This window comes from Bartonella sp. AP1QHHD, from assembly GCF_042196265.1.
GTDB lineage: Bacteria > Pseudomonadota > Alphaproteobacteria > Rhizobiales > Rhizobiaceae > Bartonella.
In genome coordinates, this window is record NZ_JBHIPW010000064.1 from 1 (window position 1) to 57,671 (window position 57,671).

Genomic DNA, 57,671 nt, shown 5'->3' on the forward strand with positions numbered 1-57,671 from the left:
CTGTTCCAACTGAGAATTCACGTTAGAGCCACGTACGCAATATGGCACCATTGAAGCTTCTTATTTTGATCGCTCAAAAGGGCAGCAATGCCAAGTCAAGCATCAGACAGGGTTTAGTGGTCCCGTGCGGCGTCTTCGCACTTGTTACACTTGTGAGGAGGAAGCACGAGCTGCTGCTGCTTCCGAGTCGGACAGGTTGTGTCGTGCTTTGGGCAGTGGTTCTTTGACCTTAGAGGGACGCCCTGAAATCATGGCGGATCAACCTCTCATCCTTCAAGGGTTTCGTGGGCAAATCAATGGACCATGGAAAGCTGCAACCGTCACACATCGTTATGAAAAACAAAGCGGATACATCACAGAAATCATACTCGAGGCACCAAACAAGGGAAAAGAAAGCAATGAGAACACTGAACATGCTAAAAACAGAAAATCCAAGAGATAATTTTGCTTCTTCTTTTCGTCAACTTCCCCATAATATTGAAGCGGAGCAGGCATTGCTTGGAGCAATCCTGATTAATAATAATGCACTCGATCGCGTTTCAGACTTTCTCAAAGCAGAACATTTTTTTGAAAGGCTACACCAAAAGATCTTTGAGATTGTCTTACAAATTATTCAAAAGGGTCATCTTGCAAACCCCATTACAATCAAGCCCTATATCCAAATGGAAGAAAAAGTTGGAGATATTACTGTATACCAGTATGTTGTTCGCTTAGCCACAGAGGCAGTCACTATTATTAACGCTGAAGATTATGGACGCGTCATTTACGATCTTTTTATCCGACGCTCTTTGATTAATCTTGGCAATGAAGTTGCCAATACAGCCTTTGATGCGCCTGTCGAACTTACACCTTCCCAACAAATTGAAACGATTGAAAATCAGTTATTTGAATTGGCAGAAAAAGGCAAATATGGGGGTGGGTTTGAAAACTTTGATACAGCCATTGCAAAAGCACTTAACATGGCAAGCGCTGCAAAAAAGCGTTCCTCACAGCTCTCAGGGATAGCTACCCATATCAAAACTCTTGATGAAAAAATGGGAGGATTACAAGCATCTGATTTAATTATCCTTGCGGGGCGCCCTGCTATGGGGAAAACCTCTCTGGCGACCAATATTGCTTTTAATATTGCCAATGCTTGTAAGCGTGATAACAGCCAAGAAAATGAAGGGGGCATTGTTGGTTTCTTTTCACTTGAGATGTCAACAGAACAGCTTGCAACTCGTATTATCTCAGAGCAAATAAAGGTTTCTTCTTCTGATATGCGTCGTGGTAATATCTCAGAAGAGCAATTTACCAACATCATTTACGCAATGCGTTCCTTACAAACAATCCCTCTTTATATTGATCAAACGGGGGGTGTCTCCCTTGCACAATTGGCCGCCCGTGCAAGGCGTCTTAAACGACAACATGGTCTAGATGTCTTGATTATCGATTATATCCAACTCATGACAAGCGGTTCAAAGCGTTCATTAGAAAATCGCGTTCAAGAAATTACAGCCATTACCACCGGATTAAAAGCACTTGCAAAAGAACTCAATATTCCCATCATTGCTCTGTCACAACTTTCGCGACAAGTTGAAAACCGAACCGATAAACGTCCACAATTATCCGATTTACGTGAATCTGGTTCAATCGAGCAAGATGCCGACATTGTTCTGTTTGTTTATCGTGAAGAATACTATCTCAAAAATGAAGAACCCAAAGAAGGCACTGCTGAGTATAGCAAGTGGCAAGAGGCAATGGAGCAAGCCAAGGGTAAAGCCGAGGTTATTATAGCAAAACAACGCCATGGTCCGACAGGAATCGTTCCCCTTGCCTTTCAACCCGACTTTACATGCTTTAGTGATTTGGAAAAATAGGAGCAGAAAAATGCGTTAAAGAGAGCTTTAAAGACCCTTTGAAAGGTCTTTGAAGATCCTTTGAGAACCCCTTAAAAACTCTTTGAGAAAAAATAAATTGGTACAAAACCTAGTGGCAAAATATACAAAACCCGCTGGCAAGCTACATACAAAACCCGCTGGCAAGCTAAACTGCTGGCAAGCTACAACAAACAAGTAATGGTAGCGGAGGAGGGATTTGAACCCCCGACACAAGGATTATGATTCCTCTGCTCTAACCTACTGAGCTACTCCGCCAAAATAAGCAATCATAATTGTCAATAATTACATCTTTTGCGGATATAAGGGGTAGAATAGTAAGATGTCAAGCATCGTTTTTAAGCTTTTCTCTTGTCATTCTATTTTATCCTCGATATGTAAAAGTGTAATTTTCATATGATAAAGTAAGGTAAGGCATGAAAATGGTGCCACGTGTAGCGGTTTTAGGATGCGGTCATTGGGGTGAAAATCATATACGGACACTCCACTCTCTCGGGGCTTTAGCAGCAGTTTCTGATATTGATAATGATCGTGCTGCTAGTTTTGCAACACTGTATGGTGTAGAGGTTGTTACACCAGATGATCTTTTTACGCATCGAGATATTGATGCGCTGGTATTAGCGTTGCCGCCACAATTGCATACGCAAAATGTGCTCCGTGCTGTTAAAAATGGTAAAGATGTTTTGGTGGAAAAACCAATAGCCTTGAATGTTTCTGATGCTAAACGCCAAGTTCAGGAGGCTGAGGCCTATGAGCGAGTTTTTATGGTGGGCCATATTTTGCGTTTTCATCCAGCTTTTGAAAAAATGTGTGAATTGGTGAAAAACGGAGATGTGGGAGATGTGCGATATATTTATTCTCATAGATTAGGCTTTGGAAAATTTCACACACACAGTGATGCTTTATGGGATCTTGCCCCTCATGATCTCTCAATGATTTTGGCGTTGACAGGATGTGAACCTTCCGAAATTCGCGGTGAGGGGGCTGCTGTCGTTGATCAGATTTCTGATTTTTCTCATATTCATATGATTTTTCCAAATGGCGTGCGTAGTCATCTTTTTACTTCACGCTTGAGTTCTTATCGTGAGAGGCGTTTAATTGTTGTTGGAACAAAGGCTATACTCGTTTTTGATGATATGGAACCGTGGAGTCGTAAATTGGCAATGCACTATTTTGCCGTTTCGAAAGAAAATCAAGAGTGGGCTTTTAGCATGGATGAGCTGAATTACATTGATGTTTGTGAAGATTTGCCGCTTACTTGCGAATTACGGCATTTCCTTCATTGTATTGAAACGCGTCAATCACCTCGTACAAATGGTGATGATGCTATTGCGGTTTTACGGATTTTAACAGCTGCTGATGTCAATTATGATAGATAAAAGAGATAGGTAGCGCTTTTGCATTCTTGTGATAATCAATGGAGTTAATATGCAATTCATCGACCTTGGGGCGCAGCGTGCGCGTATTGAAGATAAAATTAATTTTGCAATTGCGCATGTAGTCGCTAGTGGTAAGTATATTTTGGGGCCAAAAGTAACAGAATTTGAAGAGAAATTGGCAGAATATCTTGGCGTTAAACATGTGATTGCATGTGCTAATGGAACAGATGCTTTGAAGATGCCTCTTATGGCTAAAAATATTGGTCCAGGGGATGCTGTTTTTTGTCCTAGTTTTACATTTTCAGCAACGGCTGAAGTGGTTGCTTTGGTGGGGGCTAAACCTGTTTTTGTTGATGTTTTACCTGATACATTCAATATTGATGTTGAAAAACTTTCTCACGCTATCGAAATGGTAAAAAAAGAGGGACGTCTAAAGCCAAAAGCTATTATTGCCGTTGATTTATTTGGGCTTTCTGCTGACTATGTGCAAATTGCTCAAGTGGCTGCAAAGGAAAATCTTTTTATAATTGAAGATGCTGCTCAATCTATGGGGGGGAGAAGCGGTAATACTATGTGTGGTGCTTTTGGTGATGTGGCTGCTACAAGTTTTTATCCTGCAAAACCATTAGGATGTTATGGCGATGGAGGCGCTATGATGACCAATGATGATCATTTTGCAGAACTTTTACGCTCTATTTTGTTTCATGGTAAAGGTGAAACGCAATATGACAATGTACGTATTGGTATGAATTCGCGCCTAGATAGCATTCAGGCTGCAATTTTACTAGAAAAGTTTGCGATTTTTGAAGATGAAATGGAAAAGCGTGTGGAAATTGCTCAACGCTATTCCAATGGCTTAAGAGATATTGTTACAGTTCCAGAAATAGGAGAAAATATTCGTTCTGCTTATGCACAATATACGATTAAGGTAAAAGAACGGGATAAATTAAAAGATTTTTTACAAAAACATTCTATCCCTACAATGATTTATTATAAAACTCCTTTACATCAACAGCCAGCTTATAAACACTTCCCTTATGTAAAAGATTCCCTTTCTGTTTCAGAGTCTTTAGGAGAGTGTGTTTTAAGTTTACCAATGCATCCTTACTTGACACAAACGGATCAGGATATGATTATCAAAAAAATAAGAGATTTTTATCACTCTTGAGAGCGTGTTTTTATCCTTAAAATTATGGTCAAAGCTTTATTGGTGATCCATCTTAGAAGGTATTTTTTGTTAGAGTGTGTGGCCAATGTTTTGGTATTATTTCCTTTCTAGGACCTATGAAATGTTGTCCTTTAGAGCGGTGATATGATTAGAAAGTGAAGCTTCTAGACAAGAAGATATTTTTTAACAGAACGGTATGGGCTAAGAAACTTTGTCCTTTAGCTTAGCAAAAAAGTCACGTTTAATAAAAAGGATTTGGGTTATGAAAGTTACAATGAACCTTTGTTGATTTTACTCTTCATTTAAGGTGTTTTAAAAGATAACTTATTTAACGGGGCTTTTGGAGAGAAAAGTTATTTTTTGGCGAATACGTGATGCTAGGTCATTTTTGCTTTTGGATTTTTGAATCAATGTGTTGATGGGTGATGTATTCCCTTCTTGTAGCGCTATTTGAGCTGCTAATGTTGCTGCAAGTTCTTTTGTTTCTTCTCGGAGTTCTTCTAGCAATTGGTGGTTAGCGGTCGTGTCCAGCTCATGAGTTTGGATTTTTTGTAAGCGTTGCTGATAGTGTGCGACTTTTTCACGCATCATTTGTCTTTCCTTTGGAAGTGTGTAGTGTGGCGATATTTTGTTTGATTGCTATCGCTTCTTTGGTGAGAGTATCTTTTGTGGGGAGGCATAGCCGATAAAACTGTTCTGTTACTTGGCTCAGTTGTATTTTTTGTTGGACATATTTTTTTTGCAAAAATTCGTACTTTTGTTGGTTGTTTGCTAATTCTACAGCATGTTGTGCACGAAGAAAATCGTGATTTGCTTCTATTTCCGCGAGTGATAATGGTATTTTCGCACAAACATCTTTATACGCAAAATGAACGGCTTTACGCCAAATAAAAGGAGATAAAAGCACCAGTAACCAGGAAGTGAAAGCAACTCCAAGTATAAAAAAAAGAAATGATTGAATAAGCATAATACCCCTTTTCAAATAAGAATACGTTTAAAACGGATTCCATGTCGGTCTATGTGTTAATTTTAAATATCCTATATTGATACCAAGGCGTGCGCCGACTCCTGTACGTATTGGGATTAACAAGGTATTATGGTATTTTAGGACATGAAAACCAACACCTGCAATTAAATAGGCCGAACCTGAAATACCACCATAGCGTCTCCATAAATTATTTATGCCATTAAGATTGTAAACTAAGATCATTAAACGGGAGCCTTGGCCGCCAAAATCCCATCCTACTGAGGGACCTTGCCAAAAAACTTTATGTTGACCATAGCTTTTGGTAAAAACCATTCCTTCGCCATAGGTTAATCCAGCAAAAAAGGCACCAGAAGCTTCTTCTCCTAAAATATAGGCATTGGGATAACCGTATTTTGAAAAAATATTTTGAATTGCAACAGCCAGACCACTAGCTGTTTTTCCAAAAAAAATATGACCAGAATCAATAATTTCTTGGAGTGAATAATGAGGTTCGTTTTGCTCTATTGGTTTTAGTCGAGCTTGTGTAGTGTTTATGGTGATGAATAAAAGGAAGATTAAAGATATAATATTTTTGTACCAGTATTTGAGCAGAGAGAGAGCCATGGAGTTTTCTCCTTTTATTAGTGATAAACAAAAAGATAATATTAGAATTTTCATTCTATTCAAATAAAAAATAAGATATAAGGTTATTTAAATTCTTGAATTTATTTCTGAATTTTTTAGCATGATTGTTAATGTTTCCTATTATGCATCAGATGTTAAGAGTTTTTCTTTAAAATAAAGTTTGTTTTTTTGAATCTAGGAGTTTTCAATCATTATGACGTTAGATATTTCTTTGAAGCCTATGGATCTTGCTGCTTTGCTTTGTAGTCGTATTTGCCATGATTTGATTTCACCTGTGGGGGCTATTCAAAATGCAATGGAGCTTTATGATGAAGGAGGAGCTGAAGAAGATGCTTTACAATTGGTGCGTTTATCCGTTGCGAGTGCTGCTGCACGTCTACAATTTGCGCGATTGGCTTTTGGTTTTGCTGGTGCAAGTGGAGGACAAATAGATACACGGACTGCAGAGCAGGTTGCTCAACAATATATGAAAGAAGAAAAAGCAACTTTAAAATGGCAAGCTTCTTCTTTATTGTTAGAAAAAGATGAAGTTAAACTTTTGCTTAATTTATTATTGATTGCAAACGCAACAGTTTCTCGTGGTGGTGAAATTGTTGTTATGATTTTGCAAGAAGAAAATAAACGTTCTTTTCGATTTGAGGTTTTCGGTAGAACTCTCCGTATCCCCCCTCATTTTCTTGCGTTATTTCGTGGAGAAGTTCAAGAAGAGCTTATTGATGCACATGTCATCCAATTTTATTACACAATGTTACTTGCTCAGATGACAGAGATGAAAATAAATATTGATGAAAGTGATGGTTGTATTGTTTTAGAAAGTGTAAAAAAGCTTTGAATAAGAGAGAAGCGCTTAAGCTGTGTTGGGAAAAGTGGCTTCGATTGAACTTATGAGCGATAAGGTTATATGTGTAAATTGGGTGTGGTTACTTCTTAAGCTTTAAGCGCTTTCTATATGAGATTTTTAGTGTGCGAGTTCTCTACTTTTAATAGAGAAAAGATCTCGGGGAAAAAATCTCGGCCCGCTACACTCCGAGATTTTACAATGTGCATATTCACTGCTTAAGCGGTTTTTCGTACGTTCTCTTCAACTGGATCACGTAATACATAACCACGTCCCCAAACTGTATCAATGTAATTTACACTGGAAGAGACTGCTTCCAATTTTTTCCGCAATTTACAGATAAAAACATCGATAATCTTTAGTTCTGGTTCATCCATTCCACCATAGAGATGATTGAGAAACATTTCCTTGGTAAGGGTGGTGCCTTTGCGTAAAGAGAGAAGCTCTAACATTTGGTATTCTTTACCGGTTAAATGAACAGGGCGCCCTGCAACTTCGACAGTTTTTGTGTCAAGGTTAACGGTGAGATCTCCGGTAACAATAACCGATTGTGCATGTCCTTTTGAACGACGAACAACTGCATGGATACGTGCAATGAGCTCATCCTTATGAAAAGGCTTCGTCATATAGTCGTCTGCTCCAAAGCCAAAACCACGAACCTTATCTTCAATGGCATTCATACCAGAAAGGATTAGGACAGGAGTTTTTATTTTTGCCAACCTTAGAGTCCGCAAGACATCATACCCTGACATGTCAGGCAAATTCAGATCAAGCAAAATGATATCATAATCATAGAGTTTTCCTAAATCGATACCTTCTTCACCCAGATCAGTGATATAAACATTAAAGTTAGCCGACTTTAACATCAACTCAATGCTTTGAGTAACTGCTCTATCATCTTCAATTAATAATACGCGCATTTTAGATCCCTCACTTTGCTCCTTCACGAATCATAAGGAGCATTTCTATTTTATATCAGTTAGCAAAACCACTGTTATAAAAACAATTCATTAAATCAAACACTTATAACAAAGCGTTTATGAACATTTCAGTAGTACGCGTAACAATCACTACTAAATTCCCCACTATCCATGATAGTGGTTAACAAAATATTTTTATTTTTGAAAGAGGCTACAAAATTATTTTAGAAAAATCCTATATTTTTTAACATAATAAAAAAGGAGGGCTTTTTCTATAAACTTTAACTTAAAAAAAATTTGTAAAAGAGCTTTATAAATTACTTTTTTACAATTTCAGTGTTTATTTACTGAGCTTTAAACCTCTTCAGTTTATAATGGGGGAAAAGTTAAAGAAATAGTTATTGCTCTATTAAAGCAGATTGTATTTTCAGATGCTTTAATGAAAGGCAAAAATTATTATAATTTCAAGTTAATAGACTGTTTTTGTCGGATAGATATATAACTAAAAGATATTTATTGGGTGTGAATGCGAGTTTTGAGTTGGCGCAATCAAGGAGTAGTGAGTATGAAGCCACGAGAAAATATGGTGCGATTAAGGATGTTTCAAGTGCGTGGAAAGCGCCGTGAAATTACACAGCTTGAGATGATGATCGCAGAATTTGAACGAATGGTGTTAGAGTTGGAAGCACAGATTACTCATGAAGAACGTAAATCTGGAAACAATGATGTTCACCATTTTGCTTATTCTGCTTTTGCGCGTGCAGCGCGGCAAAGACGTGATAATCTGATCAATTCAATTCGTGATTTAGAACTTCAAAAAACAAATGCTGAAATTGCTCTCCATGAAGCTAATACAGAGCTGCAACGTGCACAGCTTTTGGAAGCACGAGAAAAGAAGATTGCTGCGGATGATAAGGATATTTTGATTCAATCTAATTCAATGGTTGGCTAATTTAATGGCTGGATGATAAAAGCAATTATTGAAAAATCCATTCTTTCAGGTTTATCTTTTGGGTATAGTATAAAACAGCCAAACTTTTATCAAGTTTGGCTGTTTTATAGATTGCTTTATGTTTTATTAATCAATGGCAACTTAATGCCTGTAGTGTTGAATCTTGGTCGTTCGTAATCCCGCTAAACCGTGTTCATCGATTAAACTTTGCCATGAAAGAAATTCTTCTACAGTCAAAGTATAACGGTGGCACGCTTCGTCAAGACTTAACAATCCACCTCTGACAGCCGCAACAACTTCAGCTTTGCGACGAATCACCCAGCGCCGTGTTGTTTGCGGCGGTAGGTCGGCAATTGTAAGCGGACTTCCATCTGGCCCAATAACATATTTCATTTGTGTTTTTATCAAGTTGGTCATTCGTATCCTCTACCTTTAGTCAAGGACTTGATTCGTTTATAGAGCATGAAATTTAAAAAAGAGCTAAAAGCGCTGAAAGAAAAAATTAATAAAGTGATTGGGTCTGTAAAAAGAAGCTCAAGTTGAAGTGTGTAGAAGAGATTCTTGCAATATTTTACTGGATTTTTCAAAAGAGAAAAAAGGATTTCTCCTAAACGATTACCATTATGCCTTATTTCCATCATTCTTTTTTTGTTTGCAGCAGCTCTTAAGAAAGTAATGCCTATGGTTGTGGAAAGGATAAAAAAATAATATAAAGACAATCAATCGTGTAAAAGTGCTAAAGAGCGTGCATCAGAATGTCAACATATGGGTAGCCATTAAACAGAGCATTAAATAGAGAATGAATACATGTTTTTAAACAGTCTTGATTTACCAGGGCAACCTGAGGATTCTCGCATTGTTGTTGCAATGTCGGGGGGGGTTGATTCATCGGTTGTTGCAGGTCTTTTGAAAAAGGAAGGGTATAATGTTATTGGCATTACGTTGCAGCTTTATGATCATGGGGAAGCAACGCATCGGGTGGGGGCGTGTTGTGCAGGACAAGATATTGAGGATGCACGCCGCGTTGCAGAAACACTAGGAATACCGCATTATGTTCTTGATTATGAAAAGCGCTTTCGCGAAGCTGTTATTGATCCTTTTGCAGAAAGTTATGCTCATGGAGAGACCCCAGTACCATGTATTGCATGTAATCAAACGGTTAAGTTTGCTGATTTATTAGCAACGGCACGCGAATTGGGGGCAGATGCTTTGGCTACGGGACATTATATTCGTTCGCGTTCCCACGGAGCGCATCGAGCACTCTTTCGTCCTCTCGATAATGATCGTGATCAGAGTTATTTTCTCTTTGCAACGACACAAGAACAGATTGATTATTTGCGTTTTCCACTTGGTAACCTTCCAAAAGCCCGCGTTCGTGAAATGGCAGCAGAAATGGGCTTTGTGGTTGCCAATAAGCATGATAGTCAGGATATTTGTTTTGTTCCACAAGGAAAATATTCAGATGTTATCGCAAAACTGCGTCCAGAAGCAGCTAATCCTGGCGTTATTGTCCATATTGATGGAAAGATTTTAGGTAAACATTCGGGAATTGTTAATTATACGGTTGGTCAACGTCGTGGTATTGGGGTGTCAACGGGTGAAGCGCTTTATGTGGTTTATCTCGATGTGGAAAATGCACGTGTTATTGTTGGACCGCGTGAAATGTTAGAAACGCATAAGCTTTTTTTACGTGATGTGAATTGGCTTGGTGATGAGTCGTTAGATAATTTCCCTTCTCAAGGTATTGAGGTGGCTGTAAAGGTGCGTTCAACGCGTCCTCCTCATCTTGCGCGCTTACATTATAAAGAAGGTATTTTTTCCGTTGATTTATTGGAATGTGAAAATGGTGTGGCACCAGGGCAAGCTTGCGTTCTTTATGATGGAAATGGTCATGAGGCGCGTATTCTTGGGGGAGGATTTGTAACACATTCAGAACGTGCAGCCGATACTGAAATGATGTTGAAGCGCGTTTTATGCAATCTCGAAACAAAAGATTCTGTTTCCTCAGAACTAAAAACAACAGCTTTATAAAGCATAGTAAATTGATTTAATGATATCTTTTAACCTTAAACTTGAATGAGAGACTTCCGGAAGATTTTCTCATTGAAAGTTTGTTTTATGATTGAATCCATCAACATTATATCTTCTGCACGTCATAAGTGGGGTTAGGGTGTGGAAAGTGATGAAAAAAATGTAAAAATGTTTTTTATCAATGCTTTCAAAGGCTAGGGAACGGCAATATTATTGGAGACTGGTAGATAACACACAACATTAGGTATGTTCTATAACTTGAAGTGTTATCATCTTTAGTGGTCAAAGTTGGTAAAATGAGCAAGTGCAATACCTGAGGCTGTGGCAACATTAAGGCTGTCAAAACCGTCAGTCATGGGAATACGTAAGGTGTTTGATTGTTGTAGTATATGGGGTGGTAAGCCATCGCCTTCTGTTCCAAAAATAAGTGCCATTCTTTTGGTTTTGTTGGCTTGTTTGAGAGTGTGTGAGGCAGAAGGGGAGAGTGCATAAAGATGAAAGTTTTCATCGTTTAGAGCAGCTATAATGTCATCTATATCAGCGTTTTGCGTATAGGGTACTTTTAAAGCAGCACCGGCAGAAACTCTTATTGATTTGCGATAAAGTGGATCGCATGAGGTTTTGTCGACAATAATGCCATTACTGGCAAAGGCTGCTGCATTACGAAAAATTGATCCCATATTATCGTGATTCGAGATACCACATAAAACAAGAATCAAAGCTTTTTCTGGAAGATGTTGTAAAAAACTTTGTAAAGATGGCAGTATTTTGCGTTTACCAATACCCAGAATACCACGATGAACATGGAAGCCGGTGATATTATCCATAATTTTTTGTGGAACGCAATAAATGGGACATAGGGGCTGTGTTTTTTCTAAAAGCGGTAGAAGTCCAGAGAGACGGTTTGCTACGATAAGCAGTGAGATGGCAGAAAACTCTTTTGAGTGCAGTAATGCGGACAATGTTACTTTGCCTTCAGCAATAAATTGATGTTGCCGTCCAACAAGATCTTTTTCACGGATATTATGATAGGCTTTTAGGCGTGGATCATCTGTTTCATTGATTGTTGTGATATTCAAATGCATGCGAGATTTTTAGTGCTTTTTTCTTATGATTTCCAGATGTTAGAATTTTTTTTATTTTAAAAGAAGAGATAAAAAAATACTTTTTAAAACTTATGGTAGAATTTATGTTGACAATATGCAACCATAGGTATAATGTAAAAATACTGATACGGAATCATATATTTTTCTCGTATCGGGTGCAGTGTCTTGGGTCCCCGCTATTTCCCAAGTTCTGTATGCCCTTAATTTCTAAGGGAAAAGAATCTGGGTCCCCAATGCCCAGATTCTTTTTTTGAGGGTAATCATTGTTCTTCTTTTTATATCTAAATTTTTTAGTAAATCATATTTTAAAATCCAGTTGACCTGTAAGGTTACAGTAGAGTGCTAAGATATTTTTTCTAAGGTGCAAAGATGGCTTATAGATGGGTTATAATGCACATCATAAGATTAAAAAAATGCATGATTATGATAGATTTGAGCAAAAACAAGTTTTTCGTTTATGAGAAGTGAGATGGCTTTAAGTTATTCAGAAAACGATTAATAATGAAGGTTATGTGTTTGATTGCTCTTGGGAAAGCTCTTCTTTCTATTATTTTTCTCTTCTTTATTTATTGGTGCTGTTCGTGTAACTGAGCAGTTTTTACGATAATAATGGTGAGCTGAGGCGTTTATTGTATGATGAAGCTTCTGTAATATTGAGGAAAGATCGTCGTTATGCCAAAAGTATAATGATATGGTTGAAAATATTAGTTCCCTATTTCGTGAAGAAAAGGATGAGGTTCATGGATGTAAAAATCAATATACAAAGCTTAACTTTATACTCTATTTTTATTGCGTGTATTGTTTTTGCTTTGAAATATTGGGCATATCACATCACAGGTTCGGTTGCACTTTATTCTGATGCATTGGAATCAATCGTTAATATCCTTGCGTCATTGGCAGCATGGTGGGCTGTTAAAGTGAGTATGAAGCCAGCAGATCATGATCATCCCTTTGGGCATCATAAAGCGGAATATTTTTCCGCAATTCTTGAAGGGGTACTCATTATTATTGCGGCAATTGTTATTTTAAGAGAAGCATGGATAGCTCTTTCTACCGTTAAATTGTTGCAGAAACCTGGAATATGGCTTGTTATTCATCTTATTGCAACTGTCATAAACTGTATGTGGGGAATGGTTCTTATTTGGCAGGGAAAACTCCATCGCTCACCGGCTCTTAAAGCTGATGGAGTGCATTTTATAACAGATGTTTTTACGTCGCTTGCAATTTTAATTGGTTTGATTGCCGGTTTTGTCGGAGGATGGGGAGCTTTAGATCCAATTTTAGCGATAATCGTTGCCGTTAATATTCTCTTACAGGGCTGGAAGGTGATTAGAAATGCTGTTCAGGGATTAATGGATGTTGGCGTTGAATTGAATGAAAGCATGCGGATTCGGGAGCTGATTTCTGCAAATGCATCGGGTGCGCTTGAGGTCCATGATTTGCGGACGCGTGTTGCTGGGAGGGTTACTTTTATAGAGTTTCATTTGGTTGTGCCTGCTATAATGCAGGTAGGAGAAGCACATAAAATTTGTGATAAAATCGAAGCTGTTCTTCAAAAAGAATTTGATAATGTGCGTATTTCTATTCATGTCGAGCCTGAAGATGAGGCAAAATTGCCTCCTGGTACAACGGTGATCCCTTTTATATAAAAAGATTTTTTCAAATTGTCTGTTATGTTATAAGGGCTGTTTTTTATGATGGAGCGATTCATACCTCTCGAAAATACGATGATGCTCTTTGTTGATTTTATTTTTGCATCAATCAAGTATACAAGGTTAAACAGAGTATTTAAGGCAAGATTTATTCTATTTCGTTAAAACACTGTCATTTAAGGTGTGGTGAGATAAGGCATATAAAATTTGATCTATTAAGTGTTTTTAGAGTATGGAGTAAATATTCAAAATAGGACTTACCGCTGTATTCTTTTGTAAGTGAATCTCATGAAATGATTAGCAGCTTAAATCCATTTAAGAAAACGGATTGTTTACAGACTGTTGGGATTAGATGTTTCGTTGCTTAGGGCGAAGAGGAGTGAAGCCTTCGTAATAAGTTTAATGAGATTTAATTATAAATTTTATATAAAAGTTATGAATAGGGTTTTAAAGTTTGTGATCATAGATTAATCATCATTATTGTTGCTAATAAATGTATTGTTTTATCGATACAATGGATTCTGTTTAGAGTGTTCTTTATTGCATGAAGGATGGGGACTCATTAAAGAATGAAAAAAAATAATGCTCATGTCCCTACTCTTTGAAGGATATTATTGTCGTTGCTGTAGAAAATCGCAAAGCTGAACTAAAGAATGATGCTAAAGATAGAAACTGGTTTTAATTGATGCTTTCATATTTTCATTCCAATCTGGCATCAAAATTTTACAAGGACTCGTACAGTACTGGTGCATCCTAATCATAAATATGCTTCTACATTAGAGCTATTTTAATTTGATAGACAATAACAAAAAACAAAGACTTTATTAGGAAAACAATGCTATAAAGTCAAAAATTTATATGCTCTAAATTAGAGAGGTAGATCGAATTTTTATAAAATACTTTATGAAACAACACCAAACATATCTGGCTTTACTTTTACTTATTTTACAAACGTTCGTTTGTGTCTTTTGCGTTATATTCGTAAAGATCAGATTAGCAGTAATCTAAAGATAACTCTTGGTTGAGAATATGAAAGGAAAGCGTGATACTATAGTAGACTTTTTTCTGTCTTTATCGTTCAACCAGTATAAAGTGATTATAAATCCGTGATTTCTCCAAAAATGATTTTGTCATACCTATAAACAAAGTTAGATCAAAACGACTTTTTTCTCTTAAAACTGTAAACAAATATATTGTATCCGTATAGCTTTGAACGAAGTCAGATGTTTACCTGAATGACGACAGTAATATTTTAAGGATAGAGAAGATATTTCATATCACTATGATGTTATTCAAGAGCTCTTAAAACAATGATTCCTGGTGTTTTTTCAACATAATTCATAAAAGGAGAATCAACGACTTTTTCGTTTTCTTTTCGTGAAGAAGCATTTCTTAACATTGGCCCTTTATCTGTCATGATAAAGAAGCCCACATGTGTTACATCCAATCCAGCAAGTTTCGTATAAATACCAATGAAATCACCAGACTGTAAACGACCTATAACCTCCTCATTAATAAAGTTACTTGGAATATACGTTATTATGCGTTTCACAACTGGCAACCCAGGTAGATAGTTTCCACCATCAGCTTTTTTGTTGAGATATTTTTCTATTTTTACCGCATGGGGACTTATTTCAGCGGTAATATCAGTGGCGAGTTTATATTCTCTATAAGCCCAATCTGTAAAAAAATGTTTCCGATTTAAAAAATGAACATTACCGTTAATATAACGTGTTTTTATGACGTTATTTATGAATTCTGTTTGGGATGTTGATTTGCGCAATGCTTCAACATAATCCAGATAAGTGAAGCAATCTAAGCCTCTAAAGTCAATAATCAGTTTTTCTGGTGTATTTTCTGAGCCATGTAACATATTTGCTTGGTAAGGTGTCCCTAAAAAAGCTTCAGAAAGAAAGTCAATTAGTGCCCCTTTTTCCTGATAATTTGTTTCTGAACGTTTTTTGAGAAGAGCATTTAATTTATTTAGAGTATAGGGATCTAGGTTTACGTTGGTTGTTTGTTGTGTTTTTATTTTATTTTCTAAAATACTCTCTTGTGAATCAGAATCCTGAACATCACATCCTGTTACCAACATTAATATGAAAATTAATAGAGATATTTTTCGCATTTTATACACCATTTTTGAATTAAAAATTCATGACGAACTATTTCTAAAAGTGCTATTTTTTTAATGCTTATCATGATCATCGTTAGATTTAATGGTAGCATACAATCATTAAGAGTATCAATGAATATAAAGATAAAATAAGGTTCCACAAATTGCAAACGATATGAATCTTTTCTAAGATTATAGAATTAAAGAACTTTTCTCTATAATATACTTATTTTTTAATCAAAATTATTGTCAAATAAATATTTTTAAAAATATGATGAGCTTTTTATGTTGTTAAGCTATTCGGGTGTTGCTGCTTTAACTTTATAGCATATTCTGAGGGTAAGAAAATTTTTTAAGAGCTTATCTTTTAAAAGGTTTCAATTACTATAGGATATCTAATGTATCCAATGGAATTGAGATTCCTGAAAACGGTGGGATGAGAGGGGGAAATGATGTCTGATAAAATTCATCATAATGTCTCTAAAACTATTGGAAATACTCTGTGTTTCATGAAATTTTGTTCATGAGTTTGTCGCACAAATATTTTTTTCGTATAATGCAAAAAAATTTTTATTCTTTGACAATGAGATAGCAATTAAAGATATAACAATTAAAACGTAATTTTATAGTTTTATCTTGACTCTTATTTAAATTTTTACTTTGTTATTATTTTGTATGTGAAAAGTATAGGGTATAGAATACTTTTAAAAGGAAACGGGAGTTAAAAGAGAGCGGGGGAGTCATTGTATGCGTAAAATAGTGTGTATGTTATGCAAGACCAAATGCTCAATCCGAAATTTGTTCAGCGTGGGCTCATTTTAGTGTTCATCACTTTATTGTTAGATATTCTTTGTATTGCGATCATTTGTCCTGTTTTGCCTGAATATTTTTCTCAATTAACTGGAAAAGAGGTCAGTACATCTTTTGTAGAAAGAGGAAAATTACTTGCAGCTTATTCAGTGATGCAGTTTTTGTTTGCTCCTGTTATTGGCAATCTCTCTGATCGTTATGGTCGTCGTCCTATTTTGCTTCTCTCTATTATCTGCTTTGCTCTTGATAATCTCATATGTGCTATAGCATGGAGCTATTCTATGTTATTTATCGGGCGTCTTTTGTCAGGGATAAGTGGCGCTAGTTTTGCAACTTGTACAGCTTATCTTGCGGATATATCCGATGATAAAACCCGTACACGCAATTTTGGTTTGTTAGGCATTGCATCCGCATTGGGGTTTATTTTAGGATCGTTTATTGGTGGTTTTTTAGGTCAGTTTGGTCCGCGTATTCCGTTTTATTTTGCTGCTGGTTTTTCTCTCATTAATTTTATTTTTTCTTGGGTTATGCTTCCAGAAACCCTTTCTTTATGGAATAGGCGCTTTTTTGATATTAAGCGGGCAAATCCCTTAGGTGCTTTTTGGCATCTGAAACAATACCCGATGGTTCTTTGGGTGTTATTGGTCTTTTTTCTTTATTGGTTTGCGGAATCTGTATGGTTAAGCATTTGGGCTTTCATTGCAAAAGAACGCTATGATTGGAGTTCTTTTTCTATTGGACTCTCCTATAGTGTTTTTGGGATAGGCCAATTTATTGTAGTCGCTCTCATTTTGCCTTATTTTTCTAAACGATGGAGTGATTGGCATATTGTTATAGTGGGGCTTTTGTTTGCCTCTGTTGCTATGCTGGGCTATACATTCGCGACGCAGGGGTGGATGGTATATATGGTTTGTGTGTGTACTATGCTTGAGTATCTTGTTCATGCACCTATACGTGCTATTGCTTCAGCGCAGGTACCGACAAATGTACAAGGAGAACTGCAAGGAGCGATGACATCTGTTATTTCGTTGAGTTTAACATTTGGTTCTGTTTTTTATGTGTTTCTTTTTGAATGTTTTACAGATAAAAATGCATTGTTTTATTTTTCTGGTGCTCCTTTTGTTGGAGGCTTTTTTCTTCTTGTTGTTGCGACAGTTATTTTTGTCTTGCGGGTACGTTAATTTGTTTAGAGAGGCCGGTACGTACTATTTTGCTAGAGAATGCACAAGATAAACAAAATGTATCATTTTATAGGCAGAAAGTTTTTTGTGATATTTGTTTAACAAAGTGTTATATAAAATATCGATATATCCTTCTCATTTAGTGAAAATAATTTTTTTATTTTGTGATATTGTTTGTATAGGGGAGTCCGTATTTTTTCTATTGCTTGCAAATTAATATCCAGTGTTAATGTAGCAGCATATTGAAAACAAAGATTAAAACGTATCTGAGTTAGATGTATCAGTATTGTATGAACAATTCCAAATTTTATATGGCAAATTGGAAGTAAAATATTGCTTATATTTGTTGGCATAACTTCTGAAATCGAAAGAAAACCTCATTTTGGAAGAATATAAAGTTGTAAAATTGAAAAAATGTTTTCTGTTTTGCGATTACTTTTTTATTCGACTTTACAGTTTTCAAAACCATCTACGGCAATATCTTTTAAAAAGTAGAGATTTGTTGCATTGTCTCACACTTTAATTTTTTTATTCTTTAGGAGGAATTATGTTTCTCATGCACAATAGAATGCTTAAAATTGTACTGTGAATCAAATACTTATTTGAAGGTTAGGCACTTTACTCTTTTTAAAGATGATTTTTATCGACCCACTTATCTTGCTTGGGGGGAGAAGCCAATGATTTTGATGGATACGACCTTAAGAGAAGAGGAATGAGAAAAATTTAAGCTATTCAGAGCGCTCTTTTTAGTTTCAGAATGATAAATAAGAATATTTATTCAATAAGTTGTAGGTATAAGAATAATATAATTGTGCGTAGGAAGATGATATAATTTAAAGGAGAGAAGCTAAAAGGTGAGGCTTTTTATTTTAAGATATTTTTTTATAATTCATAATGAGATCACTAAAATGCTGAAAGAGGTAGTGGCTATCTTGTGGTCCCGGAGAAGCTTCAGGGTGATATTGAACAGAAAAAACAGGTTTTCCAATGATTCGAATACCACAGTTTGAGCCATCAAAGAGAGAAATATGTGTTTCTTGAACATGTTGTGGTAAAGAGGCAGAATCTACGGCAAAACCGTGATTCATCGATACAATCTCAATTTTTCCAGTGTTAAGGTCTTTAACTGGGTGGTTGGCACCATGATGTCCTTGGTGCATTTTCACGGTCTTTGCACCAACCGTAAGAGCGAGAAGTTGATGACCAAGACATATTCCAAAAATTGGTAAATTATGATCAATTAATGTTTTGATTGTTGGAATGGCATATTGAGCCGTAGCTGCGGGGTCTCCTGGTCCATTAGAAAGAAAAACGCCATCAGGGTTCATTGCCAGAATTTCTTTTGCAGTTGTGTGGGCAGGCACAACAGTAATGCGGGCTTTTTGTGTTGCCATAAGGCGAAGAATATTACGTTTAATACCGTAGTCAATTGCAATGATATGAAGATTGTGCACATTGTTTGTACCGTATCCTTTATTCCAACTCCATGGTTTTTCATCCCATTGCATTGATGATTGAGATGTCACATCTTTCGTAAGGTCAAGATTGACGAGACCGTGCCATTTTTGCGCACGTTTCTTTAAAGAAGGAATATCAAAATTTCCATTAGCATCATGTGCAATGACAGCATTTTGTGCACCTTTTTCACGAATAAGAATTGTGAGTGCACGTGTATCAATACCACAAAGTGCAATAATTTTACGCGTTTTAAGCCATTGATGAAGATTTTCATTGGCACGATAATTTGAAGGATTTGTAATATCTGCCTTGAAAATAGCGCCAACAGCACCATGACAATTGAGAGGAGAGAGATCTTCAATATCTTCGCTATTTGCCCCTACATTTCCTATATGAGGAAAAGTAAAATTAACGATTTGTTGTGTGTATGACGGGTCTGTGAGGATTTCTTCATAGCCTGTGATGGCGGTGTTAAAACACACTTCAGCTTCAGCGATACCTGTAGCACCTGCTCCTTTGCCTTCAATAACGGTTCCATCTGCTAAGACTAAGAGGGCTGTAGTTTTTTTGATACTCCAAGGGTGGCTGGGTGAAGTCGCTTGTATCATATTATGTATCCACAATTTATTCTCTGAAAGGTATAATGATCAACTTTACACAAAAATCATACCTTTAGCAGATGCTGTGTATATTATTCTGGTAACGTTTTGCTTGAAGTAGGCAGTATAAGTACATTCCATGAAGAGGTAAAGTCTTGTTTTAGCTTTTCGAAGATCGAGTCCTTAATTATTTTTTTATCCTCCATTGCAAGATGGATAAAGATTGGTTAAAAGGCATCTTCTTCTTGAACAAAATTGGATAAATTTATGTTGCGTAACCAGATTGATGGGGCTCTTAGGGCTGCTTTGAAAGCGCAAGATAGTGCGCGTCTTGCTACACTTCGTTTAATGAATGCTGCAGTTAGGGATCGTGATATTCTTTATTATGATGAAGGGAAGCTAGAAGTGGATGATCAGCAGATACAGTCTGTTTTCACTAAAATGCTTCAACAGCGTGAAGAATTGATACGAGTCTATAAAGAGTCTGGTTGCTTGGAATTGGCAGAGAGAGGACAAGCAGAAATAGAAGTTATTCGTGAATTTCTTCCCTATCAACTTAAGGAGATGGAAGTAGAACAGGTTCTTTGTGAAGCTTTGGCACAAACAAAGGCAGAAAAATTACGCGATATCGGTAAGGTGATGGCATGGCTTAAGGAACGGTATGCGGGGCAAATGAATTTTTCTAAAGTGTGCAATAGTCTTCGTAAGAAATTGCAATAGATCTTGTTAATTCAAGGGGATTGGAAAATATTTTTTATTGTGCGTCGCCTTTGTAAGTCAGTAGGATGTTGATAAATTTCATTTATTTGTACACACATACTATTATAAAAAAAAATAACTTTTTGATATCAACGAAACTTTTTGGGCTCTCATAGAGCAATGAAACATCTTTTATGTATTATATTTTCTGTTTTTCAAAGCTGTTAGACCATTAAAAAACAAAAGTATTATAGAGTTTTTACTTTTTTAAAAAGATCTATTGTCAGCACTGTTAAAAATTTTAAAATAGGATGATTAAGCTAATTGATACAGATTTCCAATTTTGGGGAGTGTATTATTGTCTTTTTTGCTGTTTCAAAGTATTTTTTTGATAAAGAGTTTCCCGTATTTTAGAGTGGTGATTATTCAGCAAGAAATTTAAATATAGATGGTTTTATCAATATGGTGTGTATCTTTTTAATTCAAGTGCTGGTTTTAATGATAAGAAAATCAGAACTTTAAAACGTTTTTTCTAGGGGAGACATTTTTAAGCTGAGTTTATGAAATAAAAAGATCTTTTGAAAAGAAGTCTTTGTTTGTAATGTGTTCTTGAGATGATTTTGAAATTCTTTTCTTTGATTAAATCCCTTATAAGCTATATGAAATCTATAAGTTATGCAGAATAAAATGAGTAACCTCTATTTGTGGGGATACAGTGGTGAATCTGTTAAAAATAGTTCAGTTAGCAACAATGGCTTACCCGTTAACCGCAAACGGGAACGGCGTGCCCATAGCGCATCTTGTTGACCAATATGAATGTAATCGCGGGTTAATTTGTCATTGTTAAATAAATAATGTCCTAGAGGTACAGTTCCCAAATGCATTAAGGCTTGATTGTGTAGGAGGGTTTCTTGTGGAATTACAGTGCGTCCAAGGAGCCAAGGTTTATTATCTCCCATTAATATGACTTCGCGTAGCCAATAACGCGCATTTTCGGGGAGATGCTCTGCTTCTTCTGTTAATTTATCTCGCGTAATAAAACATTCGCGTTGTGGTTGAACTTGGAGGCAGGTACAATATTTCTTTAATCGAAGCGTCATTGAGCCCGATTCCATGAGCCAATCGTGAACATTTTCTGGTATTGGAGGATTTTGATCAGAAAACCACTTTAGAGGTGGTAAGATGGAATCTTCAAGATCAGACATCGTTTTACTCCACAGCTAAAGTCTTATTCCATATGTTATGTTGGGTTAAATAGATAGCTCTATTGTAATACAAGGAGTATAAAAGCAGCAAGATTTTAACAGGAAGATATCAAAGGGAAAATCGAAAGCAAAGGTCTTTAAAAGAAGATATGCAGGAAGTATATATTATAGGATTATTTTCATTTAAAAAAGCAAAATAAAGTATTATTTTTTGTCCAAGGCACTTTCACAATGCGTTACGGAAATTTCTTTATCGCATGAGAGCAATGGGAAAAATGTTTCGTGCTTTAAAATTCGTTTGTAACGCATATAAAGAAGAGCTAAAAATTCATCTATGCAAGATGATATAAAGAGGAAGTTTTAAGAGGAACAAAACTTTATTTTATACTTTAGAAAGTGAAGAGATATTCAAAACTTTTGAATTGAGATGTAAAGGAGATCGTATTCTTTATAATCAAGAAATTTATATTAATGAATATACTTTTTAAAACGTTTAAATATATTATATTATTAAAATTATGAAGTATTAATTTATATTACAGAGTATGTAGTAATTTTATAATAAAGTTTGCATTAATATTATTCATATTTATTTATATATTTTTATTATTAAAAATAAATTAAAAAAACACATCATAATTTAAGTTTTATATTTATTTTATATACTATTTTATTTCACATATTAGGAAAAAATTATTTATCATTTTGTTCTTGCCGTCTCTCTTTATTTCTTAAGATGCAAAAAAGCTCTTCGAGTTTTCTTGGTAAAAAGGGTATTGTTGATAGAGTGTAAGCTATTAAGCATTATACGGTAGAATCTTTAATCATCGTTAGTGATTTTTGTAACCTTATGGGTTGTTATTACAGTGAGATAAGCTGGATTTGCGCACGTGGTACAAAAATCAGTTCGTATTTCGTTAAAGTAACGCAACATATCTCTCCTGATATGCGTAAGTTTATATAGGTATGAAATGGTGCGTTATAAAGTTCTTTACTGCATTTCGTTTTATAATACGGTGATGGTGTATGCCCAAAATTGCAGCTTAAGCATCTCACCATCATATCAAAATTGGTAACAACAAGTTACAGGGGAATATTTTAAACTCTGCTCGTTGTTTCCTAGTTTTGTATTGAATCCCAAAAGGTGTAAAAAATAAATACTCTATGATCGAATTTTTTGTCCTATCCATATAAGAATACAGGCTCCTATAAAACCTGAAATAAGATAGCCAAGCCAACCAGCAAAACTTACACCTAAAAGACTAAAAAGAAAGCTTGCTAGCGCAGCGCCAATAATCCCTAAGATAATATTTAACAATATTCCTGTTTGGCTTTTCATAATATACTGTGCAGCCCAACCGGCAATCCCGCCGATAATAATAGCTGCAATCCAACCTATGTTTGCATTTTCCATGATACCCTCCTTTGCCTGAATTTAAATTGTAACTAGAGTAAACTTTGTAAAAATCAAGGTTTATTCCTTTTTTACCCAGTGGAAAGGATATTTCTGTTAGAGATTTTACTTGTTAATTTCCTTTATATTAAAATAATAATCACATTTATATTATATATAATAATTAATAAGTATAAATTATATAATACATTTTAATTTATAAACAAATTAATTAATTGAGAAATATGAATAAAAGAAGAAAATATTAGTGAAAATGTTTTAAGAACTCATAAAGTGTATTTATAAGCTTTTTAAGCTCTCTCTTACATTTAAAAAACAATTGTGATTAAAGTAATAAGTAAAATGGATATTTAAAAATTTGGAGCTTGCCAATTGATATCAATGATTTTTGAAATGAAAACTGTTTCGTTGACACGTTATAGCATGGCTGTATAGGTTGAACCTCTACCAATCTTCATATAAACGTTGCATTTTTGTGGGGTTTTGTATTCCTTATAGAGTATTTCTGTTTCGTTGCTACTGTGAAGCGGTTTCCTTTTTACAAGGCGGTTTAAGTTAGAACTATCATACTCTTGACCTATTCTTTATGTGTTTAACAGTTTTGGCTTTGAGATGGTTAGGCATTTTTACGTCTTTCTTCAAGAGTTCTATTCTACATGCTGCTTTGTTTGTAATGTGCAAGCAAATGACTTTGAGCAATTCATCATGAATAGATTTTAAATGAAAGAAACTTACGATGAAGAAAGCTCATTTAAATTGTCGAATAATAAGATATTTTGATTAAATCAATATCTTGACCATATTCAAAATTGAATAATCGATGTGATGTGTGTTTTATTCAAGTTATTTGAAAAGTTAAGTTTTTTCTGCTTGTTCTTCAGCAGGGTTGCGTAGACGAGAACTTTGAAGAAGTCCCTGTTCTTCTAAAATGGGGTAGATCATTGAGGTCAAAAGAGAGTTGATTTGTTTGAGGTCGCGCACAGTGTCGAGATGAAGACTGGATGATTCTACATTTTTGAGATCCCCTTCACGCAGACGTTTAAAATGTTTTAAACTCATCTCTTTTTCTAAGTTTCGTAGTTGATCTTTTTTTTGTACCAATAGGTGTGCAGTGTGTGTATCACGTGAGACGAGAACGTTAAATGCTATATGCGCGTTGGCTAGTACAATGGCGTGGAAACGAAGGAGGTCACTCCAGCCCTCGCTGCTGAACTGTAAACCTTTTTGTTGTTTCTTTTTAACCAGCATCAACATATTATGAATAATGATATCGCCTGCTTGGTCTAATTTTATACAGGCGCCTAGAAGTTCTTGCGTTTGAAGAGCTTCTTCGTCAGATAATTTTTGTCCCGCTAATCGGGCAAGATAAAGTTTGATGGCGATATGTTTTTTGTCCAATATGGTGTTGAGTTGGTTGAGTTCACGAATAATATTGGGATCAGGCTTTTCATAAAGTCCCATAATTTTTTCTAGCATGATGTCTACAAGATCACAAATATGAATGACTTCACGCATGACATTCGAGAGGGCGAGAGTTGGGCGATCAAGAACACTGTCATCAAGAGCTGTTTGATCAGATAAATTGAGCCTTTTGTCGGCTTGCATTTTTTTTGCACTTATATTCACGATCTGAGTGGTTAATTTTAAAACCCATTTTGAAAGCGGTATTCCAGCAAGGAGAATGAAAACATTAAAAATGATATGGGCGTTGATCACTTGAGTAGGGGCGTTATTGCCAAGCCATGTGATGGGAGGGTGAAAGGAGAGAAATAAGATAAGTATAAGGATTGACCCTGCCCCACGCATGAGTAAATTTCCTAAGGGAACGAGGCGGGTATTAGGAGAGGCGTTGCGCGTTAAAAGTGGTGCTATAAGAGAAGAGCCAAAGTTGACACCAAGAACCATGACAACACAGAGTTGCGTATGGATAAGATCGTAGTTGGCAAAATTGACCAGCAAAATGATTCCTGCAATGGACGAATGTAAGAGGTAGGTTAAGCCAGCAGCCAACAAAAAAGTGGAAATAGGATCGGTTGAAAGATAACGAATGATGCTAGGCAAAATTTCGCTTTCACGTAAAGGTTCTGTCGCGGTACTTATCATCTCTAAAGATAAAATCAAAAGACCAATACCGATGACAATACGTCCTATTTGACGCCATTCACGTTTTTCTGTTGTCATGAAGATACAAGTGCCAATTAAAAGACACAAGGGTACAACAAGAGTGAGGTCATAGGTGAGAATTTTTACAACGATTGCTGATCCTAATTCTCCTCCACGTACAGCCATAAGTCCTGCTACTCCAGAGACAAAACCAGATTCAACGAAAGAGCCAACGAGGAGTGTTATTGCTGTAGAGCTTTGTAAAATCATTGCTGTAAAAAGCCCAAAACTTACGGCAAACAATGGTTTTGAAACGACGTGGCACATTTTATATTTAAGTCTGTCACCATAGGCGCGTTCAACTCCTGTGCGCACCATGCGTGTGGCCCAGAGAAGTAAAGAAATAGCGCCGGCAAGATGAAGGAGTACCAATGAACCATTCATGATACTTTATTCTTTCTTTGTTGTTGTGAATGTGGTTGCCTCAAATTAATAAATTGAAGTTTATTGTTTTTATTTCACTTTTGCTTTTAATACTTGATTAAAATCATAACCGCTTGGATTTTGAAAAACTTTTAGACCGAAACAGGGTAGAATGGAATAGAGGTGATCAAAGATATCGCCTTGAATTTGTTCATAGTCGATCCAAACGGTGGTGTTCGTAAAGCAATAGATTTCTAAGGGTAAACCATTTTCTGTAGGAGGTAATTGTCGTGCCATATAGGTCATATTAGGGTTGATGTTTAGATGCTGTTGTAGATAAGCAAAAACATAAGCACGAAAAGTTCCAATGTTGGTTAAACGGCGCGTATTGGCTAAGATATCATGATTTTTATCTAATTGAGCATTCCATTGATCAATTTCTGCTACTTTTTGCGTGAAATAATTTTCTAATAAATTAAATCGGGAAAGATATTTTTGTTCTTCTTTTGTGAGAAAATGGATACTTGATTGATCAATAAAAAGAGAGCGTTTGATGCGTCTTCCACCCGATTCTTGCATTCCACGCCAATTTTTAAAAGGGTCGGTCACAAGTTTACGGATAGGAACTGAGGTGATGGTGTTGTCGAAATTTTGAACTTTAACAGTATGCAAGGCAATTTCAATAACATCACCATCGGCACCGAGATTGGGGATTTCAATCCAATCCCCAACACGAACCATATCAGTGGATGAAATTTGAATACCGGCAACGAGAGAAAGAAGCGTATCTTGAAAAATTAACATGAGAACCGCGGCCATTGCACCAAGACCGGAGAAGAGAATAAGAGGGGAGCGGTCAATCAATGTAGCGACCATTAAAATTGTTGCAACAGCAAAAAGTGCAATTTTAGCAATTTGAATATAACCTTTTATTGGTTTTAGTCGTGCTGTTGGTCGTTGTTCGTAAAGGATGTTAATGACATTGAGACAGGAAGAAATTGTCAGGACGACAAAGAAGATAATGAAGGCGTTGGCAACATTACCGATGACAGTGCTAAATGCATCGGGCAATGTTGAGATAAAATTAACACCAATTGAAAGAATAAAAGCTGAAATGATATCCGCTATGTATTGAATAGCATTATTAATATCGATCGTTGTATTTTTGGGGAGAAAAGAAGAGAGTTTTTTTGCTCCGTGAATAAGTAATTTTCGTCCTAGAAAGTTCACTAAAAGGGCAGCTATAGTAAGAATAACAAGCCAAGAAATAGCCTCTAACCACGGATATTGAGCAATAAATTCGATCACTTTTTATTCTCCATTTCTAAAAATATATGCAGTTGAGGGGTTAAAATTTTACAACTGCTTAAGAGGAAGTATTGGAATTATGCTCTAAAGTCGTTAAATATGCAAAAAAGAATTTTCAAACTCTGTGAGAGATAATGCGTTTTCCGCCCGATTTCCTTAATGAACTGCGTACGAGACTCCCAATTTCAACAGTGATTGGTCAACGGGTGGATTTTGATCCTCGAAAAAGTAAGCCTTCACGGGGAGACTTTTGGTGTTGTTGTCCATTTCATGGTGAAAAAACGCCAAGTTTTCATTGTGATGATCATAAAGGGCGCTATTATTGTTTTGGTTGTGGTGTAAGTGGAGATATTTTTACCTTTTTGTGTGAGCTTGATGGACTGCACTTTTCAGAAAGTGTAGAGCGTTTGGCTGATTTTGCGGGAATGAAACTCCCTATTTTGGATTCACAAAGTCATAAACGTCAACTGGAAAAAGCTGACCTTTATGATGTGATGAAAATTGCCACAGATTTTTTTCAATATAATTTACGCGATAAAGGAGGTATGCAAGCACGTTGTTATCTGGATGCACGTGGTGTTACACCAGAGCTTGTAGAGCGTTTCCGCATTGGTTTTGCACCGGTAAGGCGTACAGCTTTGAAAGAAGCTTTGAGTGCACGGGGCATTTCAATAAAGCAAATGGAAGAATGTGGGCTTCTCTCAGTGCATGAGGAGAGCGCGGATTCTTATGACCGATTTAGAAATCGCATTATGTTTCCTATCGAAGATTTGCGCGGACGTGTGGTGGCTTTCGGAGGGCGTGCATTAGAGAAAGAGACACGAGCAAAATATCTCAATAGCCCTGAAACAGTGCTGTTTCATAAAGGAAATATACTTTATAACGCGGCAGCAGCTCGCAAAAATAGTCGCTTTGTTGGCGATGAAAAAATTCATTCACTCCTTGTTGTTGAGGGGTATATGGATGTCATTGCATTGACTAAAGCTGGTTTTGAAGGAGTTGTAGCGCCCTTAGGGACAGCATTAACGGAAGCGCAAATTGAGCTTTTATGGCAGATGGGGAAGGAGCCTATTTTGTGTTTTGATGGTGATGATGCTGGTTTAAAAGCTGCTTTTCGTGTTGCTGATCGTGTGTTGCCTCTTTTAAAGGCTGGGGTTTGTGTACGCTTTGTTTTGTTGCCACAAGGGAAAGATCCTGATGAAATTGTTTGTGCTGGTGGAGCACAGCTTTTTTCTTCTTTTTTGCAAAAAGCTATTCCTTTGAGTGAGCTTTTATGGTGGCGTTCTACCTATGGAAAGCATTTTGAAATTCCAGAGGCACGAGCAGCGCTAGAAAAACAACTAAAACAACAAATTTTTACGATTAAGGATGAAGATGTCCGTCGTTATTATTTGCAAGATGTAAAAAAACGCCTTTTTGATTTTTTTCGTCCCTCTTTTTCAAAAAAAAGGGGGGAAGGGCGATATGGTCAATCTTCACCAAATAGGACCTTTAAAGATCAAACCTTTTCTCTGTTAGAAAATTCTGAAATAGTACGAAATTCTTCGCAATCTATCCCTTTGCGTGAAGCAGTGATTTTACTTACTTTAGCTTACTATCCTGAGTTGTGGTATGAAAATTTTGAAATTCTTTCTGAGTTAGAATTAAAAAATACTCAATTGATAATTTTTCATCAAGCTATGTTGGAAATTCTTGGGGACCAACAGCTTCATGATAAAGAGACGATGGTTGCGTTCTTAGAAAAAAGAGGGCAAAAGGCTCTGTTAGAGCGTATGAAACATCTTGTGCAAAATATTGGTATGCGTATTATTCTTGGTGGAGCCCCTATAGAAGATGCGCGTGCTATATTAAAACAAGCTGTCTACTTGCATCTTCAAGAACACCACCTACATAAGAGGTTACAGGATATTGAAGAGCAACTTGTAGAAAATCCTAAGAGTGAGGTTTTTGATCTGCTTCGTGAGGTAAAAAATGAGCTGGAGCAGATGCAGGCAACAGAAGCGTTAATTGAAGGATTTGGAAGTTGGTTGGATGAAAAAATAGACGGGAATACACAAGATACGATAAAATGATTCGCTTTTTTAATGCGAATCAGTCACTTAAATTTTAGATGAGGAAGTTTATGTGGAGTGACATTTTTATAAAGATGACAATTAAATTTTAGGAAAAGCGGGTAAATTTTAGGAAAAGCGGGAAATTGGTTCTTACGATAGGGTGCAGAGATTATCTCAGAAGGGCTGAGAGGTGTCGGGGAAACTTCTGGAGTTTTCCCGCGTTTTTGTCTGGGTATCAAGTTTGTCTGGATGTCAGGGCGTATACAAAATGTATTCTTTCCAATGGTAATCTCTTAACAGGAAGTATATATGAGTAACTATTGGTAGATTTTAGTGAGAACAAAAAAACTGGTCACATGGAAACTATGGTTACATAGAAACTGTGAAGTGATCGAGTGGAGTTATGGTATGGCAACAAAGGTTAAACAGAAAGATAATGCAGAAGTAACAAACCAAGCGAGTTTGGATAGTCCTCTTCTTGATTTTTCTGATGATGCCATCAAGAAAATGATTAAACTTGCCAAAAAAAATGGTTACGTAACAATGGATGAACTCAATGCAGTTCTTCCTTCTGACGAGGTTACATCCGAACAAATTGAAGATATCTTGGCGATGTTCTCTGAGATGGGGGTTAATGTTGTGGATGATGAGGATGAAGTTGAGTCTGAAAATTATGAAGAAGAAGTTACGGTAGAGGGGGGTGATTTAGTAGAAGCCTCTAGCCACGCAATTGCAACGGCAACGAATAAACGCGAAGTAACAGATCGTACGGATGATCCGGTGCGTATGTATTTGCGTGAGATGGGAGCTGTTGAGCTTCTTTCGCGGGAAGGCGAAATTGCCATTGCTAAGCGTATTGAAGCAGGGCGTGAGACAATGATTGCGGGACTTTGTGAGAGTCCTTTGACTTTTCAGGCTCTTATTATCTGGCGTGACGAGTTAAAAGAGCAGCGTATTCTTCTTCGTGAAATTATTGATCTTGAAACGACTTATGCTGGTCCAGAAGCAAAGCAGGCTCCTGTTATTGAGCGAAGTGAAGTTGATAAGACCGTAGAAGAAAAAATGTCTTCTGGTATACGTAATATGGGGGAGAGCGCAGGAGAGAGAAACATTGAAGACGATGATGAGGAGGACGAGGACGATGTTAACTTATCGCTTGCTGCAATGGAAAATGAACTTTGTCCTCAAGTTATGGAAACATTGGATTTTATTGCTCAAACCTATGTAAAATTACGAAAATTACAAGATCAGCATGTTGAAAGCAGTTTGGCAGAGCGTAAAGAGGGGGGCCTTACATCTTCTCAGAAGAAGAAATATATTCAATTAAAGGGTGAGTTGATTCAAGCAGTAAAATCTCTTTCTTTAAACCAAAATCGTATCGAAGCTTTGGTTGAACAGCTTTATGACATCAATAAGAGATTGATTCATAATGAAGGTAAGCTGAAACGGATTGCCAATAGCTATGGCATTGGCCATGAGGACTTTTTAAAAGAATACCAAGGGCGTGAATTGGACGCAGATTGGATGAATTATATTGCTGCTTTGCCTACACCTGGTTGGAAAGAATTTTCGATGCGGGAAGCAAAAGAAATCCAAAAACTGCGAAGTGAGATACAAAATCTTGCGCAAGAAACGGCTATTTCGATTGGTGAATTTCGTCGGATTGTTATGCAGGTGCAGAAAGGTGAACGCGAATCAACAATTGCAAAAAAAGAGATGGTAGAATCTAATTTGCGTCTTGTCATTTCAATTGCAAAAAAATACACCAATCGTGGTTTGCAGTTTCTTGATCTTATTCAAGAGGGCAATATCGGTTTGATGAAGGCTGTGGATAAGTTTGAATATCGGCGCGGCTACAAATTTTCAACTTATGCAACATGGTGGATTCGTCAAGCTATTACACGTTCAATTGCTGATCAGGCACGTACAATTCGTATTCCTGTTCATATGATTGAAACAATTAATAAAATTGTTCGTACCTCGCGTCAGATTCTCCATGAAATTGGACGAGAACCAACACCAGAAGAATTATCTAGCAAGCTTTCTATGCCGTTAGAAAAAGTACGAAAAGTTCTTAAAATTGCAAAAGAACCTATTTCTCTCGAAACGCCTGTTGGTGATGAAGATGATTCCCATTTGGGTGATTTTATTGAGGATAGGAATGCGTTATTACCAATTGATGCTGCTATCCAAGCTAATCTGCGAGATACGACAACACGCGTTCTTGCTTCATTAACACCGCGAGAAGAACGTGTTTTGCGGATGCGTTTTGGAATAGGGATGAATACAGATCACACGTTGGAAGAAGTAGGACAACAATTTTCAGTTACAAGAGAGCGTATTCGTCAGATTGAAGCAAAGGCACTTCGTAAATTGAAACATCCTAGCCGTTCACGAAAATTGCGCAGTTTTCTCGATTCTTAAATAAAGGAATTCGTGTGCATTTTAATAACTTCCTCCTTCTTCTTAATGAAGGGGGGAGGTGCTTCATGTTGTACTTGGATACTTTCTTGAGAAAAACATAGGAAGAATTTGAACAATCTAGAAAGTTTACGATGTTTAATGTTTTTCTTAGCTTTGGGGCTTTATACTTCTCTGTCTCAAAAGAATAGATATAGGGCAAAGGGTGGTTATGGAGTAGAGAGTAGGGGGCTTTCAAGAAATGAACGATAAAAACATTACCTTGCGTATAGCGCGGCTCGTTTTTAAGAAATGAGATCTGTTAGGAATAAACTTATATTGCAACATACGAACTTTTTGATGAAAAATGTATGTTCTTTGCGGAATTTTTCTATCATTTTAGGTGACGCATTTTATTCTTCGTTAAGTTTACAAAGAGATGTTTCAATAGGTTATGTTCATTTATATGCGCTATTTTTGAATATTCTCTTTTTATTCAGATAGCTTTTAAGAACATGGTTTAAAGTATACATTGAGTTGAATCTTTTTAAGAGACAGAAATAGATAAAATTATAGAAATTAAACGTTTCATTTTTTATAGATCGTCTTAATTAAAAAAGGTGTGTCTGAGTTTATGAGTGGAGAACTTCCCTTTTGGAAAGTAAAAAAATTAGAAGAGATTTCCATTTCTGAGTGGGAGAGCCTTTGTGATGGCTGTGGCCGTTGTTGTCTCCATAAAGTTGAGGACGATGATACGGGTGACCTTTATGCAACCAGTATTGCTTGTCGTCTTTTAGATGGGGAAACTTGTAGGTGTCGAGATTATGCTCATCGTAAATCAATTGTACCAGATTGTATATCGCTAGACATTACGACAGTTAAAACAGCGCGTTGGCTTCCAGAAAGTTGTGCTTATAGATTAATTTATGAGGGAAAAGATCTTCATTGGTGGCATCCATTGGTATCAGGAGATTGCCAGACGGTACATACAGCGCATATTTCTGCCCGCGGACAGATAAAGGTTTACGAAGACGAATTATTATCTGAGGAAGATTATCTTCATCATATTACTGGTCTTCTATGTAAAGGCCAGTAATATGATTTTTTATACAACAGTTGGTGATTTAATCGATCGCAAAGACGACAGTGACGCTCACATTATAATTTAATTCACCACCTGCAAAATTTGTATTTGCGTAGCTTGCATCTGCTGCTCTACTCATGAGACGTGGTGTTGGGTGGTAGTAATCATCCCTTTCATTGATTTCAATAATTTTTCCTAATTTTAAATCGGCTGCTTGCGCTATCGTTTGCGCTTTTTCAATGGCTTCAGTAATGGCTTTTTTACGTGCTTCTTGATAAAATGGCTTTGTATCTGCGTTGGTAAAAGTAATGCAGTTAACTGAATTAACACCTAGAGTCATCGCTTGATCAAAGATTTTACCAGCATTGGCAAGATCACGAATGCGCACGGTCAAAGAATTTGAAACATGATAGAGTTTTTCATTATTCTTTTTTTCGTGGTGTTTATCAGAAGTCGACTGATAAATGGATAAGCCTGATGTTTGCAAATCATTTGCTTGGATGCCATTGTTTTTAAAAGCGTTTATAATATCATTGATGGATTGATTATTGGAAGCTAATGCCTTTTGGGCAGTTTTGTCATAGGTAACAACGGCTAGATTAATAATTGCCATATCCGGTGCAGCTTGACTTTCTCCGATTGCAGTCACTGTAATCGTTGCATTTTTCATTTTATTTTCTTCAGCATAAGCACGTACAGTCAACGATGTGGCTAAGAGTGTAAATGCTAATATAACTGCTTTAACCAGAGAACCCTTCAGTGGTTGAATTTTCTTTTCTATCATATCTATACCTTTATATTTGTTAGTTAACTATTCTCTCATTTTTAAGAGTTCTTGTAAAGAAATTAGGGCACTGAAAAAAAACCAATAGAAAAGAGAAAAAGATGGGTTATAATCTTTGTCAGCTCTTGTATCATAGGGCATTTTAGTTTAGAGAGAAACAACCTATATATGGGGCCTGTAGCTCAATTGGTTAGAGCCAGCGGCTCATAACCGCTTGGTTGGGGGTTCGAGTCCCTCCGGGCCCACCAATAGGGAAATGTCCAATAGAAAAATGGATCGCTTATATAAAAGTTTTGAGATTCTACCTTTTTTGTTTTTTATTTATTTTCCTGTTTGTTTTAGAAGCTTTTGGTCGTTGTTTGTTGCAGTTTTTTCTCTCAGTCGCTTTAATATGATGGTATGTTTTCTTAGTCTCATCAAAGAAGTTCTCTCATTTACAACCTTTTAGCATTTGGATTAACTGATATGGGGCGCTATTTACTTTCTTAATTCATATACTGTTTTGTACTTTTTCTGTGTGGTGTTCTTCATAAAATAGAAGGCTAAAAGCTTCATTGGATAAGTTTATTTATACTTGTTCTGCAAATAAATAGACCTCAATAAAACCAATTTTAAAGATTGGACCTGTTCAGAACAAATGGCTCAAAAAACATTTAGTGTAAATTTGCTTTTTTCTTAAGTGATGCTAAGGTCTTTTAGACGTTCGAATAGCATCATCGTGATGAAAGGTTAGTGTATAAGAGAATGTGATCTATGGGCATTCATATGTATCATGGGGCAACGATGATAACATTTGTTGATATTTTCTTTTTCCCAAGAAAGGAATTCTATTTGATATTTTGAGAAATATTGTTCATAGTGACGGTGGCGTGTTCTCTGAAAAGAATTTTATTAATTGTTCTTTGAAAAGTCAATTGAGTGATTATTTCTATCGCTTTGCATCATCCAGATTCTATTGTAATAAGCATTTTATTATTCTGTAAGAAATATTTTCTATGATATTGGAAAATTCATTAAAATGCCATTTTCTGTTTTTGTGTATTTTTTGCTTAATGTTTAAATTATAGAGTTTTCATGTGATCCGAATTATTATTGAAGAGCAGACGTCTTTTTTGATTTTACTCTCATAAGGAATTGGCAATATTGCGGTAATCCTAGCACTTTTTTGTATTGCTAACATTTTTCTCGTATTGATCGTATAGAGAGTTTTATCTTTATTATGAGTTTTTTCTCTTATGAAAAATTATTGGCAGGGAGGGTGTTTTTTTGGAAAAGTATACTTCTTCTTCAAAGTCATACTTTGAAAATATAATTCTTCATAATTTGCATAAGGAAATTTCTCTCTTGTTGTAAATCTGTATAAAATTTACGTACAAAGATTGTGCATGGTGATTCGTTTTATTTTTTAATAGTATCATTTTTGCTTATGATAGAGACTTATATTAGTATTTACAAGGGGCGTTTAGAGGGGAGGTTACCTGTAAACGTGTTACAGAGTTTTAGGTAATGTGGCTCTGTTTATAAGAATTTATTCCTATAACATTGTTATATTCTTGCTTTGCAATATTGTTAAAAAAATATAGATGGTGCTATGTAGAATAAATTGTGATGTATTTTTTTCAAAAAGCTTTTTCGTGTTCTCTTATATAGAGTTCAGGAGTGTCTTCAGGGATATTTTCACATTAGTTTTTATTGGTCCGAATCGCAAGATCTGCGTAACATTATTCGCGTTTTTGATAGATTATACCAATTTTCATAAGAAGGTCTGGATCGTGTGATGCTTTCTGTTTCACCATGGTGCATGACTAATAGAACTTCATCTGATTTTGTAAAATAAGTTTGTACACAATTGCTTCCATACTGCCTATTGCAAATATTTTTTTCTAAGGTATGAGATATATTTTAAACGCTTTGGCGTTATATAGTGTGACTACATGGAGTATGACTATGAAGAATGATAAAAAATTTGAAACAACTTTATCTGATATTATTGTGAAATGGGAGTCTTTATCGACGTCTCAAAAGCAAGCGATATTGGATAAAGTAGAAAATTCTACAGATTCTGCTCATTCAACAGAACATTTAAGGCTTCAATCTTCTTTTTATCTCCAGACGAAATCAAAGTTATGAGTTTTAAGTCTTCATCGGAGATGTTGAAACCAGTTATTACATATATGGCACTAGCATTTCCCAGTGTATTCAAAATAGCCATGAGTTTGTCTACAGAAGGCCTCTTGCCTCCATTTATCATTTGTTGGACGTAATTTTGTCCACAGCCTGCAGCTCTGCTTATTTCAATCATTGTTCGTCCGTCACTTTTTATTAATTCAACTAAGCGTTGGAACCAATCTTTTTCAGTCTTTGTCATTTTTAGACCTTTACATATTTACGCTATAGCGTTAATATTGCGTTGCGAATCCAGAATATATGATACAAGGAGCGTGAAAATATCCATGTGTAGCTCTTCGCTAAGGAAGCATATAGAGTTGTTTTTAACTAATAACAAAATGTCCCCATACACTTTCAGATTCGAATCAATAAAAATGGTTGCTTAGTTCCACGGTTGTGAAAAAGTAAATGTGTATACCAGAAAGGGCGATACACACTCGTATGTTTATGAGATTTCACTATGATAGTATACGTAGCAGCATTATAAATCAAGATATACCCCAACATCAGAATTTGTAAAAAAAATTCTGCGTTGAGGTAGTGTGTGAATATAACGAAGCTTTAGAGCCTTAAGAGATAGGATAATGGCTGTAGAAAAAATGTAAATTGCATAGACAAAGAATACTGATTTCTTCTTTATTGTAATAAATTAGATCACTATCAGATGGTATATCGTATATATGCGTAAAAAAATGGGAAATATCAAAAAAGTGATCTTGGATATTTTATTAAACAGGAAGGTAATCTGATCCACAAAGGTGGTTGTTTGGTAGAATTGTACATTCGATCAATGCCCTTATGGCGATGAATGTGTTTTTATGATGCTGCGGTTTATAATGAAGTCTGTGTTTATAATGATATTGTTATTGATAACAATGCATTAACATATGGTTGTTTAGTTGTTCGTAAGAGTTCGCATGTTTATGAAAAATAAGAACTTTATCGTTATTTGAATATGAGTGGAGATGCATATGTTTATGCTAATGCGGTCTTTTTTGATCAAGTTTTGAATGCTCAATGTATTGAATTTTGTGGTGATACTCGTGATTTTAGAAAGGCTCGAGTTTATAATGATGCTTTAGTTTGTGGTGATGTAAAGATTTGTGGGAAGGAAAAATTTTACAGAAATGCTGTGCTTTGTGACACTGAAGATTTTTGTAATAATGAAAAACTTTCATATATAGCCGCATTCCTCATGGCGTAAAAAAGGAAGATAGGAACGATTTGGGCAAGGCTTGTATGATTGGATTGCGTCGTTAGTTTTATTTGACGTTCCTTATTTTTTGTATTTTGTGTCAATAAACGTGTCGCAAATAATTGGTGTGAGTGTAGATTTAGCCGCTTTCAGAGATTTGTTTGCGTCATTTATCAATGCTTTAATGGAGAAAATAAGAACGCCGAGAGTGACTGTTCACACTTGGAACATGCAATTTATTGCATTCTTTTTTTGATTGAGGATGAAACAAATTGGTCAAGATGATCACTTGAGCGACAATTAAGGGAGATCCAAATGAGTGTAAACGAAATTTTATTGGGAGCAATGATTGTTGTTTTGTTGTGCAGTGGGGTTATATTTCGGTTTTCTTTATATTATCGCAGTCAAGTGAAAATTTTAAAAGAGGAATCTAGAAGAATAAAGCATGAGTTTTTAAGAGATTCTATGAAGATGACTGAAGAACGAGATAGGGCTATTAGAGAGCAAAGTATGGTGATTAAAAGACGTGACCAAGCAATTGAAAAACTGAAAAAACAAATTAAGCAATATGAAAAAAATGAAAAGAAATATAAAAAAATGCTTAAATCTGAAGATGATAAAGAGTGATTGTATTCATATTTTGCATTAAAGGGTTTGGAAATGTGTTAGGAAGATTGGAATGACGAGAGAGATAAACTTTAATGAAGCCAATTATGGTGCTGATGGAGAGATTGTATTGGAAGAGAATATTCAAGTTTACTCTGATTTTATGACAACATTTAAGTTTATAAGACAGAGCGTCGTTGATCATAAAATAAGAGTTTATGATGATAAACCAGTTTATAGGTAGGCTGGTTATTAAAAAGCGCGTCTATACAATCCAGCAATTTTATATTATTACTGGAAACAATTTTGCACGTTCTTTTTAGATGTAAGGTATAAATGCTACGATAGTTTCAGCTAATAGGTATAAAAAATTGCATGATAATAGAAAGAAAGAGATATTTGCTTTTTATGAAGATGAAATGGGTAAGTCAGTTATGATTATCAGATACAGAAGAGGAATATGAACGTAAAAGATATTAATATCTTGTAGAGTAAATATATTTCTCATTGATGATTTATCTTCTCTTCATGTGCGTTTATTTTTTATGAAAAATACAAAACTTAAAAGATTTTCTTTTTGATAAAGGCTATAGAGATTTGAGTATGATTGAAAATAAACATATAATCTGTAAGAATATGACTGTTATTTGTGAGTGTCAGAAATAATACAGAACTTCCTCTCATTGAGGGGAAATCAATCACTTTTCATTTATCACAAAAGTGACTACCATACCATTATACAAAATAGACGCTTGTTTTAATGGTAAAGAACGTTAGGACTGTAGTTCTCTAATAAGAGCCTTATGTGTAATTTCTTTTATTTGCTCAATATTGATTAGGATATCTTGTTTTGTTGGATAACCTTTACTAGAAAAAGCAATTTTTTGTGCATCTCCTGAGATTAAACGCCAGTACCATTGATTGTGAACTCCTTGAAACACCTCAAAATACATGCTTCCCACCTCATAAAATAGCTGATAATTTTCAGGATAAATATTTAACTAATCCGCTTGTAAACATTAATGTATGTCTCTCTAGGAAGTCGTCAATATATTCCCCTTAAATTTTCTGACCTTAAAAATAATTTCTATGAGAGCTATTATTCTTTTAACAAGAAAAAATTTATTGTCAATAAGATATGAATGAGAATTTTATACTATAAAATTATTTTTTTTAATTTAAAGACACTATACTTTCATTTACAACGCAAATATTTTTCTGTCGTTACAGAAAAAAAGTTTATAAATTATATAAAATTTCACCAGCAAGGATAAAGTAAAAAATACTTTTTTCCATACTGGTAGAGTTTAATCATTTCTTGTTTTTTCTTTTTAAATAGACGTTTATTGATTAGCTATAACCTCTTTTTGGGATACACTTCGAATGAGTAAATCAATGAATAAGCTAAGGGTATAAGAATTGGCCATTTTAGCTTTCATATCGATAAGAGAGGTTGTAGTTTTAGGGTTAAAACCATTTGATAAACCTTGTCTTGACAAATATTGCTGCAATTTTTCATAAGAACTGTCGATTTTTTCTTGATTTAGTTTTTCGTTACGATCACTATCGGCAAGAGTTTCTTCCAGTCCCTCGATTTTTTTAATAAAATAATTCCAGTCAAAATCACCTTTTGTATATTCGGTGTCAAACATTTTTCCTTGTCCAGTTAAAAGCCAATTAATATTGACACCATATAACGTGCGGTATGTTTGTAAGACACTAAGATTGGGTTCTCTCTCTCCACGCTCATAAAAAGCAATGGAATTTTTTGTCATGCTAAAACTTTTAGCTAAGGTTTCACGTGATGGATCGCCTAAAGCAAGACGTACATAACGTAAACGTTTTCCAAATATGGTTTTTGATTCAGTTTCAGGACGTGCCACGAATTATCTCCCTCGGTAAATCATCATGGTATAAATCATTAAATAATAAAAGCACACTATGTATTAATATTCTATGATATAATGTCAATATTATAGCTTTAATTTCTTGTTGTTTTTTTTATTTGTGTAGATAGAAAGCAATCTTTCATTTATTGTATTGACAATTGATATTCACTTCAAAACAAAATTCCTTGTTGCTACATTTGTCTCTTGCTTTTTTTGAAAGAATTTTCATGTAACTTTACCATATATATTCTATACACCTCTGCATTAATAGATGCAACTTTAAAGAGATGCAAACTTTGGATTGGTACTGGGTGTGCTTAGATGAAGTAGAAAATAAACTTTGAGGAATGATCATGGCCCTATTACGCTATTTTGGGTTTGCTTTTTTTTTCACGATTATTGGTGTCTTTTTAGGAGGGGTTATTGGTTGGTTTGAAACGGAAAGTATTACTGGTTTTCTTAAATATTTTTTTATTTGCTTTGTTTTAGGAATTTTGGAAATTTCTTTATCTTTTGATAATTCTATTATCAATGCGCGTGTTCTTAGTAGAATGAGTCCATTGTGGCGTCGTCGTTTTCTTATGTGGGGCATTTTGATAGCTGTATTTGGGATGAGAATTGTTTTTCCATTATTGGTGGTTGTCGTTGCTGTTGGGATTAATCCAATTGCGGCAGTCAAATTAGCGATATGGGAACCACATCGATATGCTGAAGTTTTAACCGATGCGCATATGGGGATTGCTGCTTTTGGAGGAACTTTCCTTATGATGGTTGGCTTAAAATATTTTTTTGATTCTGAAAAAGAAGTGCATTGGCTTAATGTTATAGAGAAACCTGCTCAAAAGTTTGGGGCGCTTGTTGGAATTGATATTGCAATTGTTTTGATTTTGATCTTATTGGTTTCAGGTCAGATTGACGCAGAAAATAAAATAACTTTTTTATTGGCAGCACTTTATGGACTTTTGACCTTTATCGGTGTTGAAGTTGTCGGTCATCTTTTGGATACTCCTCAAAAGACTTTAACAACAGTAGCTCACGGGGGAGTAGGGGCGTTTCTTTATTTAGAAGTTCTTGATGCTAGTTTTTCTTTCGATGGCGTGGTTGGTGCTTTTGCCTTTTCACACAACCTTTTTATTATTGCGATAGGTCTTGGTATCGGAGCATTTTACGTTCGTTCTATGACAATTATGTTGGTTGAATCAGGAACATTATTGCATTATCGTTATTTAGAGCATGGTGCTTTTTATGCAATTCTAGTTCTTGCAGTGATTATGTATCTGCAAACGATTATATCGGTTCCTGAAATTTTAACAGGACTTGTGGGAGTCTGTATTATTGGAATGGCATTATATTCTTCGATTCGTTTTAAGCATCGTCAATTGGATAAACATGTTGTATCTAAGTAATGGAGATCTCTTCCTTTTTCAAACTTTTGTTTATCGCATATCTTTGAATAGAAAGAGGTCTTTTATGCAAAATAAAATACTATTTTATTGCTTATTTGCGTTTTTTTAAGTTGAGTTTATTGCATAATACTACCCATGAAGGGAATAATATACAATCTCTAGGATACTTTTTGACCTAAATATAAGACAGAAAGCTGATGCTATACTTTTTACCAGCTTTCAATATTATGACAAGCTTTTGCATTAATGGTTCATAAGAGGCCTTTTTGCTGTTTTTTTGAATGATTTCTATTCATACATTGGATTCTCTTTGTAACGTGTAAGAGAATGGTTTTGAAACAGGTTTGAAATGAGAGAATTTACGATATTCTGAACTCTTACTTAAATATGTGCAAAATAATTTATCCTTTATAAATCAGTGTATTATAATGGTAGATTAGAGAAGGATATTTTAAGAGACCATTAAAAGTTCTATACCGGCTTCGTTCATTGTTTTAAGCATAGTGTTTAGTGATCCGTTTACATCAATACCAGCACAGGCATTTAATGAAACACTGACTTTAAAACCGCATTGCATAGCGTGAAGAGCAGAAAATCCGACACAAAAATCAGTTGCTAAGCCACACATAATGAGCTTAGTAAAACCATGTTCTTTAAGATAAACTTGTAAACCTGTTGGTGTTTTTTGATCATTTTCAAGAAAAGCAGAATAGCTATCCATTTTTTGATTATAGCCTTTTCTAAGGATAAGTTGTGCCTTTTCCACTCTAAGAGATGGATGAAATTCTGCTCCTTGTGTTCCTCGTATGCAATGATCAGGCCAAAGTATTTGAGGACCGTAGTCAAGAATGATGGTATCATAGGGCTTTTTTTCAGGATAGCAGGAAGCAAAGCTGCAATGGTTTTTTGGGTGCCAATCTTGGGTTAAGATAACGTGGTCAAAATGATTTATGAGATTATTGACGGCGGGTAAAATAGCATCACCTTGTGGTACGGCAAGTGCTCCACCTAGTAAGAAGTCATTTTGAACATCAATGACGATTAAGGCTTTTTTTTCCATAAATATATTCCTATATGAGATGATCTTTTATCGTATTTTTAAAAAGCTATATTTCGTCTTGAAGTTTTGAAATGATTTGCTGAATATTGATATTATTTTTATAATTATCAAGCCAAAAGAGGGGGATGGATAAGTTTTTACAATTGGTTTTATAGTTTGTTACGAATTGTAACCACGTACCAATGGGAAGTGCACTGTAGTCATTTGTTGCTACGTGTTGATGCAAAGCTTTCATGATCATTGGGCTTGGAACGTCAGATCCCATAAGGCGGCGATCATTTTGTAAACGTAATTTAAGCCATATCAAGGCAAGGGGGGAAGACCATTGTTTCCCGTAGCAAAAAATCGATGAAAAAAGGGAAGGATTTTTTACTGCGTAATATAAAGCCCATAAAGCGAAAAAAGAAGGTGCATAGAGAATTGCTTTTCTTTTTGGTACCATATTACATTGATAAGTTGGTTTAATACGATAAAAATACAATGTTATATCTGGTATGGAAAAGAGAGGCAATGTTTGATAACAGGTTTCAGGTACAGCTAAAAAGATTTGCTTTTTGCTTTTTTTGGGGATGTTTTTTTGCATTCAGAACCATACTGGGGCTTGTGAGATTAGAAAAAATGTACCAATATAAAGCGAAAAGCTTTTGATACGATGTAAGTGCTATTTACTGTACAGTTTCAAAAAGCAAAAGCAGTTTTTTTCAAAATCCTAATCTTTAATATCGCACAATATAAAGAGAAATTTATGGCACGTCAATTTATCTATCATATGGCTGGGCTTAACAAGTCTTACGGCAATAAAAAAGTTCTAGAAAATATTCATTTGTCTTTTTATCCAGATGCGAAGATCGGTATTTTAGGGCCGAATGGTGCAGGGAAGTCAACTATTTTACGTATTATGGCTGGGCTAGATAAGGAATATACGGGAGAAGCATGGATTTCTGAAGGAGCTCGCTGTGGATATCTACCACAAGAACCTTTGCTTGATGCGAGCAAAGATGTGCGTGGCAATGTGATGGAAGGTGTTGCAGATAAACAAGAAATTCTTGAGCGTTATAACGAATTGATGATGAATTATAGCGAGGAAACGGCTGATGAAAGTGCGCGGCTTCAGGACATTATTGATAGTCAGAATCTTTGGGATTTAGAAAGTCAAGTGGAAATGGCTATGGCTGCTCTTGGTTGTCCGCCAGCCGATGGGGATGTAACAAAACTTTCGGGTGGTGAGAAGCGGCGTGTTGCACTTTGTAAATTGCTTTTGTCAAAACCTGATTTGTTACTTTTGGATGAACCGACAAACCATTTAGATGCTGAAACGACGGCTTGGCTTGAAAGGCATCTACGTGAATATCCTGGGGCTGTGCTTTTGATAACCCATGATCGTTATTTTCTCGACAATGTAACGGGTTGGATTTTAGAGTTAGATCGCGGGAGAGGTATTCCTTATGAGGGGAACTATTCTGCTTATTTGGGGGTTAAAGCCAAGCGTTTGGCTCAAGAAGGACGTGAAGAGGCAGCGCGTCAACGTGCCTTATCACGTGAGCAAGAATGGATTGCTTCTAGTCCAAAAGGGCGACAAGCAAAGTCAAAAGCTCGGATTAAGGCTTATGATGAGTTGGTTCAAGCAGCACGTGAGCGTCGTCCTGGAGAGGCGCAAATCATTATCCCTATTGGAGAAAGATTAGGACAGGTTGTTATTGAAGTTGATAATCTCTCTAAAGCTTATGGTGAGCGTGTATTGATTGATTCTCTTTCTTTTAAACTTCCTGCAGGTGGCATTGTCGGCGTTATTGGGGCCAATGGTATAGGAAAGTCGACCTTGTTTAAAATGTTGACGGGACAGGAACAGCCCAATTCAGGTCAAATACGTATCGGTGAAACAGTTCACATGAGTTATGTGGATCAGAATCGCGATTCCTTGGTGGGGAATAAAACTGTTTGGGAGGAAATTTCTGGTGGAAATGACATTATTAAATTAGGCAAATATGAGATGAATAGTCGCGCTTATTGCGGGGCTTTTAATTTCAAGGGGGCAGATCAACAGCAGAAGGTGGCAAATTTATCAGGAGGGCAGCGCAATCGCGTACATTTGGCAAAACTTCTAAAAGAGGGGGGGAATGTGCTTCTTCTTGATGAACCGACAAATGATCTTGATACTGAAACATTGGGTGCATTGGAAGATGCATTGGAAAATTTCGCTGGTTGTGCAGTTATCATATCGCATGACCGTATGTTTCTTGATCGATTGGCAACACATATTTTAGCCTTTGAAGGTGATGGTCATGTAGAATGGTTTGAAGGTAATTTTGCTGAATATGAGGCTGATAAAGTTCGTCGTCTTGGGGCGGAATCTCTTAATCCTAAGCATGCAAATTATAAACCTCTTACACGCTAGAATTTTTTATCTTATCTCAACTTTGTTGGAATAATTTTGTTGGAATAATAGTGTATTTTATTGCGTTTGTTATTTCATAAATAAAGTGTGTGTGTACTCTGTGGAAGTTTTTATTCATTGAAAAGAGTAAGAGACACTTTATGAAATTATAGCCTAAATAGGGTTGTTCTAATCATGATATATAACCGGTTATTGCTTGTAAAATTGCAATGAAAAGGAGGAGATGAAGAGTATAGTACTACTTCTACAAATGCTCTGGTCATTGAGCATTACCATCTTTACTTAATAAAAATGCAAGCTGGCATCATCATGTTATTTATTTTTTCTCAATGGTATACAGTTTTTGTTTTGAGGTGGGCATAAAAGATATTTTTATCTATATGTCCCCTCCGTTTATGAGCTGTAAGAGAATGATTTGGATTGATTTATCATGAATATTATAACGAGAAGCAGATGGATAAGATCTGTTCGTTTTTTACATTAGCCTATTTTTTTCATAGTATGATAAAATAGAGAGCACAAAATAGATGAGAATATGCGTTGTATACTTGACTTTTTTTCCTATAAACAAATGTTTATAGGAATGTTGAGGGGATAATTATGAAAAAAAGTGCAAGTTTAGATGCAGTGGTTGAGCTGCTGAAAGCGGTCGCAGAAGTAAGCCATTTACGTGTTCTTAGGCTCTTACATCATGAAGATTTAACAATCCCTGATTTTATTTTTATTCTTGATCAGTCGCAAGCATGTATATCACGATATTTACGTTTATTGTACGAAGCACGATTGATTGAGCGTTATCAGAAGGGGGATAGCCTTTATTTTAAGCTTTGTCATGATTTTTGGGGTAAAGACATTGTGATGGGTGTTCTTTCGGCTTTGCCAAAGAATGATGTGTTGTTAGCGCATGATTTAGAACGTTTGAAGGATGTTAAAAAGCAGCGTCAAAAAACGAGGAAGAAGTATTTCTTACAAAATGCGTTGCAACGGGATGTATTACGGTCATCTTATATGGCAGATCATGGTGTAGAAAACGCTTTACTTGAAATCATTGGCGATAAACCATTTCAGACGATGCTGAATATTGGAAGAGGTGAAGACTCTATCTTAAAATTGTTTTCTAATCTTTATACGCATGCGGTTCAAGTCGTGCTTGATAGCAATGTTTTTCACTTGTCTGTTGGAGATACAACTTTTGATTTAGTTATTCTTCATTGGGTTTTACATTTTTTTGAAAACCCTGAAATATTCCTTCATGAGATATCAAGTGTTTTGCGTCCTCATGGACGTTTATTGATTGTGGATTTTGGTTATCATGAAATTGAGTCTTCATATTCTGATCAAGCACATACGCGTTTTGGATTTTCGGCTTTACAAATAGAACAATGGCTTAAAAATACGAGACTTGTTCTAGAACAAAAGGTTTGTCTTACTCCTATACAAAATGAAAACAGTGAGAAAGGTATGGTTACGCTTTGGCTTGCTCGTGATCCGCGTTTATTAGTTGACGATATCAAAGATAAACAAGTCAATTTTGCATAAATCGCGTTTGTTGACCTGCTTTATTCTCTGATTTTTCTTAAGGAATAGCGTAGAGATAAAATTTTATTCAATCATTGATAATCTATTGTTTTTTACATTTGTATTATGTTTTTATATGAGAGTATTGGTGTTTTACAGGGGCTTGGTGGCTGTGTACTGTGTAATGAAAGCACCTTCTATAGAGTTAAGCCTATGAGGATCGTTATTTAAGGTGTCTTGATATCATATTTGTTTTATTAGCCAATATATTGATTTTTTAGATTTCAATGATAGGCTCGAATATAGGAATATTTTTTCATTTCAAATTTCCTGTTTCAGAATCCAAAAGAGTCTGTTTGTTTGTTACAAGAGAAGATATTTATCTAAATAATACCGTTTGTAAAAGGAAATACATATTTCTAAATATGAGAGCGGCGGCGATATGATGTAATAGCGCACAATATAATATAGTGATGGCTCATACCTTCATAAATGTCAAAAATGGTGGTACCCAATAGATCTTACGATGTCTCTTTAAAACAGGTGCTTAGATAAGAAGTACCTTGGAATTTTTAGTGAGGGGTGCAAAAAGATGCTCTAAAAAGACGAAGGGGTAAAAGGGTAAGACAATGCATGATTTTCATTATTTAAAACACAGCGTTATGAGCGTGTTTGAAAGTCGTAAAGGCAAATGAAAGGGATGGTAAAGATGGCAATAGGTTTTTATCTTTGGGCTTTTATGTTTCGTTCAAAATAAATGATGGCTTTTTTAAGATTACTCAAACAGACGTAAATATTTTTACTCTAATTGGGCATATAAAAGCTGGGACTGTTTACATGGTTCTCATTTGCTCTAGTCTTTATCTCAAGCATATTGCCATGTTAGGAGCAGGTGTTGATTTACAAGTAACAGCAAACGTAAAAGCTTGGTAGATGACGCCATAAAATTACTCATAAATTAGTAATGGATTGGAGTGATATTCTGAATTTTAAAAACATTTTGTACAACAATGGTTATAATAGCGTATCTGACTTTACGTTTATTTCTTCTTACAAGCATTCATATATGGCGTTTGTCTATGTGTTTTTCATTATATTCATAAAAATAAGATTGACGATAATCTATGGATAGTCCGTGGCTGAAAGTAGAAAAGAAAAGCGTGATATTACACTAAAGTTTCGTATCTCTTTATCATGAGAAGTATGAAGGTTATTAAAAAGGTTATTAAATAAGTCCATTTTTCTTGCCAAAAGTGATTTTTTCTTTTTATGCTTACTGCTCATTTTATGATGCAGCCCGTTAGTATAGCGTAAAATTGATAGGGCATCATCGTTTTATGTTTTTTATCCATATGCTTTTTCTTGTTTGTGATGTGCCGTAGTATGGCTATTCATTGATTCAATAGACGAAGGTTTAAAATAAGGGAATCTCACGTTCTTGAGATCTCTCATGTAAGTTGTAAAATGATGAGTTATGATTGTAAATCAATGCATTATTTACGTTAGAAGAACAGACTATAACAATTTTTGAGCATAGAAACTACTGTGTGTATTATTTTACGGGATCATTTAAATGATAGAGATTAAGAGAAACGGTCTGCATTGATCTCGGTTTGTTATGTTAAAATGCGTTAGAGCCTGTTGGTTATTGTAAAATAGTTTATCGTTATTTGGAATGATGATAGGACGTGATTCGAAACAAATACCTTCAGAGTTCTCATTTTTTCATAAAATTAAGCTGTTTAAATTCTTCATTGATTGTTACATGAGAGATGCGACAATATTTTAATAATCATTTACAGAATTTTTTATGAAGATAGATAAGATTTTAAAAATCTACATTTTTATTTTTGTGGTGATTGCTGTTCGAAAAGTGATTCTACTTTTATATAGTTTGATTTTTATAGGGTGGATACGTAGAAATTACGGTTTTTTTGATTATGATTATCAGAGTTATGAAAGAAACTATTTAAAAGTTATAATGATCGTAGATTCCAATTGATGCTTCTTGAAATAAAATTGCTTCAAATTGGGTCATTTTAAACTTTTTTTGCCTAAATTTAAACATTTTTAAACAATTTATAACTCTTTTATGTTTTTTTGCGTAGAAGATGATAAGAATTTCTTGTTGTTTAAAGAATTTTATTCCATAGCAAGAATATTGCATCGGCTATCTTAGTGGTTGATGTGAGAGGACGATCGGGGAACCTCCTCCCCCCCCCGCGTGGATCCCCTAGATTGTCTGGCCTGACTGAGGATTTCCTCAGTCAGGCTTTTTATAATTGTTTTGGGGGATGTTGTAGCGTGTTATTAGGGGGAAGTGTAAGATCTGTTATTGTTTCGCCTATACTACCTAAATACATAGAGGGGCAGTTTTTGTTGGGCGGATAGTGTTAGCGTATTCATTTTCAATAATTTGATTTTTCTTTATTGAGGCATCGTTGAATGCTATAAGGAGAATCATAAAAGGAATCTATGTTTGTGTTCTGTGATCTTTAGGTAAGAGATAATGGAATCTTTTTCGCGTCGTATTGTTTTTATTTTATTTGTATTTTTTATTTTTGGCGCTGTCTTTTTTGCTTCTCAAAGTAGTGCTGTTTATCAGTTTTTTTCCGGTCGCTCTTCTTTTTCTTCTCAGAAGCTTGATGTAACAGAGGAGGAGTTGTTAGAGAGATTGTCTGTATCTTTTCCAGATATTATCAAGCATCTTTCTAAGATGAGTCCTCAACAGCAAGAGGTGTTTATTGCGCAGCTGCGTCGTGATGTAATTGCGCTTGCTTTTAAAAGTGGTCAGAGTCGTGAGCAGGCTCACAAATCTGGTGAAACTGTTGCTATGGCTCTTTCAAAAGCGATTTCTCGTCCTTCCATTGCTAATGCTTATTTTTAGCTATTTTTTTAATCGCGCTTTTGGGTTTTATTTTAAGGAGCAAGAGCTTTTCATGAAGTCTTGAAAAGTGCGAGGAGATAATTAATTTGTAAGGTATTAACAAAATTTATCTCTCAAAAGGTAAGCAATTGGAGTATAAGGGTAATGTTGCAATCATTACAGGAGTGATAGAAAGTCTATCAAGGGTATTGGTCCAAGTTAATTGCATTATCAATCGCTACAATGACAAAAGCAGTATTGACTATAATAAAACACGTTAACCGTGTTTTATATGCCGGTTATTTTTTTATTTGATATGAGAAAATAAAAATTTTTTAAAGGATTTAAGCTTTCTTTGTTCTACGGATTTTAGGATATTTATCCACTTGTATGATTTCTGAAAATGAGGTGCAAGGCTGATAAGATGGTAGTCTGTGACAAAGAAAAAAATATTTGAATGAAGATGAGGGTTTATTTTTATTTAAAAGGCTTTGGGGGTATTGAGTTTCCTAACATTTTTCAAAAAAACAGACAAAAGTAATTGTTAAGCTTTGTTGTAGAGATAAAGACGGATATAGCTTTTTTAGCATATTGTTTTATAATGATAATTTGTCATTTTCATATTAAGTGAGAATCTTAAGAATTGCAAAATTCTCTCGTTTTAAATTTATTCATGGTGAAAAAATCAAAATCACTTTCTTGTGCACTACAAGTGAGAGGCTTGTGTGGATAAAAGCTCTTTCAAAAAAAGAAGTAAAAAGCTTCTTTGAGGCATCTTGAGAGCTAAAAGTCTGTTGCAATATTTTGAATTGGTAAAGAGTATGATGGTTTTAGTATATTTATGAATTTTTTATGCGCAATGATGGGAGCGGGGATTTGTTTTATGATTTGTTGGGGTTTTATCGGACATAAAGAGTGCTGTGGGTGTTTATTAACCAGAGAGAAGTGTTGATAACAGTTTATATTTTTTGTGAAACTTTTTTGATATTGAGGATCTTCGGTAAAAAGATGTTCTTGTCTCTCTTTAAGATGCTATTTTTTTAATATAAAAATTGAGTGATACAATAGTGATAGCAGAAATTTACAAATTATATCATTTTATTTAATACGATATAATATTAATTATAGTCTCTTTATTTTTTTTACTTTATGATATAGATAAATCTATAATTTGTGCATAAAGAGATTTTCTTTTGTTGCAGAATTTTATCTTGAAATTGTCTTACTCTTTCCTTTTTCAAGCCGTTCTTTTGCTTTCTTTTTTTGTACAATACATTTGCAAATTATTTGCAGCTAGAATTTGAGAATGTTTGAGTGAAGAGAAAGAAAATGCAATTTTTGAAAATCTTGTTAAATACAGCGTGTGCTGTATTTTTTGTATTTGATGTAAGTTGGACTCATAGTGTCTTAAATGTTGCGGAATCAGCAGAATCCTCAGTGATTGTTGCTTCTAAGATTCCTGATCGTCCTTATGAGTTTCTTATTCAGAAACTTGCGAATAAATATAATGTTCCCGTTAATTTAGCACATGCTGTTGTAAAAGTTGAAAGTAATTATAAGGCAGGTATAAAGGGGGCTGCTGGCGAAATAGGTTTGATGCAAATTAAACCCTCTACGGCACGAGGGTTGGGCTTTAGTGGTTCTGTACAGGATTTGTATGATCCTGCGACCAATCTTGAATATGGTATGCGTTATTTGGCACGGGCCTATAAACTCAGTGGTGGAAGTACATGTGGTACAATCCTTAAATATAATGCAGGCCATGCTGCAAAAAAAATGAATTCCATTTCAGCGAAATATTGCGCAAAAGTAAAGACTTATCTGGCTTCATTAAAATAAAAACATCTGTTGAGAGAGGTTTGTCATAAAATATTTTAAGATGCTATTTTCACGGAGCAGAAAATGTTTTATAAATTAGTATGTCAGTCGGCTGGGCAGCCGCGCTTGTCTGATACTGAAATACGGCAGGTGAGGAAAGTCCGGGCTCCATGGAAAGACGGTGCCGGGTAACACCCGGCAGGGGTGACCCTAGGGAAAGTGCCACAGAAAGTAAACCGCCTATTTTTATAGGTAAGGGTGAAAGGGTGGAGTAAGAGCCCACCGCGCATTCAGTAATGAATGTGGCAAGGTAAACCCCACCGGGAGCAAGACCAAATAGAAATGACGTGCAAAATTTAATTTGCAGCCGATTTCCGGGCGAGTCATTCGGGTAGGTTGCACGAGGCGGATGGTAACATCCGTCCCAGATGAATGGTTGCCATGTAAAGTGTAAGCTTTACTCTACAGAACCCGGCTTATAGGCCGACTGATATTTCATGATGATACGCGATATTTTATAAGATCAATTATATATGGTCTTTTATGGAGTCTATGTGTTTGAAATGGACAATTGAGCAAAGAGTGTTTTAAAAAATTATAACATTTCTTTAAGTATAATGCGTTAGGATCTGTTTTGGGATAACTTTAGTTTTTTCGTTCATTGTGATTAATGTGAAAGTTGAAGGCCAGGTTATTCTAAGATCAGTTGCCATGAGAGAGCTGTTGATTTAAGACAGCCTAACTTCAAGACGGATTATTTTGATAAAGCAGGATCAAAGAGCTGAACGCCATATTCCAGTGTTGTTACAGCCAGTTTTGGCTGGGCTTATGCCATTGGTTGGAGCAAAAGTGATTGATGGCACCTTTGGTGCTGGTGGTTACACGCGCGCTTTGTTAAAGGCAGGGGCACAGGTGATTGCTCTTGATCGTGATCCTCATGCTATCAGTGCAGGACAATCGCTTGTTGAAGAATTTTTTCCACGCCTTCGTTTGGTCCATATGGCGTTTTCACAGCTCGATCGTGTCGTTGAAGAGAAGGTGGATGCAGTTATTTTGGATATTGGTGTCTCTTCAATGCAGCTTGATGAAGCAGAAAGAGGTTTTTCTTTTCAAAAAGATGGTCCATTGGATATGCGAATGGCTCAGACTGGTTTTACAGCCAGCGATGTTGTCAATCATTTAAAAGCAAGGGATTTGGCACGTATTTTTAAGATATTAGGGGAAGAGCGTTATGCGGGGCGAATTGCACGGATGATTGAAAAGCGTCGTGTTGTGCAGCCTTTTTTGCGTACAGGTGATTTGGCGTATGCTATCGAAACGTTGATAGGACGTAAACCGGGAGATCGTATTCATCCGGCAACACGTGTATTTCAGGCTCTTCGTATCTATGTTAATGATGAAATTGGTGAATTGGCATGTGGTTTATTTGCTGCTGAACGCGTTTTAAAAGCTGGAGGCCGTTTGGGGGTTGTCAGTTTTCATTCTCTTGAAGATCGTATGGTCAAAAGATTTTTTTCGGCTCGTTCTGGAGAATGTATGAGATCACGCTATCTGCCAGAAATAAAGGCTGCTCCAGCAACATTTTTTCCTTTGTTTAGAGGTGGGATCACGGCAACTAAAGAGGAGTTACAGAAAAATCCTCGTTCACGTTCTGCGAGGTTGCGTATTGGTGTACGGACTGAAGCAGAGGCTCTTGCAGCAGATATGAAATTATTTGGTTTAGCAGAGATTGCCAGTTTTGAAGGCAGCAAAAAATGACAGTTTTTCGTACATTTGATATGATTTTAGTGTTGATTATGATTTGTATGGCAGGACTTACTTATAAGGTAAAATATGATGTTCAAAAACGAATGAACGAAGTTCTTCATCTTGAGCATGAAATTGCTGCAGCAAAAAATACGGTAAGTTTGCTTCATGCTGAGTGGGCTGTGATGATAAGTCCTTCACGCATGCAAAAACTTGCGAAACGTTATCAGAAAGAACTTGGGTTAGAGGTTATACAGCCGCGTCAAATCGTGGAGTTTAAAGACATTCCGGTATGGGCACATGATCAAATTGAAGAAGTGATTAAACAAAATATCTTGGAAGATAATCAAAATATTTTGACAAATAATCGGGCTTCTCAGATCAATAGTGTTATCCAAAAAGGCGCGCAGTAATGAAATCGACTTTTTTATTCTCACAGAAGAAAAAGCGCTTAAAGAATTCGTTGAATAATCATAATGTTTCTGTTCGTCGTCCCCATTCTAGTCGTCCACGTTTGCTTTTTTCGTTGTTCTGCTTTTTAATTTTATATGGCATCATGGGGGCTTGCCTTATTTCTTATGGGTTGGAAGGTGGACAGATTGAAGAAGCAAAAGGGCCAGGAGTTCTTCAATTGATGGCACGGCCTGATATCGTTGATCGTAATGGTCGTTTATTGGCAACAGATATTAAAACTTATTCACTTTTTGCTGAGCCACGACGTATTATTGATGTGGATGAAACAATTGAATTGCTCTCAACAGTTTTGCCTGATCTTAATTGGCAGGAAACCTATAAGCGCTTAAAAAGAAAATCTAGTTTTTCTTGGATACAGCGGGGGTTAACACCAATGCAGAAGACGCAAATTATGGCTCTTGGTATACCAGGAATTGGTTTTCGGACTGAAATTCGTCGCTTTTATCCTGATGGACCTGTAACTTCCCATATTCTCGGTATGGTGAATGTTGATAATCAGGGCATTGCAGGTATGGAAAAATATATTGATGATGCGGGGTTGAGTGCTTTGCGTGCCGCTGGTCTTGCCATGGAAGAATCATTAAAACAAGTTCAGCTTTCGATTGATGTGCGTGTTCAGGCAATTGTTCATGATGAACTTATTCAGGCTATGAAGCGTTATAAGGCAATTGCTGCAGGAGCTGTTATTTTAAATATACATACGGGGGAAGTTTTGGCTTTGGCATCACTACCAGATTTTGATCCTGGAAATCCTATCGAAGCTTTAAAAAGTGATCGTCTCAATCGGATGACGGCAGGAGCTTTTGAAATGGGATCAATTATTAAAAGTTTTACGACAGCCATGGCACTTGATTCCAATATTTTTCATTTAAACAGTATTATTGATGCTTCAAAGCCAATAAAAGCAAGTAGTGGGTATACTATTCATGATTTTCATGGAAAAAATCGACCCTTAACGTTATGGGAGGTTTTTATTTATTCTTCTAATATTGGTTCTGCTAAAGAGGCATTGGCGATAGGGATTGATAAACATCGTGGTTTTTTGCAAAAACTTGGATTACTGGATCGTCTCACAACAGAGTTGCCTGAAGTTGCCCACCCTATTGTACCACATCATTGGAAGGATATCCATTCTATGACGATTTCTTTTGGGCATGGTATGGCAACAACACCCTTGCAAACAGCTGTCGGGGCTGCTGCTTTAATGAATGGTGGTTGGTTAATTGCTCCGACATTTTTAAAACGGACAAAAGAACAAACTCTGCACCATGCAAAACGGGTTTTGCAGGCTAAAACAAGTCAAAATATGCGTTACCTTTATCAATTAAATAGTGATATTGGTTCTGGACGTAATGCAAAAGTAGAAGGCTATCGTGTAGGTGGTAAGACAGGAACAGCTGAAAAAGTTGAAAATGGCAAATATTCTAAAACAAAAAATTTCAATAGTTTTCTTGCTGCTTTTCCTATTGAAGATCCTGCTTATGTTGTTTTAACAATTATTGATGAACCAAAGCCTGCAGAGGGACAGCGTTCAGCAACAGCGGGAATGAATGCTGGACCAATGCTTGCTAATATTGTTCGTCGCACAGCTAGTTTTCTTGGTGTAAAACCCGATTTTAAAAAAGAATATGAGCTTCTTTTAAGTAAAAAGAGCAATTCAAGTTTCGTTAAACAACAGTAAAATAAATACAAAGGTGCATCGTTATGTTGTTTGGAACAGTTTTTACAGAATGTGTTGAAGATGAAAGTCTTTCTTCAATAGTAATAACAGGAATAAGTGTGGATTCTCGGCAAGTTTTGCCGGGCTATGTTTTTGTCGCTGTTCAGGGGAAAAAAAGTGATGGAAGACACTATATAGATGATGCGATAAAGCGTGGCGCACGAGCAATCGTTACAGACTGTCATGCTGTTCTTGAGGATTTATCTGTTCCCATTTTACGTGTTTCTAATGTTCGTCATAGTTTAGCGTTGGCAGCTGCACGTTTTTACGGTTCTCAGCCTGAAACGGTCGTTGCTGTGACTGGTACAAGTGGTAAAACATCTGTTGTCTCTTTTCTTCGGCAAATTTGGACTTATGCTGGATTTTGTGCTGCGAGTATAGGAACGGTTGGTGTTGTTTCTCCTAAACGGAATGTTTATGGTTCTCTCACAACACCTGATCCGGTCGTCTTGCACCGTCTTCTTTATGAAATTTCTCATGAAGGTGTGACTCATGCAGCTCTTGAAGCTTCTTCGCATGGGCTTGATCAAGGACGACTTGATGGAGTTCGTTTAACGGCTGGTGCCTTTACTAATTTAGGGCGAGATCACATGGATTATCACACGGGGGTAGAGGATTATTTGCGGGCTAAAATGAGGTTGTTTGATACACTTTTGCCTGTATCTTCTCCTGCTTTGATTTTTGCTGATGATGTTTATTCACAAAAGGTTATTGATGTTGTTACACAAGCACGCCGCCGTGTCTTGACAATTGGTCGTAAGGGGCAATTTATCACGATTAATCGTGTTGAACATCAACGCTCAAAACAGTGTATTGAGTGTCGTGTGGAAAATAATATTTATACATTTGATTTGCCTTTGGCTGGAGATTTTCAGGTAGCCAATGCGCTTATGGCAGCGGGGTTAGCAATTGCAACTGGTGTTTCACCTCGTAAGGTTTTTTCTGCGCTTGAAACTTTGCAGGGGGCACCTGGGCGGTTGGAATTTGTGGGAAAGACAGAAAATAATGCGCCTGTTTATATTGATTATGCCCATAAACCAGAAGCTTTGGAGCAGGTTTTGCTTTCTGTTCGTCCCTTTACGCAAGGGCGTTTGATCGTTGTTTTTGGTTGTGGAGGAGATCGTGATCAAGGAAAAAGACCTTTGATGGGAAAAATTGCGGCGGATAAAGCGGATATTGTTATTGTAACGGATGATAATCCTCGCACAGAAATGCCAGAAAAAATACGCAAGGATATTTTACAGGCGGTGCCAACAGCAATAGAGATAGCAGATCGTGGAGAGGCTATTTCTTACGCGGTGGAGCTTTTGAAAGTTGGTGATACATTAATCATTGCTGGAAAAGGTCATGAGGATGGCCAAATTATAGGGCAGACAACTTATCCTTTTTCAGATCGTCTGAAAGCGATAGAAGCTTTAGAGGACCGAAAGAAATGACAACTTTATGGGATAAGCAAGCACTTGTTGCTGCAGTTAATGGTGTTGTAATGGGAAGCCTGCCAGAAACTTTTTCTGGGGTTTCCATTGATAGCCGTACTCTTGCGGAAGGGGATGTTTTTTTCTGCATTAAAGGGCATCATCTTGATGGTCATGATTTTGCTGCGCAAGCTTATGAACGAGGTGCAGGCGTTCTTATCGTTGCGGAACACCGTTTGAGGGATATGAAAAAGATATCGGCTCCACTTATTGTTGTTCCTGATGTTTTGCAAGCCTTAGAAAAACTTGCACAAGCTGCACGCAAACGTTCAAGAGCTAAGATTATCGCGATAACAGGATCGGTGGGAAAAACAACGACAAAAGAGGCTTTGAAACAAGCACTTGCAACGGTTGGGAATGTTCATGCGAATCTCGCTTCTTTAAACAATTGCTGGGGGGTTCCACTCACTTTAGTGCGGATGCCTATGGAGAGTGATTATGGTATCTTTGAAATTGGCATGAATCATAGAGATGAGATTCGCCCTCTGGTCAAACTTGTTTGTCCGCATGTTGCTCTCATTACGCATATTTGTGCAGGACATATGGGTTTTTTCAAAAATCTTGAAGAAATAGCAAAGGTAAAAGCTGAAATTTTTGAAGGATTAGATGAAAAAGGAATTGCCATTTTAAATGCGGATAGTGATTTTTTTTCTTATCTCGTTCAAAAAGCAAAGAAATGTGGTGTAAAGAAGATCTTAAGCTTTGGTGAGACTAAAGATGCTGATTATCAAGCGCGAGATATACGTCTTCTAACTGATAGTACTTCTATGATTGTGCGTATTGGGGGGCGGGATAGGAAGGTTCAAATTGGTGCTCCAGGACGCCATATTGTGCAAAATAGTTTAGGGGTTATCGCTGCTTGTGATGCTATGGGAGTTGAGTTAGAGCCTGTTCTTCTTTCTTTTCGCTATTTTTCTTCTCAAAAGGGGCGAGGTGTTCGTTATCGACTGTCTTTATCAAATGGGGGTGAATTTTATCTCATTGATGAAAGCTATAATGCAAATCCTGCTTCTATGCGTGCTGCGCTTGAGCTTCTTGCTACAGGACCAGTCGGGGAAGAGGGGCGGCGAATTGCTATTTTAGGAGATATGCTAGAGTTAGGGGAGTATAGTGAAAAGCTTCATCGTGATTTAATAAAGCCAATACGTCTTTCCGGTGCTAATCCGGTTTTTCTATTTGGTGAGGCGATGAAATCTTTAGTCAGTGATTTGTCTGCTGGTGTTAAGGTTCATTATGCTGAAAATATTGAGAAAATTTTATCTCTCCTTTTAGCAGAAATTTCTTCTGGGGATCTGCTTATGGTTAAATCATCCAATAGCCTTTGTTCATCAAATATTGTGACTGCATTGCTTGACCGCTATAAAGCGGTTTCTTCATAGTTTTAAGAGGTTTTTTGTACCATGATGCTGTTTTTTTCTTCGTTTAGTGATTGGCTTCCAGGTGTGAATGTATTTCGTTATATTACTTTTCGCACGATAGCGGCTATGCTTAATTCGGGGCTCATCGTCTTTTTGTTTGGACCTAGCATCATTGCTTCTCTTAAATTGCGGCAGGGTAAGGGGCAACCGATTCGTGCGGATGGTCCTCAAACACATTTTAAAAAGGCTGGAACACCTACAATGGGTGGATTGATGATTTTAACCGGTATTGTGGTATCGGCATTTTTGTGGTGTAATTTATCGAATATTTATTTTTGGGTATCGCTATTGGTTATGCTTTCTTTTGGGGCAATTGGATTTTATGACGATTATCTTAAGGTCACAAAACAAACAGACAAAGGATTTTCTGGGAAAGCACGGTTAAGTTTGGAGTTTTGTGTTGCCGCAATCGCTGCTTTTGTCATCCTACAAATTGGCTCATCTGGATTCGCTTTGCCTTTTTTGAAAGATTATCTTATCAATTTGGGCTGGTTTTTTATTCCTTTTTCTGCTTTTGTTATTGTCGCGACGGGTAATGCGGTTAATTTGACGGATGGACTTGATGGCCTTGCTATTGTTCCTGTGATGGTTGCAGCCTTATCTTTTGCTCTGATTGCTTATCTTTCTGGTAATATGAATTTTGCTGATTATCTCCAAATCCATTATGTATCGGGAGCAGGTGAATTGGCTGTTTTATTGGGAGCTGTTGTTGGGGCAGGGCTTGGTTTTTTATGGTTTAATGC

General features: G+C 36.0%; 46 protein-coding genes, 2 tRNA genes, 1 other RNA gene and 1 pseudogene (1 of these 50 running past the window's edge). 31 read left to right on the plus strand and 19 right to left on the minus strand.

The window, feature by feature from the left end:
* Positions 1-13: 13 nt before the first annotated feature.
* Both ACFIME_RS05920 and ACFIME_RS05925 read left to right on the plus strand, forming a co-directional pair.
* A pseudogene (locus ACFIME_RS05920) lies at positions 14-442 on the plus strand (late control protein); the annotation flags it as partial.
* A complete protein-coding gene (locus tag ACFIME_RS05925; protein WP_375684649.1) occupies positions 399-1,859 on the plus strand; it encodes a replicative DNA helicase in 1,461 nt (486 codons plus the stop codon). The pseudogene ACFIME_RS05920 and the gene ACFIME_RS05925, both read left to right, overlap by 44 nt.
* Positions 1,860-2,058: 199 nt before the next feature.
* On the opposite strand, the gene ACFIME_RS05930 is transcribed toward ACFIME_RS05925, so the two are convergent.
* Positions 2,059-2,135: transfer RNA gene (locus tag ACFIME_RS05930), tRNA-Met, on the minus strand.
* A 164-nt stretch (positions 2,136-2,299) separates the two neighbouring features.
* Between ACFIME_RS05930 and ACFIME_RS05935 the strand changes: the two genes are divergently transcribed.
* Complete coding sequence (locus tag ACFIME_RS05935) at positions 2,300-3,256, plus strand: Gfo/Idh/MocA family protein (protein WP_375684675.1); 957 nt, start codon at positions 2,300-2,302, stop codon at positions 3,254-3,256.
* A 49-nt stretch (positions 3,257-3,305) separates the two neighbouring features.
* On the plus strand, positions 3,306-4,424 hold the full coding sequence (locus ACFIME_RS05940) for a DegT/DnrJ/EryC1/StrS family aminotransferase (protein ID WP_375684650.1): 1,119 nt from the start codon (positions 3,306-3,308) through the stop codon (positions 4,422-4,424).
* Between the two features lie 324 nt (positions 4,425-4,748).
* On the opposite strand, the gene ACFIME_RS05945 is transcribed toward ACFIME_RS05940, so the two are convergent.
* Genes ACFIME_RS05945 through ACFIME_RS05955 form a run of 3 tightly spaced genes read right to left on the minus strand, consistent with a single transcriptional unit; the run spans position 4,749 to position 6,015 of the window.
* Entirely contained in the window at positions 4,749-5,015 is a 267-nt protein-coding gene (locus tag ACFIME_RS05945; RefSeq protein WP_375611955.1) for a hypothetical protein, read from the minus strand.
* A complete protein-coding gene (locus tag ACFIME_RS05950; protein ID WP_375662061.1) occupies positions 5,005-5,391 on the minus strand; it encodes a hypothetical protein in 387 nt (128 codons plus the stop codon). The genes ACFIME_RS05945 and ACFIME_RS05950 overlap by 11 nt, the downstream gene beginning before the upstream one ends.
* 27 nt (positions 5,392-5,418) lie before the next feature.
* Positions 5,419-6,015 carry a DUF1134 domain-containing protein gene (locus ACFIME_RS05955; RefSeq protein ID WP_375613340.1) on the minus strand — a complete coding sequence of 199 codons (597 nt, stop codon included), beginning with the start codon at positions 6,013-6,015 and terminating at the stop codon, positions 5,419-5,421.
* Between the two features lie 214 nt (positions 6,016-6,229).
* Here ACFIME_RS05955 and chpT point away from each other — a divergent pair, with 214 nt between their 5' ends.
* On the plus strand, positions 6,230-6,868 hold the full coding sequence (chpT, locus tag ACFIME_RS05960) for a histidine phosphotransferase ChpT (protein ID WP_375632317.1): 639 nt from the start codon (positions 6,230-6,232) through the stop codon (positions 6,866-6,868).
* 224 nt (positions 6,869-7,092) lie between these two features.
* Here the strand turns inward: chpT and ctrA are convergent, their stop codons facing one another.
* On the minus strand, positions 7,093-7,794 hold the full coding sequence (gene ctrA / locus ACFIME_RS05965; RefSeq protein WP_273790819.1) for a response regulator transcription factor CtrA: 702 nt from the start codon (positions 7,792-7,794) through the stop codon (positions 7,093-7,095).
* Between the two features lie 565 nt (positions 7,795-8,359).
* On the opposite strand from ctrA, the gene ACFIME_RS05970 reads away from it, so the two are divergent.
* Complete coding sequence (locus ACFIME_RS05970) at positions 8,360-8,746, plus strand: flagellar export protein FliJ (protein ID WP_375634637.1); 387 nt, start codon at positions 8,360-8,362, stop codon at positions 8,744-8,746.
* A gap of 141 nt (positions 8,747-8,887) precedes the next feature.
* Here ACFIME_RS05970 and ACFIME_RS05975 read toward each other — a convergent pair whose 3' ends face one another.
* Positions 8,888-9,163: a DUF1153 domain-containing protein gene (locus ACFIME_RS05975; RefSeq protein ID WP_273758311.1), complete on the minus strand. Its 276-nt coding sequence runs from the start codon at positions 9,161-9,163 to the stop codon at positions 8,888-8,890.
* 390 nt (positions 9,164-9,553) lie between these two features.
* On the opposite strand from ACFIME_RS05975, the gene mnmA reads away from it, so the two are divergent.
* Positions 9,554-10,777, plus strand: coding sequence for a tRNA 2-thiouridine(34) synthase MnmA (gene mnmA / locus ACFIME_RS05980; RefSeq protein WP_375633044.1), 1,224 nt, complete (start codon positions 9,554-9,556; stop codon positions 10,775-10,777).
* Between the two features lie 275 nt (positions 10,778-11,052).
* On the opposite strand, the gene ACFIME_RS05985 is transcribed toward mnmA, so the two are convergent.
* Positions 11,053-11,862 carry a TrmH family RNA methyltransferase gene (locus ACFIME_RS05985; RefSeq protein ID WP_375662062.1) on the minus strand — a complete coding sequence of 270 codons (810 nt, stop codon included), beginning with the start codon at positions 11,860-11,862 and terminating at the stop codon, positions 11,053-11,055.
* Between the two features lie 761 nt (positions 11,863-12,623).
* On the opposite strand from ACFIME_RS05985, the gene ACFIME_RS05990 reads away from it, so the two are divergent.
* Complete coding sequence (locus tag ACFIME_RS05990) at positions 12,624-13,532, plus strand: cation diffusion facilitator family transporter (RefSeq protein ID WP_375662063.1); 909 nt, start codon at positions 12,624-12,626, stop codon at positions 13,530-13,532.
* Between the two features lie 1,291 nt (positions 13,533-14,823).
* Here ACFIME_RS05990 and ACFIME_RS05995 read toward each other — a convergent pair.
* The gene (locus ACFIME_RS05995) at positions 14,824-15,663 is read right to left on the minus strand and encodes a DUF1460 domain-containing protein (protein WP_375662064.1); all 840 of its coding nucleotides are present in this window, start codon (positions 15,661-15,663) and stop codon (positions 14,824-14,826) included.
* A gap of 758 nt (positions 15,664-16,421) precedes the next feature.
* On the opposite strand from ACFIME_RS05995, the gene ACFIME_RS06000 reads away from it, so the two are divergent.
* Positions 16,422-17,642 carry an MFS transporter gene (locus ACFIME_RS06000; RefSeq protein WP_375618195.1) on the plus strand — a complete coding sequence of 407 codons (1,221 nt, stop codon included), beginning with the start codon at positions 16,422-16,424 and terminating at the stop codon, positions 17,640-17,642.
* A gap of 869 nt (positions 17,643-18,511) precedes the next feature.
* Here the strand turns inward: ACFIME_RS06000 and carA are convergent.
* Positions 18,512-19,708: a glutamine-hydrolyzing carbamoyl-phosphate synthase small subunit gene (carA, locus tag ACFIME_RS06005; RefSeq protein WP_375662065.1), complete on the minus strand. Its 1,197-nt coding sequence runs from the start codon at positions 19,706-19,708 to the stop codon at positions 18,512-18,514.
* A gap of 258 nt (positions 19,709-19,966) precedes the next feature.
* Here carA and ACFIME_RS06010 point away from each other — a divergent pair, with 258 nt between their 5' ends.
* Positions 19,967-20,419 carry a GatB/YqeY domain-containing protein gene (locus tag ACFIME_RS06010; protein WP_375662066.1) on the plus strand — a complete coding sequence of 151 codons (453 nt, stop codon included), beginning with the start codon at positions 19,967-19,969 and terminating at the stop codon, positions 20,417-20,419.
* 677 nt (positions 20,420-21,096) lie between these two features.
* Here ACFIME_RS06010 and ubiC read toward each other — a convergent pair.
* The 4 genes from ubiC to ACFIME_RS06030 form a co-directional block, all read right to left on the minus strand.
* Positions 21,097-21,603, minus strand: coding sequence for a chorismate lyase (ubiC, locus tag ACFIME_RS06015; protein ID WP_375662067.1), 507 nt, complete (start codon positions 21,601-21,603; stop codon positions 21,097-21,099).
* Positions 21,604-22,765: 1,162 nt separating this feature from the next.
* Positions 22,766-23,017: a GlsB/YeaQ/YmgE family stress response membrane protein gene (locus tag ACFIME_RS06020; protein WP_375611967.1), complete on the minus strand. Its 252-nt coding sequence runs from the start codon at positions 23,015-23,017 to the stop codon at positions 22,766-22,768.
* 855 nt (positions 23,018-23,872) lie between these two features.
* Positions 23,873-25,564 (minus strand): Na/Pi cotransporter family protein, encoded by a 1,692-nt coding sequence (locus ACFIME_RS06025; protein ID WP_375633036.1) that lies wholly within the window; start codon positions 25,562-25,564, stop codon positions 23,873-23,875.
* Positions 25,565-25,633: 69 nt separating this feature from the next.
* A complete protein-coding gene (locus ACFIME_RS06030; protein ID WP_375633034.1) occupies positions 25,634-26,851 on the minus strand; it encodes a mechanosensitive ion channel family protein in 1,218 nt (405 codons plus the stop codon).
* Positions 26,852-26,985: 134 nt separating this feature from the next.
* Here ACFIME_RS06030 and dnaG point away from each other — a divergent pair, with 134 nt between their 5' ends.
* The 3 genes from dnaG to ACFIME_RS06045 all read left to right on the plus strand — a co-directional run bounded on the left by dnaG (position 26,986) and on the right by ACFIME_RS06045 (position 32,401).
* Positions 26,986-28,923, plus strand: coding sequence for a DNA primase (dnaG, locus tag ACFIME_RS06035; protein WP_375662069.1), 1,938 nt, complete (start codon positions 26,986-26,988; stop codon positions 28,921-28,923).
* Positions 28,924-29,313: 390 nt separating this feature from the next.
* A complete protein-coding gene (rpoD, locus tag ACFIME_RS06040; protein WP_375662070.1) occupies positions 29,314-31,329 on the plus strand; it encodes an RNA polymerase sigma factor RpoD in 2,016 nt (671 codons plus the stop codon).
* A 610-nt stretch (positions 31,330-31,939) separates the two neighbouring features.
* Positions 31,940-32,401, plus strand: a complete 462-nt coding sequence (locus ACFIME_RS06045; protein WP_375662071.1) for a YcgN family cysteine cluster protein — start codon at positions 31,940-31,942, stop codon at positions 32,399-32,401.
* 28 nt (positions 32,402-32,429) lie between these two features.
* Here the strand turns inward: ACFIME_RS06045 and ACFIME_RS06050 are convergent, their stop codons facing one another.
* Positions 32,430-33,173 (minus strand): SIMPL domain-containing protein, encoded by a 744-nt coding sequence (locus tag ACFIME_RS06050; protein WP_375662072.1) that lies wholly within the window; start codon positions 33,171-33,173, stop codon positions 32,430-32,432.
* Positions 33,174-33,344: 171 nt separating this feature from the next.
* On the opposite strand from ACFIME_RS06050, the gene ACFIME_RS06055 reads away from it, so the two are divergent.
* Together ACFIME_RS06055 and ACFIME_RS06060 are read left to right on the plus strand one after the other, a co-directional pair.
* Positions 33,345-33,421: transfer RNA gene (locus ACFIME_RS06055), tRNA-Ile, on the plus strand.
* Between the two features lie 1,699 nt (positions 33,422-35,120).
* Positions 35,121-35,303, plus strand: coding sequence for a hypothetical protein (locus tag ACFIME_RS06060; protein ID WP_273790801.1), 183 nt, complete (start codon positions 35,121-35,123; stop codon positions 35,301-35,303).
* Here ACFIME_RS06060 and ACFIME_RS06065 read toward each other — a convergent pair.
* Positions 35,227-35,541, minus strand: a complete 315-nt coding sequence (locus tag ACFIME_RS06065) for a helix-turn-helix domain-containing protein (RefSeq protein WP_007347852.1) — start codon at positions 35,539-35,541, stop codon at positions 35,227-35,229. The two genes, ACFIME_RS06060 and ACFIME_RS06065, sit on opposite strands and share 77 nt — an antisense overlap.
* Before the next feature lie 750 nt (positions 35,542-36,291).
* Between ACFIME_RS06065 and ACFIME_RS06070 the strand changes: the two genes are divergently transcribed.
* The 3 genes from ACFIME_RS06070 (at position 36,292) to ACFIME_RS06080 (ending at position 37,387) form a co-directional block, all read left to right on the plus strand.
* On the plus strand, positions 36,292-36,546 hold the full coding sequence (locus ACFIME_RS06070) for a hypothetical protein (protein WP_375634632.1): 255 nt from the start codon (positions 36,292-36,294) through the stop codon (positions 36,544-36,546).
* A gap of 306 nt (positions 36,547-36,852) precedes the next feature.
* Positions 36,853-37,164 carry a hypothetical protein gene (locus ACFIME_RS06075; protein WP_375613354.1) on the plus strand — a complete coding sequence of 104 codons (312 nt, stop codon included), beginning with the start codon at positions 36,853-36,855 and terminating at the stop codon, positions 37,162-37,164.
* 52 nt (positions 37,165-37,216) lie between these two features.
* On the plus strand, positions 37,217-37,387 hold the full coding sequence (locus ACFIME_RS06080; protein WP_375621377.1) for a hypothetical protein: 171 nt from the start codon (positions 37,217-37,219) through the stop codon (positions 37,385-37,387).
* A 529-nt stretch (positions 37,388-37,916) separates the two neighbouring features.
* Here the strand turns inward: ACFIME_RS06080 and ACFIME_RS06085 are convergent.
* Complete coding sequence (locus tag ACFIME_RS06085) at positions 37,917-38,096, minus strand: DUF1508 domain-containing protein (RefSeq protein ID WP_142416545.1); 180 nt, start codon at positions 38,094-38,096, stop codon at positions 37,917-37,919.
* Between the two features lie 390 nt (positions 38,097-38,486).
* Positions 38,487-39,026 carry a helix-turn-helix domain-containing protein gene (locus ACFIME_RS06090; protein ID WP_375611979.1) on the minus strand — a complete coding sequence of 180 codons (540 nt, stop codon included), beginning with the start codon at positions 39,024-39,026 and terminating at the stop codon, positions 38,487-38,489.
* 359 nt (positions 39,027-39,385) lie between these two features.
* On the opposite strand from ACFIME_RS06090, the gene ACFIME_RS06095 reads away from it, so the two are divergent.
* Entirely contained in the window at positions 39,386-40,438 is a 1,053-nt protein-coding gene (locus ACFIME_RS06095; RefSeq protein WP_375684651.1) for a DUF475 domain-containing protein, read from the plus strand.
* 451 nt (positions 40,439-40,889) lie between these two features.
* Here ACFIME_RS06095 and pncA read toward each other — a convergent pair whose 3' ends face one another.
* Together pncA and ACFIME_RS06105 are read right to left on the minus strand one after the other, a co-directional pair.
* A complete protein-coding gene (gene pncA / locus ACFIME_RS06100) occupies positions 40,890-41,498 on the minus strand; it encodes a bifunctional nicotinamidase/pyrazinamidase (protein ID WP_375655111.1) in 609 nt (202 codons plus the stop codon).
* Between the two features lie 46 nt (positions 41,499-41,544).
* Entirely contained in the window at positions 41,545-42,081 is a 537-nt protein-coding gene (locus ACFIME_RS06105) for a hypothetical protein (protein WP_375655110.1), read from the minus strand.
* A gap of 162 nt (positions 42,082-42,243) precedes the next feature.
* Here ACFIME_RS06105 and ettA point away from each other — a divergent pair, with 162 nt between their 5' ends.
* The 12 genes from ettA to mraY form a co-directional block, all read left to right on the plus strand.
* Positions 42,244-43,893, plus strand: a complete 1,650-nt coding sequence (ettA, locus tag ACFIME_RS06110) for an energy-dependent translational throttle protein EttA (protein WP_375684652.1) — start codon at positions 42,244-42,246, stop codon at positions 43,891-43,893.
* Positions 43,894-44,493: 600 nt separating this feature from the next.
* Complete coding sequence (locus ACFIME_RS06115) at positions 44,494-45,432, plus strand: ArsR/SmtB family transcription factor (RefSeq protein WP_375684653.1); 939 nt, start codon at positions 44,494-44,496, stop codon at positions 45,430-45,432.
* A 651-nt stretch (positions 45,433-46,083) separates the two neighbouring features.
* Positions 46,084-46,344, plus strand: coding sequence for a hypothetical protein (locus ACFIME_RS06120; RefSeq protein WP_375676879.1), 261 nt, complete (start codon positions 46,084-46,086; stop codon positions 46,342-46,344).
* Between the two features lie 1,576 nt (positions 46,345-47,920).
* Complete coding sequence (locus tag ACFIME_RS06125; protein ID WP_375618214.1) at positions 47,921-48,298, plus strand: hypothetical protein; 378 nt, start codon at positions 47,921-47,923, stop codon at positions 48,296-48,298.
* A gap of 1,308 nt (positions 48,299-49,606) precedes the next feature.
* Positions 49,607-50,116, plus strand: coding sequence for a lytic transglycosylase domain-containing protein (locus tag ACFIME_RS06130; RefSeq protein ID WP_375662075.1), 510 nt, complete (start codon positions 49,607-49,609; stop codon positions 50,114-50,116).
* 83 nt (positions 50,117-50,199) lie between these two features.
* Positions 50,200-50,590, plus strand: an RNA gene (gene rnpB, locus ACFIME_RS06135) — RNase P RNA component class A.
* Positions 50,591-50,854: 264 nt separating this feature from the next.
* Positions 50,855-51,853: a 16S rRNA (cytosine(1402)-N(4))-methyltransferase RsmH gene (rsmH, locus tag ACFIME_RS06140; RefSeq protein ID WP_375662076.1), complete on the plus strand. Its 999-nt coding sequence runs from the start codon at positions 50,855-50,857 to the stop codon at positions 51,851-51,853.
* Positions 51,850-52,254: a hypothetical protein gene (locus ACFIME_RS06145; RefSeq protein ID WP_375662077.1), complete on the plus strand. Its 405-nt coding sequence runs from the start codon at positions 51,850-51,852 to the stop codon at positions 52,252-52,254. The genes rsmH and ACFIME_RS06145 overlap by 4 nt, the downstream gene beginning before the upstream one ends.
* A complete protein-coding gene (locus tag ACFIME_RS06150; protein ID WP_375662078.1) occupies positions 52,254-53,996 on the plus strand; it encodes a peptidoglycan D,D-transpeptidase FtsI family protein in 1,743 nt (580 codons plus the stop codon). Before ACFIME_RS06145 ends, ACFIME_RS06150 begins: the two co-directional genes overlap by 1 nt.
* Positions 53,997-54,019: 23 nt before the next feature.
* Positions 54,020-55,471 carry a UDP-N-acetylmuramoyl-L-alanyl-D-glutamate--2,6-diaminopimelate ligase gene (locus ACFIME_RS06155; RefSeq protein WP_375662079.1) on the plus strand — a complete coding sequence of 484 codons (1,452 nt, stop codon included), beginning with the start codon at positions 54,020-54,022 and terminating at the stop codon, positions 55,469-55,471.
* The gene (murF, locus tag ACFIME_RS06160) at positions 55,468-56,889 is read left to right on the plus strand and encodes a UDP-N-acetylmuramoyl-tripeptide--D-alanyl-D-alanine ligase (protein WP_375684654.1); all 1,422 of its coding nucleotides are present in this window, start codon (positions 55,468-55,470) and stop codon (positions 56,887-56,889) included. The genes ACFIME_RS06155 and murF overlap by 4 nt, the downstream gene beginning before the upstream one ends.
* Positions 56,890-56,910: 21 nt before the next feature.
* Positions 56,911-57,671, plus strand: partial view of a phospho-N-acetylmuramoyl-pentapeptide-transferase gene (gene mraY, locus ACFIME_RS06165; protein ID WP_375633003.1) — the 5' portion only. 310 nt of this gene lie beyond the right edge of the window; 761 of the gene's 1,071 nt are visible here — the first part of the coding sequence; its start codon is at positions 56,911-56,913; its stop codon lies off the right edge, out of view.

Bases quoted from the DNA above. Each gene is read 5' to 3' on its own strand.
- ACFIME_RS06095 (WP_375684651.1), top strand. From the start codon at position 39,386: ATGGCCCTATTACGCTATTTTGGGTTTGCTTTTTTTTTCACGATTATT.
- ACFIME_RS05970 (WP_375634637.1), top strand. From the start codon at position 8,360: ATGAAGCCACGAGAAAATATGGTGCGATTAAGGATGTTTCAAGTGCGT.
- ACFIME_RS05955 (WP_375613340.1), bottom strand. From the start codon at position 6,015: ATGGCTCTCTCTCTGCTCAAATACTGGTACAAAAATATTATATCTTTA.
- rpoD (WP_375662070.1), top strand. From the start codon at position 29,314: ATGGCAACAAAGGTTAAACAGAAAGATAATGCAGAAGTAACAAACCAA.
- ACFIME_RS06150 (WP_375662078.1), top strand. From the start codon at position 52,254: ATGAAATCGACTTTTTTATTCTCACAGAAGAAAAAGCGCTTAAAGAAT.
- ACFIME_RS06000 (WP_375618195.1), top strand. From the start codon at position 16,422: ATGCAAGACCAAATGCTCAATCCGAAATTTGTTCAGCGTGGGCTCATT.
- ACFIME_RS05940 (WP_375684650.1), top strand. From the start codon at position 3,306: ATGCAATTCATCGACCTTGGGGCGCAGCGTGCGCGTATTGAAGATAAA.
- carA (WP_375662065.1), bottom strand. From the start codon at position 19,708: ATGATACAAGCGACTTCACCCAGCCACCCTTGGAGTATCAAAAAAACT.
- murF (WP_375684654.1), top strand. From the start codon at position 55,468: ATGACAACTTTATGGGATAAGCAAGCACTTGTTGCTGCAGTTAATGGT.
- ACFIME_RS05935 (WP_375684675.1), top strand. From the start codon at position 2,300: ATGGTGCCACGTGTAGCGGTTTTAGGATGCGGTCATTGGGGTGAAAAT.
- ACFIME_RS06115 (WP_375684653.1), top strand. From the start codon at position 44,494: ATGAAAAAAAGTGCAAGTTTAGATGCAGTGGTTGAGCTGCTGAAAGCG.
- ctrA (WP_273790819.1), bottom strand. From the start codon at position 7,794: ATGCGCGTATTATTAATTGAAGATGATAGAGCAGTTACTCAAAGCATT.
- ACFIME_RS05990 (WP_375662063.1), top strand. From the start codon at position 12,624: ATGGATGTAAAAATCAATATACAAAGCTTAACTTTATACTCTATTTTT.
- ACFIME_RS06050 (WP_375662072.1), bottom strand. From the start codon at position 33,173: ATGATAGAAAAGAAAATTCAACCACTGAAGGGTTCTCTGGTTAAAGCA.
- ACFIME_RS05925 (WP_375684649.1), top strand. From the start codon at position 399: ATGAGAACACTGAACATGCTAAAAACAGAAAATCCAAGAGATAATTTT.
- ettA (WP_375684652.1), top strand. From the start codon at position 42,244: ATGGCACGTCAATTTATCTATCATATGGCTGGGCTTAACAAGTCTTAC.
- ACFIME_RS06155 (WP_375662079.1), top strand. From the start codon at position 54,020: ATGTTGTTTGGAACAGTTTTTACAGAATGTGTTGAAGATGAAAGTCTT.
- ACFIME_RS06025 (WP_375633036.1), bottom strand. From the start codon at position 25,564: ATGAATGGTTCATTGGTACTCCTTCATCTTGCCGGCGCTATTTCTTTA.
- ACFIME_RS05950 (WP_375662061.1), bottom strand. From the start codon at position 5,391: ATGCTTATTCAATCATTTCTTTTTTTTATACTTGGAGTTGCTTTCACT.
- ACFIME_RS06010 (WP_375662066.1), top strand. From the start codon at position 19,967: ATGTTGCGTAACCAGATTGATGGGGCTCTTAGGGCTGCTTTGAAAGCG.
- mnmA (WP_375633044.1), top strand. From the start codon at position 9,554: ATGTTTTTAAACAGTCTTGATTTACCAGGGCAACCTGAGGATTCTCGC.
- chpT (WP_375632317.1), top strand. From the start codon at position 6,230: ATGACGTTAGATATTTCTTTGAAGCCTATGGATCTTGCTGCTTTGCTT.
- ACFIME_RS05975 (WP_273758311.1), bottom strand. From the start codon at position 9,163: ATGACCAACTTGATAAAAACACAAATGAAATATGTTATTGGGCCAGAT.
- ACFIME_RS06045 (WP_375662071.1), top strand. From the start codon at position 31,940: ATGAGTGGAGAACTTCCCTTTTGGAAAGTAAAAAAATTAGAAGAGATT.
- dnaG (WP_375662069.1), top strand. From the start codon at position 26,986: ATGCGTTTTCCGCCCGATTTCCTTAATGAACTGCGTACGAGACTCCCA.
- ACFIME_RS06060 (WP_273790801.1), top strand. From the start codon at position 35,121: ATGAAGAATGATAAAAAATTTGAAACAACTTTATCTGATATTATTGTG.
- pncA (WP_375655111.1), bottom strand. From the start codon at position 41,498: ATGGAAAAAAAAGCCTTAATCGTCATTGATGTTCAAAATGACTTCTTA.
- ACFIME_RS05995 (WP_375662064.1), bottom strand. From the start codon at position 15,663: ATGCGAAAAATATCTCTATTAATTTTCATATTAATGTTGGTAACAGGA.
- ACFIME_RS06085 (WP_142416545.1), bottom strand. From the start codon at position 38,096: ATGTATTTTGAGGTGTTTCAAGGAGTTCACAATCAATGGTACTGGCGT.
- ACFIME_RS06020 (WP_375611967.1), bottom strand. From the start codon at position 23,017: ATGGAAAATGCAAACATAGGTTGGATTGCAGCTATTATTATCGGCGGG.
- ACFIME_RS05945 (WP_375611955.1), bottom strand. From the start codon at position 5,015: ATGATGCGTGAAAAAGTCGCACACTATCAGCAACGCTTACAAAAAATC.
- ACFIME_RS06075 (WP_375613354.1), top strand. From the start codon at position 36,853: ATGAGTGTAAACGAAATTTTATTGGGAGCAATGATTGTTGTTTTGTTG.
- ACFIME_RS05985 (WP_375662062.1), bottom strand. From the start codon at position 11,862: ATGCATTTGAATATCACAACAATCAATGAAACAGATGATCCACGCCTA.
- ACFIME_RS06130 (WP_375662075.1), top strand. From the start codon at position 49,607: ATGCAATTTTTGAAAATCTTGTTAAATACAGCGTGTGCTGTATTTTTT.
- ACFIME_RS06080 (WP_375621377.1), top strand. From the start codon at position 37,217: ATGACGAGAGAGATAAACTTTAATGAAGCCAATTATGGTGCTGATGGA.
- ubiC (WP_375662067.1), bottom strand. From the start codon at position 21,603: ATGTCTGATCTTGAAGATTCCATCTTACCACCTCTAAAGTGGTTTTCT.
- ACFIME_RS06105 (WP_375655110.1), bottom strand. From the start codon at position 42,081: ATGCAAAAAAACATCCCCAAAAAAAGCAAAAAGCAAATCTTTTTAGCT.
- ACFIME_RS06125 (WP_375618214.1), top strand. From the start codon at position 47,921: ATGGAATCTTTTTCGCGTCGTATTGTTTTTATTTTATTTGTATTTTTT.
- ACFIME_RS06145 (WP_375662077.1), top strand. From the start codon at position 51,850: ATGACAGTTTTTCGTACATTTGATATGATTTTAGTGTTGATTATGATT.
- ACFIME_RS06065 (WP_007347852.1), bottom strand. From the start codon at position 35,541: ATGACAAAGACTGAAAAAGATTGGTTCCAACGCTTAGTTGAATTAATA.